Raw genomic sequence first — 54,858 nt, 5'->3', positions numbered from 1 at the left:
ATATTAATTAGATTGAATAAATAGTTGATTGGTATTTAACCTTAGAGGTGTGGCTATGGTTTTGCTTAATAAATCGACGAACTGGCCTTATCTTATTTTTTTAATTAAATTTGTTGTTTGAAATTTTGATTAAATTAAAATTTTATGTTTATTTTTAAATCAGGAAATTTTCTTAATATTTTAGTTTTTATTAAATGGGTAATGTCATATTAAGAGCTTTTAAATATAAGATGATGAGCTTGTCTTTTTAGTTGCTTAAGAAGGTTTGGGTTTTTATTGACCATACTATTCTAATTCTACAAGGCAGTAATATAGGAGGGCGGATATTGAGTGTTAGTGCAAATCCTCACTTCCTGTGTAAGAGTCAGTACAGAAATATGAATTTTTATCTTAAATAAGTGTCTCAATAAATATGATGTAATGACTAAGCTATGCCGTTTTCCTTGATAAACAGATGAGCCAAGGAAAGTTTACGCGTGCACACACGTTTTTTTATGGAAAAGCTGAATTGAAGAAAAGGGGGGAATAGGACGCATTTTGCTTAAAAGATCAGCATTAATAAAAGCTTTTGTCACATTTTTTCAGTATATTGCTATTAATTTCTTTATTTATAAATTCTAAGTTTGTATGGAACAGGACCAAGCACGCATACCTAAATATATTCCTATTCGCGATGCAATTGCCCACGATATTGAATCTGGCGTATTAGAAGCCCACGCAAAACTTCCATCAGAAAGAGTGCTTTCTGAACAATTTCAAACCACTCGTGTGGCTGCACGTGAAGCTTTGCTGGCTCTGGAAACTGATGGCTTGATTTATCGACTAGATCGCCGTGGTTGGTATGTTCGTTCTCCTCGTATTATTTATCACCCACAATCGACTAAAAACTTTAATCAGTTCGTGATTGAACAAGGCTATGAACCTTCTACAGAAGTGATTTCGAGTGAACTTACTCAAGCTACTTCTTGGGATGCCAAGCATTTAAAAGTTGAAAAAGGGCATCCGATTTATTCGGTTTGGCGACGTCGTTGTATTAATGGACGACCTGTTTTGGTTGAGCATTTACGGGTGAATGCCGAACTTTTTCCTGAGTTTTTAACTCATGATCTCAAGCAATCGATTACTTTACTGATGGCAAATCAATATAACTGCCATATCACCAGAGCTGACATTAACCTCTATCCAACGGCCTTATCGGAACAGCAGGCTAAAGCACTGCATGTCAATGTGGGAGCACTGGGTTTATATATTTGCCGTAGCAACAGAAATGAAGAGGGCGTGATTACCGATGTTGACCAAGAATATTGGCTACATGATGTTTTAGATTTACATTTCGAAGCGCGAGCATAAAAATACAATCTGGTTTAAACCAGATTAATTAAACTGTCATATAAACCTGTTGAAATACGATCATCAAATAATTGCATTCGATGGTTTGCAGATGAAACAGTATGTTCAACAGACAATTAAACTCGGTACTGCATCAGTTTTAGGTGTAGTAGTTGCTATTCAAATGGGATGTTCATCAGCAACATCAAAACAATCAGAAGAAATTACAGTCTATACGGCAGTGGAAGCCGACCAACTTAAGCAATACCAAGAAGAATTACACAAAGCCTATCCTGAACTCAAAGTAAAATGGGTACGTGATTCAACTGGTGTAATCACCGCTAAACTTTTGGCAGAGCAGAAAAACCCACAAGCGGATGTGGTTTTTGGTGTGGCTTTAACCAGTTTGCTGGTCATGGAAAAAAAAGACATGCTCGAGCCTTTTAAACCTGAAGGCGTGCAAAATCTAAAATCGGAATTTGTAAGTCAAAAATCTATACCAACGTGGACGGGTATGGATGCATGGGAATCTGCAATCTGTGTCAATAAAGTCGAATTAGAAAAACGTAAGTTACCGATTCCAAAAACTTGGAAAGATTTAACCAACCCAATTTATAAAAACCTGATTGTGATGCCAAATCCGGCTTCGAGTGGCACAGGCTATTTGGATGTCACGGCTTGGATGCAAATTTGGGGTGAAAAGCAGGCATGGGATTATATGCAGGCTTTAGATAAAAACATTTCACAATATCCTCACTCGGGTTCAAAACCTTGCAAGATGGCAGCACAGGGCGAAATCCCAATTGGTGTTTCTTTCGGCTATCCGGCATTTAAATTAAAAGCAGAAGGTGCACCTTTAGAAGTGGTTTATCCAACTGAAGGTTTAGGCTGGGAAATGGAAGCCTCAGCAATTGTGAAAGAAACCAAGAAATTAAGCAGCGCACAGAAATTTATAAACTGGTCGGTAAGCAAAGCGGCAAACGAAGCCTATGCCCATAACTTTTCAATGGTGGCCTATAAAGGCATTGAAAATACCACCATGGACTTCCCAAAAAACCTTCCTCAAATGCTCGTGAAAAATGATTTTTATTGGGCGGCCGAGCAGCGTGAACGTATTTTGGCTGAATGGTCAAAGCGTTTTGAAAAGTGATCTTTTGGATAAGGGCCTCATTATGCAAATACCTTCGTCATTGCAGTCATCGCTGCTAGGTCAAAATCCAAAAGGTGAGTTAGCAGGGCATTTATTGTCGACCTTAACGACCTATAAATATCCTGAACATGGCCCCTCAGTTTTAGAAGTGATGGATATTCAAAAAAAGTTCCAACACTTTCAGGCCCTAGCGCATATTAATTTAGACCTGAAAGCGGGCGAGTTCGTGAGCTTTTTGGGACCTTCTGGATGCGGTAAAACCACATTGCTACGCATAATTGCGGGTCTAGAAAAACCTGATTATGGAAAGGTTATAAAAAAGGGCGCAGACATTACGTTGCTCAGTGCTGAAAAGCGTCACTGCGGCATTGTGTTTCAGAACTATGCGTTATTTCCAAACTTAAATGTAGAAGAAAATATTGCTTTTGGCTTGGACAAAAAAAGATGGGATAAATCACAGCGTAGCCAACGGATTCAACAGTTATTAGAACTGATTGAATTACCCGATATTGCTAAAAAATATCCAAACCAATTGTCGGGTGGGCAGCAGCAACGTGTTGCGCTTGCTCGGGCAATTGCACCGGAGCCTGATATTTTACTGTTGGATGAACCATTGTCTGCACTTGATGCTCAGGTACGTCTAAACCTAAGACAAAAGATCCGTTCGATTCAAACGCAGCTTAATTTGCCAACCATTATGGTTACGCACGATCAAGAAGAAGCATTAAGCATTTCTGACCGTGTTGTGGTGATGAATCATGGCGTCATTGAGCAAATTGATACACCGCACAATATTTACTACAAGCCACAAACCCAATTCGTTGCCAAGTTTATTGGCACCATGAATTTTTTAAAAGCCACTTGCGCTGTACCGAATCAGCTCGAGGTTTTAGGTTTTATTCCTCTAAATTTGGAGCAACAAAAACTTAAAGCAGGGGAAAATTACAGCATTGGTTTTAGACCCGAAGCTGTCGAGTTGGTTGATGATTTTGGTAGTGATAAAGATTCGTTGTATTTGCCAGTTAAAGTATTAAGCACTGAATTTTTAGGTGCCAAGCGTCGTTTATTTTGCGCTATTCATATCGATGGAATTGAGCAGGAAAAACACCTTTTGCAAATTGAAATTGAAAATACCAAGTTCAAAACTTTGCAAGAACTGATGTTTATAAAAGTGCCTAATCAGCTCATTCATGTCTTTGACGAACAAGGGTACGCACTATGTTAAATGAAGCTGCTTCAGCGGTTTTAAAAACACAGCCGCGTCGAAAAACTGAATATTCATTAAGATCAAATGTTGCTTTGGCAGCCGTTGCAATTGCTTTGACTTTAGCGATTATTGCTCCTTTAATGATGCTGTTTGAAACAGCTTTTTTTGATGAAAATCAAAAATTTGTTGGCCTTGAAAATTTTTATAACTATTTTGCAAGTCCAGCTTTACTCAGTTCTGTATTTAACTCGGTGTGGGTTGCTTGTGCTGCTACTGTCATTACAGTATTTCTTGCCAGTATTTATGCTTTTGCCCTCACCAAAGTGAATATAAAAGGCAAAGGCTTCTTTAAACTGGTGGCTTTTTTACCCATTTTAGCGCCGTCACTTTTGCCTTCTTTGGCATTGGTTTATTTGTTTGGTAAGCAAGGTGTGTTTAAACCTTTGCTGGGCGATATTCAAATTTATGGTCCAATCGGTATTTTAATCAGTTACTGCTTTTGGCTATTTCCAGCAATTTTAATGTTAATGATGGTGTCTTTTCGCAGTGTCGATCAGCGTTTAATTGAGGCATCTTTGTCACTGGGTAAAAATATCTGGAAGACGCATTATCACGTCACACTACCTGCAATTCGTTATGGACTCATCAGCGCAAGTCTGGTGGCTTTTATTTATGTGTTGACCGATTTCGGAATTCCGAAAGTCATTGGCGGTTCATTTAACATGATGGCGCTTGATGTCTATAAACAGATTATTGGTCAGCAAAACATGAGCATGGGTGCGGTGATTTCTATCTTGTTATTGCTACCAGCAGTGTTTGTATTTATTTTTGATCGAATACAAAGCAAGCGGCATGCACGGTTTCAAGCCTTTCAGGCTAAACCTTATGTTTCAGCATCGAATAAAAAACTTGAAGTTGTTCTGAGCCTATTTTGTGGGTTGGTTTCAGGGGCAATTTTACTGATTATCTTTACGGCTGTGCTCGCATCTTTTATTCAGTCTTGGCCTTATGATTTGTCTTTGACCCTAGCACATTACAGTTTTGAATATGTCGATGGTGGCGGTTGGGCAGCGTACTTTAACTCGATTCGCATGGCACTCTTTAGTACTGTTTTTGGAACAGCACTGATTTTTATAGTGGCACTATTAACCGAACGTTTTAAGGCACATCAATTCATTAAAAACTATGTGCAAGCTTTGGTTTTATTACCACTTGCTGTGCCGGGGTTGGTGCTAGGTATTGCTTATATTTTGTTTTTTAACCTGCAAAGTAATCCGTTAAATGTGCTGTATGGAACCATGACCATTTTGGTGATTTCAACCATTGTACATTATTACACCGTGCCACACCTCACTTTAACCAATGCGATTAAACAAATTCCGCTACAGCTCGACCAAGCAGCAGAAACTTTAGGTACATCGAAGTGGAAAACCTTTTGGAAAGTGTATTTGCCTATGTGTTTTCCAGCGCTATGCGATGTATCGGTCTATATTTTTGTGAATGCCATGACCACTGTATCGGCTGCCATTTTCCTCTATTCACCAGACACCAGTTTAGCTGCGGTAGCTGTTTTAAATATGGATGATGCGGGAGACACGGTTGCTGCTGTTGCGATGAGCATTTTGATTTTAACCACCTCATGTGTTGTAAAACTCATTCATTGGTTATTTACCAGAAAAATTATGGCAAGAAGTCAGCAATGGCGTGAAAGCGCTCACTAAGTTTTAGCTAAACAATTTTTATTTAACCGATTGAAACGAAATGCTTTGTTCAACAAGGCAAGGGTTTGTTCATCCTAAATTTCGCAAATTGGAAGTCTTATGAATAACGCACAGTTTGATTTAATTGTTGTCGGAGCCGGTATTTTAGGTTTGTCCGCTGCAATACAGGCACAAGAACAAGGCTTGAAAGTTTGCATCTTCGAGAAAAATGCCAAACCTGTAGGGGCTACTCGCCGTAATTTTGGCATGGTCGGAACTTCGACCTTAACCCATCCAGAGCAACAGTGGCGAAAGTACGCGCTTGAAACGCGTTCTTTTTATCAGCGTATTCAAACTGAAACCGATATTTCGTTTGCTCAACGCCAAGGTGTCTATCTGGCAAACACGGCACTTGAATGGCAGGTTTTAAATGAGTTTGCCGAACGTGCAAATAATTACCAAATTCCAGTTCATTTGTTTAGCCATGAGGAATTGGTCACCCAATTTTCTTATTTAAATCCTTCGCAGCAGTTTCAAGGCGGTTTGGTTTTTGAAGAAGATTATTCGGTCGAACCGCATGTGATTGGGCAGCGACTATTGGCATATGCCGAAAGAAACGGTGTAGAGATTTATACCAATGCCTGTGTTGTTCAAACCCAATATCAGCAGGAAAGTTGTCAGGTTCGTTTGGCAAGTGGCGAGGCATATCGGGCAAATAAAGTTTTGATCTGTCACGGCGAAGTCATCGATGTTTTATATCCAGATATCTTACAAAGCTTAAATCTGAAACGTTGTGGCTTACAAATGGCCCTGACTCAACGGTTTCACCAAAAACTAAATGCTTCTCTTTATTCAGGCTTATCTATTTCACGCTATCCAGCTTTTGAAATTTGCCCAAGTCATGCCGAGTTAGTTAAAGCATCGCAGCAGGGTTTCATTAAAGAATTCGGTATTCATATTCTGATTAAACAAAACGAATTTGGCCAACTGATCATAGGGGATAGCCACGAATACCATTCAATTAATGAAGCGCCTCAGTTCGAGCAGCGTGAAGAGATTAATGAGTTTATTCAAACGTACTGCCACGAAAAACTAGGGCTGACTTTACCTCCAATTCAAAAACGCTGGAATGGTTATTACCTGACCCATGAACATGAGTTGGCCTGTTTCACTGAAGCTGAAAAAAATATCTTTCTGGTGAGTGCAATAGCTGGCAAAGGCATGACTACAGGGGCTGGCTTTATGAAAGAAATATTAGAACAAAATATTTACTAGTTTGTCATCTGGTTTAAACCAGATTGATGTATATTGAAATGAACGCGAAAGAAATGAGTAACATTATGAACATGCAACCCCAACTCGATATGGATTTAGAGAACAAGTATTTGCTTCTTACTCCAGGACCATTATCAACATCGGTAACAGTACGCCGTGCAATGCAAAAAGATTGGTGTACTTGGGACCAAGAATACAACTCGCTGGTACAAGATATTCGCTCTCGTCTAGTCAACTTAGCAACCAGCCAACCTGAAAAATATACGGCTGTGTTAATGCAAGGCAGTGGAAGTTTTGCTGTGGAGTCTGTACTTGGTTCAGCTATTCCGCGTGATGGCAAAATCTTGATCATTAATAACGGCGCATATGGTGCACGTATGGTGCAAATGGCGCGTTGCTTAAATATTGAAGTTGTAGAGCTGAACTATTTAGAAACTCAAACACCAGATTTACAAGAGATTGAGCGCGTTTTAGAAGATAAAACCATTAGCCATGTTGCTTGTGTGCACTGTGAAACCACCACTGGTATTTTAAATCCGATTCAAGACATTGGCCGTTTAGTTAAAGCAGCAGGAAAAATCTGGATTGTGGATGCCATGAGTTCATTTGGTGGAGTACCTATGGATATGGCTGAGCTTGAAATTGATTTTCTAATTTCAAGTGCAAATAAATGTATTCAAGGTGTTCCGGGCTTTGGCTTTATTTTGGCAAAGCGTGATTGCCTAGAAGCATGTAAAGGCTTGGCACGTTCGGTCAGTCTCGATTTGTATGACCAGTGGAATACGATGGAGCAGCATAACGGTAAATGGCGTTTTACCTCGCCAACCCATGTGGTACGTGCATTTTATCAAGCATTACTTGAGCTTGAGACAGAAGGCGGTGTTGCTGCACGTTATCAACGTTATTTACAAAACCAACAAACCTTATCTAAAGGTATGCAACAACTTGGCTTTGAATTGGTGCTCGGTGAAGAGTGCCCACAATCACCCATCATTACCACTTTTCTTTACCCAACAGCCGAGAAATTTAGCTTTCAGTCATTCTATGAAACGCTAAAAAAATCAGGCTATGTAATTTATCCGGGCAAAGTCACAGATCTCAACTGCTTCCGTATAGGCAATATTGGCGAAGTTTATATTCAAGATATTGAAGGGCTTCTTGCTGCAATTGCGAGCTACTGCGAAAACCACCTAAACCAAGCTGTAACAGCATAATTTTTTAAATCATTTGCATTAAAGGGAATACACCATGACGACCAACAATACACAAATTCAGGCTGTGGTTTTTGACTGGGCTGGTACAACTGTAGATTTTGGCTCACGCGCACCAATTTTAGCTTTTATGGCTTTATTTAAAGACAATAAAGTTGAAATTACGGTTGAAGAAGCGCGTGCGCCCATGGGATTGGAGAAACGTGATCATATTGCAGCAGTTTTAAAAATGCCGCGTGTAGCAGCGGCATGGCAGGAAGTATATGGGAAACCTGCAACTGAAGCAGATATTGACCGTTTATATAAAGACTTTATTCCATATCAATTAAATTCTATTCCGAAATGTTCTGCTTTAATTCCGGGTGCATTAGAAACGTTTGAAAATATTAAAAAGCGTGGTGCAAAAATTGGCAGTAACACGGGCTATGCATCCATGATGATTGGTCGTTTAGTTAAAGATGCTGCTGATCAGGGTTACCGACCGGACTGTATCGTTACTGCCAGCGACGTGAAATATGGCCGTCCATATCCTGAAATGCTATGGAAAAACTTAATTCAACTCGATGTATCTGACATCAAAACAGTTGTAAAAGTGGATGATACCGTGGTGGGTATTGACGAAGGTTTAAATGCCGGATGCTGGACAGTAGGACTTGCGATTAGTGGTAACGAAGTCGGTTTAAGCTATGAAGAGTGGATTGCGCTATCGGCAGATGAACAAATTGTGCTAAAAAATAAGGCCTATCAAAAAATGAATGCATCGGGCGCTCATTATGTGATTGATAGTGTCGCTGACTTACCGAATGTACTCGATGATATTGAACGCCGTTTGGGGCAAGGGGAACGACCTTAAACAAATGTTTCGGTCTATAAATTTTTAAGCTTAGCTCCCTTGGGAGCTAAGCTTACCTAAAAAATTAAAATGAAGAGTAATAAACTCTACATATGTGGAAATAATGAATAACTTTGAGGAGTAAATTCCTTATTTCCGGCTAACGATCCAAACCATGTGTTTAGTTCGTTAGACCATCAATCCTATAGTCATAGGACCTATAGGATTTTTTGTGATGGATCTTTTACGACTTTTGAGGGTCGTATATTTTTTCTTTAATGAATAGGGCTGGTATCACACCACAAATCAGGTAGGCAGCACCCATCACGACAAAACCTAAACCAATTGAGCCGCCAGAGGCTAAGAAACCAATCGTTGCAGGAGCCAAAGCAGCACCTAAACGTCCAACGTTATAAGCACCACCAATGGCTGTACCGCGGATTGCTGTTGCAAAGCTTTCGGTCATGTAGGTTGCATTTACGCCATAAGGGATGCCGTAGAGGAAACCAAAAGTGACTAGTAAATATAGAATGTTGCTTGGTGAGTTATAAAAAACAATTAGAGGTAGGAAAATAGCAGTACCGATTGCGCCAAAAGCATAGGTAAAACGACGTCCTAATTTATCTGCCATCATGCCCGCAAGGACTTTACCTAAAATCATGGCGGTATATGTACCTACCATATAGGCAGTCATTTCCTTAAATTTCATACCCAGTTCGCTTTCTAGATATGAAGGCATCCAGTTATTTACGCCATAGTAACCAAACTGTAAAAAGCCAGCGGTTAACGCCCATAAGATAAACATATTGCGGTTTCGTTTATCTTGGAAAATGAGTTTAAATGCCGAAGTTTTCGATGCGTTTTGAGTCACAACAGGTTGTTGTAGTCGAGACTTTTGCCATGCTTCTGGTTCTGGTACAAGAATATGCATGAGAACAGCAATAATGACGGGAATAATCGCAACATAAAACAGCATGCGCCAGCCATGATCAGGAATAATCCAACCTGCAAGCAAAGTCGCAACAATATATCCTACGGTCCAGCCAGCTTGTAGCGTGCCGAGTACCGTGGTTCGGAAACGTGTTGGTACATATTCGGCCATGAGGGTATTACAGGCAATATAAAGTGAACCCAAACCAAGCGATGCAAAAAATCTTAAAATACCAAACTGCAGAAAGCTCTGGGTAAAACCTAAACCACAGGTGAGGAGTGAGAAAATTAAAATAGAAATAACAACAATGCGCACGCGACCAAATTTATCGCACGCCCATCCCCCAAAAATTCCACCAACAGCCATACCTGCTAATGTAAAACTGCCGAGCATACCTGCTTGTACTGAACTTAATCCAAAATCTGCCTTAATACTATTTAAGCTATAAGACAGCAGCATCAAATCTGCACCATCTACCAATAGTGCTAGAAATGCAAAAATAAATGCTATTTTCCATGTATGAGGCTGTATACGGGAAAAACCTTCTTTGTAATTTGTAGCCATAATCCATTACCTACATTTGATTGAAAGCACTTCAAGTCGTTTTGAAGTGCTTAAAATTTGATTAAGACGCAGCGCGAATCATGTTTCGGGCAATAATCATTTGTTGAATTTGGGTCGTGCCTTCATAAAGGCGGAACAAACGGACATCTCGATAAAAACGTTCAATGGCATATTCACTGATATAACCAGCACCGCCGTGAATTTGTACGCAGCGATCAGCGACACGGCCACACATTTCGGTTGCAAACATTTTTGCGCAGGAAGCTTCAGTGCTAACGTTTTTTCCTGCATCACGTAGGCGGGCAGCATCTAAGACCATGCATTTGGCTGCATAAATCTCGGCTTTTGAGTCAGCAAGCATGGCTTGAATGAGTTGGAATTCAGCAATTGGTTGTCCAAATTGCTTGCGTTCGATGGCGTAATTTAAAGAATCATCTAGCATTCGGGTTGCTGCTCCAACACTCAAAGCCGCAATATGCAAACGGCCTTTATCGAGTACTTTCATAGCAGTTTTAAAACCAACACCTTCAACACCACCAATGAGCGTTGAAGCAGGGATGCGACAATTTTCAAAAATAACGTCACAGGTATGGGCGCCTTTTTGCCCCATCTTTTTATCGCGTTTGCCAAGAAAAATGCCCGGAGTTTGGCTATCGACAATAAAAGCAGAAATGCCACCAGCACCTCTAATATCAAAGTTTGTACGAGCCATGACTGTAAATACACCAGCATGAGGTGCATTGGTAATAAAACGTTTGGTGCCGTTCAACACATAAAAATCGCCATCTTTTACAGCGCTGGTTTTTAAAGAGGCAGCATCAGAGCCTGCATCCGGTTCGGTTAAGCAAAAAGAACTAATCACTTCACCACGTGCTAAAAGTGGTAAGAAAAATGATTTTTGTGCTTCGGTCCCATCAATAATCAGGCCACTTGAACCAATGCCATTATTGGTTCCAATCAGAGAGCGAAAAGCAGGAGAGGTACGACCTAATTCAAAAGCCACATAGACCTCTTCTTCCATTGTCAGTCCAAGCCCTTCGTACTCTTCAGGAACGGTTAAACCAAATAAACCGAGAGCTTTCATTTGCTCAATAATATCTTGAGGAATTTCATCCGTTTCAGCGACTTCATTCTCATGAGGAATTAATACACCTTCAACAAATTGTCGAATCATATCAACAAGTTGATCTAAGGTTTCCTGATCTCGAATCATAGTCTCGTCCTTTTACTACATGCAGAAAACATCAATGTGATGTTCGTAAAATCACCAATATTTGAAGCGATAGTAATCAAAGGATGAACGCAAAACAATATATTTTGAAAATTAATTTCGCAATGCGATACTTTGTTGTTGATTTATGTTTGGCTAATTTATTGATTTATTTAAGCTATATTTTCTTATAAAAAATCATTATTTTTAGTGGAAAATTATAGTTTGATTTTTCAAAAGAGCTGTGTATATTAAAAGTATATATCGCTATGCGAAATTTTAAATGGATAAGTTTTCCTATAGGAAATAAGTCACAAAATATAGTGGGATGAAGATGGGTGCTTTAAATGGAATTCGGGTGCTTGACTTAAGTCGGGTATTGGCTGGGCCTTGGTGTGGACAGATTCTTGCCGATTTAGGCGCAGAAGTAATCAAGATTGAACGACCAAAAGTCGGTGACGATACCCGTTCTTGGGGGCCACCTTGGATGAAAGATGACTTAGGTCAAGACACTCAAGAAGCTGCATATTATCAGTCAACCAACCGCAATAAACTATCGGTTGCCATCGACATTGCCAGTCCTGATGGTCAAGAATTGATTAAAGCCCTCATTCAAGACACCGATGTCGTGATTGAAAACTACAAAGCAGGGTCTTTAAAAAAGTACGGTTTGGATTACGAGTCTTTATCTGCCATTAACCCTAAACTGGTGTATTGCTCAATTACAGGCTTTGGTCAAACTGGTCCAAGAGCAGAGGAACCCGGTTACGACTTTATTATTCAGGGTATGGGCGGGCTCATGTCGGTCACGGGTGAGCGTGATGATTTGCCGGGTGGTGGACCACAAAAAGTAGGGGTCGCATTTTCTGACTTAGCCACAGGTCTTTATTCTACGATTGCCATACAGGCTGCTTTACTCAACCGCCATGTGACGGGTTTAGGTCAATATATTGATATGGCTTTGCTTGATGTTCAAATTGCCACAATGGCAAATCAGGGAATGAACTATCTTTCATCGGGTAATATCCCTAAACGTTATGGCAATGCACACGCCAATATTGTCCCTTATCAAGTGTTCAAAGCTTCTGACCGTGATTTTATTATTGCATGTGGAAATGACACTCAGTTTATTCAACTCTGTCGTAGTATTGGTTTACCCGATTTAACAAATGATCCGCGTTTTGCCCGAAATGCAGACCGCATTAAGCATCGTGATGAAATTATCGGAATTTTACAAACTCACTTTTTAACAAAAACAGCAGATGAATGGGTAGATGCAATCTATGCTGCTAAAGTTCCCGTTGGTGTGATTAATAACTTGGAACAAGCTTTTGAAGAGCCACAAGTGATTGCCCGTGAAATGTTAGTCGAGATGAACCATCCTCAACGTGAGAAACTGAAGGTAATTGGGTCACCAATCAAACTTTCGAGAACACCCGTAGAGTACAAAACAGCACCTCCGCTGCTGGGTGAACATACGCAGGCCGTTTTGGGGCGAATGGTTTCTTCAGAAAAACTAGCAGAGCTTAAAGAAAAGGGCGTAATTGGGTAGGTGGCTTAAAAGCGGAAGATTACAATTATATTTAAAATCAGAAAATAAAATATTTAATCTTTCGCTTTAATAAGTTAAATGAAGTTATCTTTTAGATGCAGACTCGGATGTTTGCTCTTTTGCTATTTATAGAAAAAATAGATTATAATTTTCGCAGTGCGAAACAAAATATGGATTGGTATGACAATGAATGATGCAGTTGATGCAGAACCGACAGAAAAATTATTAGCGCCATTAAGGCATGAATTATTACATCCGATTGAAGACATGCAGGATGAAAATGATCGCCAATTTATTACTGCATTAGCACGTGGTTTAGAGCTATTACGTTGTTTTACGCCTAAGCATCAACATTTGGGCAACCAAGAACTTGCTCAAATGACTGGTTTGCCAAAACCAACTATTACTCGCCTTACACATACCTTGTCGCGTTTGGGTTATATCAAACAAGTACCTAACTCAAGCAAATTCCAGCTTTCAGTGGGTGTTCTTGCGTTTGGTTATTCCATGCTGTCTAACGTGTCGATTCGCTCTATTGCTCATCCATATATGAAAAATTTGGCAGACTATGCGGGCGCTGCGGTTGCCATGGCAACACGTGATCGACTGAATATGATTTATCTTGATGTGGTACAAGGTAAAGGCAATATGACCATGCGCCGTCAAGTCGGAACTTATTTACCGATTCATTTAAGTTCAATGGGACGTGCTTGTTTAGCTGCAATGCCTGAAGATGAAAGAGAGTTTTTACTTGATGCCATTCGTAGCAAGCACAAAGAAGACTGGATCAAAATTAATCGTGATTTAGACAAAGCTTTTAAAGACTACCAAGATTTTGGATACTGTTTTTCAATCGGCGAATGGCATAAAGATGTGAACTCGGTTGCGGTTCCACTCACTCATGAACAACATGGTTTACTGGTGTTCAACTGTGGCGGTCCAAGCTTTATTATGAACCGTGAAAAACTCGAAGAAGATATTGCACCGCGTCTTTTACACATGGTGAATAATATTCGTACCGAGATTAGCTAAACCAATCTGATTTACTTATAAAAGCCAGCTTTGATTTTCAATGCTGGCTTTTTAGTAGGTGTATCTAGACTGTTTGGTTGTGAAAGTTTGGTTTCCGTTTTTCTTTGAAAGCATTTAATGCTTCTTTAAACTCGGAACCCTGTAAACAGTGTGAGAAAATAGTCGACTCATGATCAATACGATTGAGTAGATCATCGATTGGCATATCTCTTAGTAACTTTTTACTCAGCTGTAAGGCTTGGCTTGGTTTGTGGGCGAGTTTGATTGCGATATCTTCAACCACCTGATCCAGCTCATTTGCCTCAAATATTTCATTTACCAGACCATAATTCTTTGCTTGGTCTGCTGAAAATTTTTCACCGAGTAAAATAAGTTCCGAAGCGCGAGCAAAGCCCAATAGTCTTGGCAAGATGTAACTTGAACCCGCTTCAGGTACAAGCCCCAAATTCACGAAGGGAAACTGAAAAATAGAGCCTTGGCTTGCATACACAAGGTCACAATGTAGAAGCATAGTGCTGCCAATGCCAATTGCCACACCATTTACTTTGGCAATAATCGGTTTTGGAAAAGTTGCCAAGCTTTTTAAGAAAACAATCGAAGCGGGTGGTTCTGAAGTGGTGGTATCTCGTTTTTCAAATGCGTTGACATCATTGCCGCTGGTAAATGCGGAGTCTTCACCAGTAAGCACAACCACATGAATGTCTTGATTGGTTGCAGCTTGATCTAATGCCTGACTTAAAGCTGCATACATTTCATAATTAATTGCATTCTTTTTAGTGGCATTACTCATGGTGAGCGTTAGTATATTTCTATCAAAATACTTATGAATTGTGCCTGTTTTAAGCTCGCTTTGGGTTTTGTTGTTCTGCTGCATCGTTCATTCCTTTAAATAATTTTCCGTCTAAAATTTAAACTGATGCTATCGAAAAATAATTCCGTTATCAATTATTTTGTTTTATATTGTGGTATATAATTTTGTATTGTGAAATTTTAACTTAATTCACTTTAAATGATGACAGAATTTATGCGTAAATAAGTATCTAGCTCTGCTAAGGAAATAAGAAGCTAGCTATAGAACAGTGAGTGGGAATAATATGAAGACCAAAATTACAGAACTATTTGAAATTGAGCATCCAATTATTCAAGGCGGTATGCATTATGTTGGTTTTGCAGAGCTGGCTGCTGCGGTTTCTAACGCGGGCGGGCTAGGCATTATCACTGGCCTGACTCAGCGTACGCCTGAAAATCTGGCAAAAGAAATTGCACGTTGCCGTGAAATGACTGATAAGCCTTTTGGGGTAAATTTAACCTTTTTGCCTACGGTGAATACTCCTGATTATCCGGGTTTTGTAGAGGCAATTATTAAAGGTGGAGTCAAGGTTGTAGAAACAGCAGGGCGTAATCCTGAACAAGTCATGCCGTATTTAAAGGCTGCTGGTATTAAAGTAATTCACAAATGTACTTCGGTTCGACATAGCTTAAAAGCTCAGCAAATTGGATGTGATGCGGTTTCTGTAGATGGTTTTGAGTGCGGAGGTCACCCTGGTGAGGATGACGTGCCAAATATGATTTTATTGCCTTTAGCAGCCGATGCATTAGAAATTCCGTTTGTTGCTTCAGGTGGAATGGCAGATGGACGCTCACTCGCTGCTGCTTTAGCAATGGGAGCAGATGGAATTAATATGGGAACGCGCTTTATTGCGACTCAGGAAGCTCCCGTACATGCAAATGTGAAGCAGGCGATTTTAAATGCAACTGAACGAGATACGCGTTTAATTATGCGTGCTTTGCGAAATACTGAACGTGTTATGAATAATGCTGCTGTAGAAAAAATCGTGGCAAAAGAAAAAGCGCTCGGTGATAACATTAAATTTGAAGATATTATTGAAGAAGTTGCTGGTGTTTATCCAAAAGTCATGATTGATGGGGACGTTAATGCTGGCGCATGGTCATGCGGTTTAGTCGCGAGCTTGATTCATGATATTCCGACATGCGATGAACTGGTCAGCCGAATTGTCAAAGAGGCAGAAGATATTATTCGTCGTCGGTTATTAGGGCTTTTATAACGAACCATTAGCCTACTTTATATAAGATCAGCACAAGCTTTAATTGTGCTGATCTTTTGCATCACGTACACAATAATAAAGACATAAAATGGCAAAAATTAAACCTAAAATACAGACACCTGTCCATCCGAAGTGTTTCCAAGTATAACTTCCTGCCGTTGTGCCTAAAGCGCCGCCAGCAAAGTAACCCGTCATATAAATGGCATTAAACCGCGAACGTAATTCTTGATTAAGTTTAAATACAATACTTTGGTTGGTGACATGCACAGCAGAAAGAGAAGCGTAGAGAACGAGTAAGGCAATAATATAAAAAGCGAAATGGTAGGGTAAAAGTGAAAAAAGAATCCAACTTAAAATAAGCCCAATGCCGCAATAAATTGAAATTTTATGAATGTAGCCTTGATCAATAAATTTACCTGAAAAATTGGCAACGAACGTCCCTAATACCCCAACAAAACTGAAAAGGCCAATGGTAAAGTCGCTAAAAAAATAGGGTGCTGGAGCCAAAAGCAACGACATGGTGGTAAAGGTTAAACTTACACAAGCAAATGTAAAACCACCAATATAAGTTCTGGTTCTTAACCGTCGGCTTTGAATAAAAATCTGTGGTAAAGAGCGAATAGTTTTTGCATAGTTTTCAGATTTGGTTGGTGGAAATAACCCGATATTACGATGCAAAATAATGGCAATGATAAGTAACAAAAAGCCACTGACCAGATAAATAATATTCCAAGCGAAAAGCGTAGACATCAGCCCTGAAAGGGAACGGGCGAGTAAAACCCCCATCATCAGTCCGCTCAGTAAAAAGCCAACCACACGGCCGCTTTGTTGAATCGGAACCAGACTTGCAGCAAGCGGTAATAACAGTTGGGCTGAACTGGAAAATAGACCAGTAATGACGGTGCCAAGCAGTAAAAGATAAATATTGTGCGAAAACCCGCTAATAATTAATCCACTTGAAGCCAATAACATAAAGATAAATAGCAGCTTGCGCTTTTCTATGATGTCTCCCAACGGCATTAAAAAGAGTAAGCCACATGCGTAGGTGATTTGGGCTAGAGTTGGCACCCACGCTGTAGTCGTTTCGGTTAAATCTAGGCTTACACTAATTGAATGAATAAGTGGCTGACTAAAATAATTTCCACCTGTACAAATGCCTGCGGCAATTGCCATTAAAATAATGGTTGGAGTATAGAGTGCGTTTTTCATCATGCCTATAGTCATAATGAAAGTGGACCTTTAATCAACACAACCATGACTGTTTTAAGCACGGTTATTAGTGCGTTTCATTCAAAGCATCTTGAATATTGTGCACCATGTGGATTAAACGTGGTCCAATTTCACCTTCAAGTTTTTCCGGATTTAAATGAAAACTTGGCGCACCACAGTTAAAAACATAAAGACCGTGTTTCGAGCTGACCAAAGGTACAGCCACCGAGTTCACTTCTTTATGCCACTCACCTAAAGACAAACAATATCCATAATCTTGGTAATCACGGAAAGCTCGTTCTAAAGAACGTTTTATGGCTGGCCAGTTTTCTGGATTTTTTTGTTTCAATGCATCAAGTAGAAAATTGCGCTCACGTTCAGGGGTCGCAGCCAAGCATGCTCGTCCCATTGAACTACTATGGATTGGCAAAGTCGAACCAATTGGACGGCGCATATTTAATGCAGTTTCAATTTGCACAACATCGATATACACCATATTTAAGCGGTCACGCGTTGCCATTGCCACAGGCGCTTGAACATACTGACTCATCTCTTCCATATATTGATGAGCAATATTACGAATCGAGATGTTAGATAAAGCTGCATATCCTAAAGATAAGACACCAATATCTAGTGTGTATTTGGTCGAGTTAGGCAATTGTTTTAAATAACCTAATGACACAAGGGTATTGGTAATACGTGCAATGGTCGGTTTAGGTAAACCTGTCATTTTTGCTAATTCTTGGTTACCAAGCACCTGATTATTTGCAGAAAAGCATCTTAAAAGTTCTAAACCGCGCGCTAAAGAAGCAATAAATTGCGGGTTATTTTCTCGATGTATATGCGAAATAGGATCTAAACGTATCTCATCAAAATTTATTGGTTTCTCAGTTTCCGTGTTTTGAGACATTCGATCCTCAAATATAATTAAAGCAATAGTTTTGCTATTATATTTCGCTCTGCAAAATAAATCCATTCATCACTGCGCTGTTGTGATGAATGGATATCGGGTTCAATGGTTATGAAACGTTTTCAATCACCATTGCAAGACCTTGGCCTACACCAATACATAGGCTCACCACGGCATATTTTTTCTTACGGCGAATTAACTCCCGCGCTACTGTTAAGCTAAGACGAGCGCCAGATGCACCAAGTGGATGACCAACTGCAATCGCACCACCGTTCGGGTTCACACGCGGGTCATTAAAATCAACATTCAAACCTTTTAAACAAGATAAAACCTGTGAAGCAAAGGCTTCATTAATTTCAATAATGTCCATGTCATCTAAAGTAAGGCCAGCACGCGCAACAGCTTTTTTAATGGCTTCAATCGGGCCTGCACCCATAATGCGTGGCTCAATACCCGCTGCTGCTGCTGACAAAATTTTTGCCATTGGTTTTAGGTCATATTTTTGACCTGCTGCTTCTGAACCAATCAAGAGTGCTGCTGCACCATCATTAATACCTGACGCATTACCAGCTGTAACCACGCCACCTTCAAAGAGCGGTTTTAATTTTGTGAGTGCTTCAACAGTTGAGCTTGGGCGAGGGTGTTCATCTTCTGAAACGAGTTTAGGCGGCAATTTTTTGCCTTGGAAAACCTCAATTGGCATAATTTCATCGGCAAAGAAACCTTCTTCTTTGGCTTTTTGATATTTGGCTTGTGATTGGGCTGCAAATAAGTCAGCTTGTTCACGGCTAATGCCAAACTCGGCTGCGACGTTATCGCCCGTTTCAGGCATTGAATGACCACCGTACTGAGCAATAATTTTTTTATTTGGAAAACGAGATCCAATGGTGGTGTCATAAATTTTTGCATCACGGCTATAAGCACTTTCGGCTTTACCCATCACAAAAGGTGCGCGAGACATACTTTCTACACCACCTGCAATATACAGTTCACCTTCACCACAAGTAATGGCACGTGCTGAGTCAATCACAGCACCTAAACCACTCGCACATAGGCGGTTTACCGTCTGGCCCGGTACAGTAACAGGTAAACCTGCAAGTAATAGCGCATTTCGTGCCACATTACGACTATCTTCTCCAGCTTGGTTGGTGTCGCCTAAAATCACATCTTCAATATCCGCACCCGGCACACCAGTTTTTTCTAATAGTTTTTGAATGACAGTTGCGGCTAAATCATCAGGGCGAATTGAGGCAAGTTCACCTGCATGACGACCAAATGGACTACGTAAACCATCATAGATATATGCATTTAACATTGAGAAATTCCTTTTCAAGACTCGTGAGTAAAAGTAAGTGGTAAATGAAGTGCGACACGACGCTGTAACCATGGGCTAGGGCGGTAACGCGGGTCATGCGTAAGTGCTGTTATACGGTTAAGAATGAGTAAGATTTTTTCGCTACCGACTTGATCGCCCCATTCAATTGGTCCAAATGGATAGCCTAAGCCAAGACGTACTGCAGCATTAATATCATCTACCGTTGCAATATTTTGCTGGGCAATATCGCAGCCTAAATTAATGACCATTGCTAAAACGCGCTGCGCAACAAAGCCAATACTTTCATTAATCATACTCACCAGATTTCCATCTAGATTGAAAATAGAGTGAGCGGCTTGTCGGTATTCAGGTTTGGTAACAAGTGAAGGCATTAAGGTACGGTGCTTTGCAATGCCATAAAGCATGTCTATAGCAACAGCATGTTCTGGATTAACCCCAAGGCGAGTAGCCGCTTGAGTTGTGTCTTCACCGTAACAAGCAAGTAAACATAAGCTATCTGTTTGTGGTTCAGAATTGGTGTCTAGGGTAATATTTTGCTGAGTTAAATAATCTTCGAGCTGTTTCTTATCATCTAAAAAATCGGCAGCGATCCAAACTTTTGGATATTGCGCTAAACGCTCTACAAACTGAGCAGGTTGTTCACCTGTTTTTGAGCCAGTTTCATAATTATAAAAACCTTGATTAACCTTACGTCCAAGTTGCTTGGCATCAAGCATTTGCTTGGTCAGCGGGTTTGGTTTGTAGCGAGCTTCTTCATAGTATTGGTGATAAATCGACTCCATCACAGGATGCGAGACATCAAGGCCAGTTAAATCGAGTAACTCAAAAGGACCCATTCTAAAACCAACGCCGTCACGTAAAATTCGGTCAATTTCACTGATGCCACAGACATTCTCATTTAAAATTTTGAGCGCTTCGGTGCCATAAGCTCGGCCCGCGTGATTAATAATAAATCCAGGGGTGTCCTTCGCTACAACAGGGCGGTGACCAAATGCACGAGACAGATCGTTTAAAGCATTAATAATAAGTGGATCTGTTTTTAAACCACGAATGACTTCGACCACTTTCATAAGTGGAACTGGGTTAAAAAAGTGATAACCCACAACACGCTCAGGCTTTTTGCAATTTGCAGCAATGGCTGTAATAGAAAGAGAAGAAGTGTTTGAGGCTAAAATAGTATTATCCGAAACAATATCTTCAAGCTGCTGCATCAAGCTTTGTTTGATATCAAGACGTTCAACAATTGCTTCTACAATCAGGTCGCAATTTTTTAAATCTTCAATTTGATGAGCAACAATTAAATGGTTATTTGCCGCTGCTGCTTGCTCAGATGTAATTTTATTTTTGTCGACTAACTTTTGAAATGTAGCAGCCAGTTTTTCTTTAGCCTGTTCTGCTGCACCTGCTTTGGCATCATATAAATAAGTGGTATGACCTGACTGTGCAGCAATTTGAGCAATACCACTGCCCATAACACCTACACCAATCACAGCCATGCTTTTAATATCATAAGTCATGTCGATCATCCTGATTATTGATCTATATTTGAAATTAAACGGAAAAATAGGGTTGGGTGATTTAGCTTAAGCATTGTTTATCACCATCAATGGGTAAGATTTGCCCTGAAATTGAGCGGCCACTGTCTGACGCTAAAAATAGGCATAAATCTGCAATATGTTTTGGATTGACAAAATATTTGAGCGACTGATTTTTCAGTGCATTTTGAGTCACTTCTTCAAGTGAGGTATGCGCTACATCAGCACGGGCCTGTAATACGCGTTGAACTCGATCACCATCTACCGCACCTGGAAGAATAGCGTTAACCCGAATGTTATCTGCACCGAGTTCCATAGAGAGCGTTTTGGTAAAACCGATCAGTCCCCATTTTGATGTTGAATAGGCCAATCGATATGGATAGCCTAAGCGTCCGGCAATAGACGACATATTAATGATCACGCCTGCTTCTGCTTGCTTTAAATAGGGAATGGCTAACTGAGTAATTAAAAAAGTGCTATTCAGGTTTAAATTAATCACCGTGTTCCAATCTTCAAAACTTAACTCATCTGCTGCAATGGTCGGGCCTGAAATGCCTGTGTTATTGACTAAAATATCAATACCGCCAAGTTTCTGAACTACATGACTAAACATGAGTTTAATTTGCTCATGATCAGCCAAATCACATGTATATATATGCAGCTTGGGATAATCTTGTTGAAATTTTTCTAGGCTTTTAGCATTAATATCACAAACGAAAACTTCATCCTGATTGTTTAAAAATGCCTCGGCAATACATCGTCCAATCCCTGAACCACCTGCACTAATTAATACTTTTCTGGCCATTTTCATTCCTTTGTTATTATGGTTTTAAATTATTTACCTTGATACGACGGCTTACGCTTTTCGATAAAAGCTTGAACGCCTTCATTTTTATCTTCGGTCGAAAACAGTAACTGGAATGCTTTTCGTTCTAGAGTTAAGCCTGCATTTAATGGAACGTCTTCGCTCATCAGTGCAACTTCTTTAATTTGTTGCAGGGCAATAGGAGGCATTTTTGCGAGGCTTTGTGCCATTTGAATCGCAGTGGGGATCGTCTGGTCATCTTCTGTGACTTGTGAAACAAGACCAATCAAATAAGCTTCTTCGGCTTTCACTATAGCACCCGTCATAATCATGCGCATGGCATGGAATTTACCGACAGCACGGAATAAACGTTGTGTACCACCAGCACCCGGCATTAAACCGACTTTAATTTCTGGTTGACCAAAGGTTGCACCTTTACCAGCAATAATAATGTCAGCATGCATTGCAAGTTCACAGCCACCACCTAACGCATAGCCATTTACAGCAGCAATGACTGGTTTAGGACACTGAGCAATCGCATTCCAATAACGTTCGGTATGGCGCAATAACATTTCTGTTGAAGTTGCGGTTGCCATTTCTTTTAAATCTGCACCTGCGGCAAAGACTTCTTCACCACCTGTGAGTACAACCGCATTGATCTCATCATTAAAGCTTAATTCGGTAAAAGCTTGTGCTAGTTGTTTGCGAACCTCTGTATTCAGTGCATTTTTTGCTTCAGGTCGGTTTATTTTTACAATCGCTATTTTTTGAATAGAAAAGTCGACTTCTACGAAATTATTCCCTATTGATACACTCATTTTTGAATTCCTTGTTTCGCACATCAAAACTATATTCCTTTTATGATGCTTATTTTGGAATTTATTTCAAGTCTTATTTCTTTTAACAGCGTAGTTGTTATCTTTTAAAATATCTAAGTTATTGATATTGCGTAATGGTCTAATTTTAAATTTCGTTAAACGAAATTAATTTTCAAAAAAGCTTGAAATTTGTATTTTTGTTCTCGTACTATGAAACACATCCGCAGTAAACAAGATTTAAAACATGGTATCCAGACTAGCTGGAGATGGCTGATGGGTAGGATGGAAATACATAAAAAGGGAGATCACAGATGATCCGTGATGAAGGGATGTTGGAGCAGTTACTTTCAACAATTCGCGATTTTGTAAAAAATGAATTGATCCCTCGTGAAAACGAAGTGGTAGAGAAAGATAAAATTCCGGATGACATTGTGCAGCAAATGCGTGAGCTTGGTTTGTTCGGTCTTACAATTCCCGAAGAATATGGTGGCTTAGGCATCACTATGGAAGAGGAAGTCAGAGTTGCATTTGAACTTGGACAAACTTCACCGGCTTTTCGTTCTTTAATTGGCACCAATAACGGGATTGGCTCAAGTGCAATTTTGATTGATGGTACAGAAGAGCAAAAGCAGAAATATTTACCACGTTACGCAAGTGGCGAAATTATTGGTTCATTCTGTTTAACCGAGCCTGAATCTGGCTCTGACGCTGCCTCTTTAAAAACCAGTGCAGTAAAAGATGGTGACTTTTATGTGTTAAACGGCACCAAACGTTTTATTACCAATGCGCCCCATGCTGCAACTTTTACCGTAATGGCGCGAACCAATCCTGAAATTAAAGGATCGGGTGGCATTTCAGCTTTTTTAGTTGAGGCGAATACGCCGGGCATTACGTTGGGCAAAATTGACCAAAAAATGGGGCAAAAGGGCTCACACACCTGTGATGTGATTTTTGAAAATTGCCGTGTACCTGCTTCTGCACTGATTGGTGGCGTAGAAGGTGTTGGTTTTAAAACGGCCATGAAAGTGCTGGATAAAGGGCGTTTGCACATTGGTGCCTATAGCGTGGGTGTTGCCGAACGTATGTTAAACGACGCATTACACTATGCGATTGAGCGTAAGCAGTTCGGTCAGCCTATTGCAAACTTCCAGTTGATTCAAGCCATGCTTGCTGACTCAAAAGCCGAGATTTATGCAGCTAAATGTATGGTCCTAGATGCAGCTCGCCGCCGTGATAATGGCGAAAATATTAGTACAGAAGCATCTTGCGCAAAAATGTTTGCAACCGAAATGTGCGGACGCGTTGCTGACCGCTGTGTACAGATTCACGGTGGCGCAGGCTATATCAGTGAATATGCTATTGAGCGTTTTTATCGCGATGTTCGTTTGTTCCGTTTGTATGAAGGAACCACGCAAGTTCAACAAATTATTATTGCCAAAAACATGATTAGGGAAGCTACTACCTAATAAAAAACAAATGCCATGAGGCATTGGATGCCTCATGTTCCTTCTGAGGATATGGACATGACAACAGAAACAGTTGCACAAAATAAGGCTAGCAGTGAAGCTATCCAGACACCAAAAAAGATTTGGATTACCGCATTTATATTCGCTTTTTTAACATTGTTATGTGATGGGGCAGACTTAGGTTTTTTGGCATTGAGCCTAACCAGTCTTAAAACAGAATTTCATTTAACCGGTGTACAAGCCGGAACGTTAGGCAGTTTAACGCTTTTTGGATCGGCAGTGGGTGGTCTGATTGGTGGCTGGGCGTGTGACCGTTTTGGGCGAGTTCGCATTATTGTGTTCTTTATTGCTTATTCTTCAGTTTTAACTAGTGCGCTGGGTTTTACTGATTCTTATATGCAATTTGCAGTTTTAAGAACATTTGGAGCGATGGGTTTAGGCGCACTTTATATTGCCTGTAATATCTTAATGTCTGAAATGGTGCCAACCAAACATCGCTCGACTGTTTTAGCTACTCTCATGACGGGGTACACCTTAGGTTCTTTACTCGCGACCTTATTAGCTGGACATATTATTCCTGAACATGGCTGGCGTTTCCTTTACTGGATTGCAATTGCGCCTGTGGTGTTGTCAGTTTTGATGCACTTTTGCGTACCTGAACCTGAGTCTTGGAAAAAAGCGCGTCAATTAAAAGCGCTAGAAGTCGCTCAAAGTAACCAACCTAAAAAACGCCAAAATCCATATCTTGAGATTTTAAGAGATAAGAAACATGGCACCATGTTTGTGCTTTGGATTATTAGTACTGGTGCATTGCAGTTTGGTTATTACGGCGTAAGTAACTGGTTACCGGCTTATTTAGAGTCTGATCTAGGCATCAAGTTTAAAGAAATGGCCATGTATATGGTCGGTACTTTCCTGATTATGATGTTTGCCAAAGTGATTGCAGGGATCGTTGCCGACAAATTAGGGCGCCGCGCTGTATTCGCTTTCGGAACCATTGGCACAGCTTTATTTATTCCGGTCATTGTCTATTTAAATACGCCTACGAATATTTTGTGGATGATGCTGTTCTTCGGTTTCCTTTACGGTATTCCATACGCAATTAATGCCACCTATATGACAGAAAGTTTCCCGACTTCTATTCGAGGCTCGGCAGTGGGTGGTGCTTATAATATTGGCAAAGTACTTTCTATTTTCTCTCCATTAACAATTGGTTTTCTATCGCAAAACGGTTCTATTGGCTTAGGACTCTTGGTGATGGCTGCGGCTTATTTTATCTGCGGGGTAATTCCATTGTTATTTATTAAAGACCGACTATTTAACCCGCAAAAGGCAGAGTGACAGATCAATCTGTCACCTTAAATTAAGGATGAAAAGGGACAAGTGAGATGATAAATAAAATCACCAGTGACATTGAACCGATTTTAAAAGCTATTCCTGATGGGGCAACCATCATGACAGGCGGGTTTGGTGTGACGGGGCAACCTGCTGAATTAATTGAAGCCTTAATCGATTTAGGAAAAAAAGAACTCACCGTTGTAAATAACAATGCGGCCTCTGGTGACCGTGGCCTAACCAAGCTCATTATTGCTGGCTGTGTTAAAAAAATGATTTGTTCATTTCCAAAATCTGCTGGATCAACCGTTTTTCAAGACTTATATAGAGCTGGAAAAATTGAGTTAGAACTGGTTCCACAAGGTAATTTGGCTTGTCGTATTCAGGCTGCTGGTGCAGGTTTGGGCGCTATTTTTACGCCGACTGGTTATGGCACTAAAGTTGCCGAGGGTAAAGAAACCCGAACCATCAACGGTAAAAACTATGTACTTGAATATCCACTTGAAGCTGATTTTGCACTGATTTATGCCGATAAGGCTGACCGCTGGGGCAATTTAACTTATCGCAAAGCAGCCCGCAATTTTGGGCCAATTATGGCAAAAGCCGCCAAGACCACGATTGTTCAAGTGAATGACACCGTAGAGCTAGGAACGCTTGACCCAGAGTGCATTATTACACCGGGAATTTTTGTTCAGCACGTTGTAAAAGTAGGAGATATCTAATGTCAGTTCAAAAACGTTCTCGTGAAGATATTGCCAAGCTCATTGCCAATGACATTCCTGAAGGTTCTTATGTCAATTTAGGGATTGGCTTACCAACCAACGTTGCTAAATTTTTGCCTAAAGACAAAGAAATCTTTTTACATTCGGAAAATGGTGTTTTAGCTTTTGGCCCACCGCCACAACCTGGTGAGGAAGATCAAGATTTGGTTAATGCCGGAAAAGAACTTGTCACTTTGTTAGATGGTGGATGCTTTATGCATCATGGCGACTCGTTTGACATTATGCGTGGTGGCCATCTGGACATTTGTGTGATTGGTGCATTCCAAGTTGCGGTAAATGGAGACTTGGCAAACTGGCATACCGGTAAAGCAGATGATGTACCAGCAGTCGGCGGTGCTATGGATTTGGCAGTCGGCGCAAAAACGATTTATGTCTATATGGAGCATGTCACTAAAAAAGGTGAGCCCAAAATTGTAAAGAAAATTACATATCCAATGACGGGTGAGCAGTGTGTAGATCGTATTTATACCGATTTATGCATTATTGAACTCAAAGACCAAAAAGCTTATGTCACGGAAATAGTCGAAGGCTTAACTTTTGATGAGCTACAGGCCGTCACAGACTGTGAACTAATCGATGCACGTGTAGCCTAAATACACACGGAAAAACGCTTCTTTAAGGATTAAAAGATGAAAAAATTAATATTAGCTGCAGCTTGCGCTGCGGCTTCAGGGACTATTTTTGCAAATTCTTCAGATACGACAGAACAAAGAATTAATTTGCTAGAAACTGAGCTGCAAAAATTAAAAGCAGAACTTGCTGCTCAGAAACAAACTCAAAATAATTTACAGGTCAAACAGGTAAAAATTGAAGAAAATATTGAAAGAACTAAAGCCACTGTAACAGAGAAGCCTGTTGCTCCTTCGTGGGTCACTTGGACAGATAATGTGAAGGTTTACGGTATTGCCCGTGTTGATGCAGCGGTTGATTTTAAATCATCACCTGACTCGGGGGGGAGAACGACCAGCAGTTTGTACCGAACACCTTTTGAAAGTGAAAAGCGTTCAAATCATGCGCGCTCTGATGCCATGATTAATGCTAGTCGACTCGGTGTTTATTTTAATAGCCCAAATAAAGCGGTTACAGGGAATATCGAAGCCGATTTCTTTGATAGCTCTAACATGGGAACGGGGGATGGTAAATTCCGTATCCGTCATGCATTTTTTACCTATAAAGACTGGACCTTTGGTCAAACATGGTCACTCATGTCTAACATGGAAACCCGTACAGAAGCTGTCGATTACACCCAATTTGTGGGAACCTCTTATACGCGTACTCCTCAAATTCGTTATGACTGGAAAATTGATGCCAATAATGATTTAAAAGTAGCTTTGGAATATACAGGTTCGAGAGTCTCGGCATTTCCAACTTTAACGGGTCGTTATACCTTTAAACAAGGTCCTTTAACGGCCCTTGCTCAAGGTTTTATTAATGAAAAGTCTACAGATGTGGCAACTGCCACGGTGAAAAAAGTAAGTTGGGGTGCAGGAGGCGGCTTAAAATATCAACTCACGCCACAACAATCGGTACAAGCAAATTATCAATATATTGTCGGTGATCAAAAATTTATGCCATATACCACCCAAAGCGGGTTGGCAAATTCAGCAAGTTTAAATGCCGCGGGTGATTTCTCTTTAAACGAAGATAAAACAGATTTGGTTATGAATAAGTTGAATAGCATCAATATTGGCTATTCATATAAATTTAATGAGCAATGGCGTGCAAACTTATCGGCTTCAATGTTTGATTATGATGATGACACGGCTTATGCCAAACTTAACCCAGACGCCAACAAGCGTTTAACGGATTACGCAGCTAACGTTTTCTATTCACCAATTGAGCAAATGGATATTGGGATCGAATATCATCAAGGCAAACGAGAAGTGTTTGATGGCAGAACCGCTGATGTATCACGCATAAACTTTGTATCATTGTATAAATTCTAAAATAGGGCGTAGTTAAAGATGAAAACAATAGTTGAGCCCAATGCAGAAAATATACTGTCAAAAAGCTTTATTTTTATCATGGCAATGACATGTGGAATTTGTGCGGGTTCAAACTATTATAATCAGCCCTTAATCTATTCCATTGCAGAAGCATTAAAAGTTAATGCTGATCAAGTTGCTTTAACTATTGTGATTAGCCAGCTGTCATATGCAGTTGGCCTTTTTATATTAGTTCCCTTAGGCGACTTTTTTGAAAAGCGTAGTTATATTTGCCTGCTCATGTGTTGTACGGGGCTTGCACAAGTAGGGCTATCCTTAAGTCAAACCTTGCCAGCTTTATATGGCTTTACCTTTTTAGCTACATTCTTTTCGATTGCGACTCAAGTTTTAGTTCCTTTTGCCGCGGGTTTAGCCAGCCCGAAAAAAAGCCCTCAAGTTGTAGGGACTCTCATGAGTGGTTTGTTCTTGGGAATATTATTGGCACGTTCTATTGCAGGCTTACTTTCTACAGTTTGGTCTTGGCATGCGGTTTATTTAATTAGCGGAATTGTCATTTTGGTGTTTGCTTGGGTAATGTGGGTAAAGTTACCAGTGGCGCGAAAATCCCATCAACTCAATATTCTACAGATTTATGGTTCGCTATTTTCATTAGCTGTTCATCAGCCTCATTTACTACGCCGTGGTTTGGCAGGGGGAATTGGCTTTGGAATTTTGGCTCTCATTTTTACCACCATGACTTTTATTTTGGCGAATGAGCCTTATCACTTTAACGATTTCCAGATTGGTTTATTTGGTATTGTTGGCTTGGCTGGCGTGTTTGCGACCCCATGGGCAGGCAAGAAAATTGCAGCAGGTCTTGAAAATAAAATTGCAGTGATTTGCATGGGGTTATTAATGAGTGCATGGATACCCCTATTTTTTGCACAGCAGTCTTTGGTTGCCTACGCTGTTGGCGTGATTATGGCGTATTTTGGTTTGTCAGCATTTCATGTACTCAACCAAAATCTGGTCTACCGAATTTCGGCCGAGGCTCGTTCTCGTATTAATTCAATTTATATGACCTTATATTTTGGAGGAGCCGCCTTGGGTTCTTTTATTGCGGTGTATGCATGGAAACACTGGGGATGGGAAGCATGTGCTGCTTTAGGTTTAGCGATGGCAATATTAAGTTTTATGATTGATCGCTTAGATTTTTATGAAATGGGCAAGATTGCAAAGCAAGAAAAAGCTCCCTAAACAGGAGCTTTAAAATTTTATTATTTGCGAATAATCATTAAGGTTGCCGAGGCAAAGGCATACACTTTGCCGCTTTCATCTACGATTTTTCCTTCGGTACTAATAATATTCCGGCCCGCATTAATTAATTCGGCTGTCGCATAGTAAGACGTATCAACCTGCATAGGGCGGATCATTTTTACATTTAAATCAATGGTTCCATAGCCAATGCCATGTTCAAGTAAAGTGTGAGCTGCACTGCCTGTTGCTGTATCTAAAGCTGTGGCGCAAAAGCCGCCGTGTACACCGCCTTGTATATTTCTATGTTCTTTGCGAGGAGTAACTTTATAAGTTGCTTTACCTTCGGAAACTTCAACGAGTTCCATTGGTATGGTGTGAGCCATAGGTGATGGAGAAACTTCACCATTTTTTAAAGCGGTTAAAAACTCAAGACCTGTGTATTTCGGGCTTTCCATGAATCGTCCTTGGATAATTAAGCAATCTAATCACCATACTATAAATTGAATTTTTACGGAATAAAATTTTGCAATACAAAATTTAAAATTATTCTAATTAAGCAGTGCTAATTACTTTTTATTCTATATTTTTATTTTAAAACATGTGTTTATGTTTTATATCTATTTCTTATTTACGATATTTTTATTAAATTAGTGAAAATATATTTTGCTATAAGAAATTTTTTGATATTTTGGTGAGATTGAAACAATAAAAAGTCCATTTTAAGGAAAAACGATATCTGCCCATGACACAGGCAGTGAGGTGAAAGGAAAAAAACTATGCCTTTATACAAAGCTCCATTACGTGATATGCAATTTGTACTGCATGAAATGCTTCAAACAGAACAGAACTATCAAGGTTTAAGTAAATATCAGGAAAGCGTAAATCGAGAATTAATTGATCAATACTTAGAGGCAGCAGCAGATTTTTGTGAAAATGAGTTGGCACCCATAAATCAAAATGGTGATCAGGAAGGCTGTCATTTAAATCAAGGCGTAGTCACAACGCCGAAAGGTTTTAAAGAAGCCTACCAAAAATATGCTGAGCTTGGATTTACCTCATTAACTGCCGACCCGGAATATGGTGGGCAAGGCTTACCAACATTGCTGCGGATTGCTATTTCTGAAATGTTATGTGGTTCCAATTGGGCTTGGGCGATGTATCCAGGCCTGTCTCATGGCGCAATGAGAACAATTGAGCATCATGGCACCGAGCAACAAAAACAGAAGTTCTTGACTAAACTCATTAGTGGCGTCTGGACCGGAACCATGTGTTTAACCGAATCACATGCGGGTTCGGACCTTGGGTTAATTAGAACGAAAGCAGAACCAAATCCGGATGGTAGTTACTCAATTACGGGTGAAAAGATTTTTATCTCGGCAGGTGAGCATGATCTTTCTGAAAATATTATTCATATTGTTTTAGCTCGTTTGCCTCAAGCACCTGCAGGGACTAAAGGCATTTCTTTATTTATTGTGCCTAAATTTAATGTGAGTGATGACGCTCAGGTGCTGGACCGTAATAAAGTCGTTTGTAGTGCGATTGAACATAAAATGGGGATTCATGGAAATGCCACCTGTGTACTGAATTTTGATGGTGCCAAAGGTTATTTGATTGGTCCTGAAAATCGCGGGCTCAATTGTATGTTTACCTTTATGAATACCGCGCGTATTGGAACAGCAGTACAAGGGCTTGCTGCTTCTGAAATTTCATTTCAAGGCGCATTAAGTTATGCCAAAGAGCGACTCGCTATGCGATCGTTATCTGGTCCTAAATATCCTGAGAAGAATGCCGACCCAATTATTGTGCATCCTGCTGTGCGTTCAATGTTAATGACGCAAAAAGCGTTTTCTGAAGGCGGCCGTGCACTGGCTTACTTTCTGGCTCAGCATGTCGATATTGTTGAAAGTTCAAACGATCAAGAACAGCAAAAACACTCTGATGAATTACTGGCTTTTTTAACGCCAATTGCTAAAGCTTTTTTAACAGAATCAGGCAATGAATCTGCAAAGCATGGTGTTCAAGTATTTGGCGGGCATGGCTTCATTGTTGAGCATGGTATGGAGCAAATTGTACGTGATGCGCGTATCTCAACATTGTATGAGGGAACGACCGAAATTCAGTCTTTAGATCTACTTGCACGTAAAGTCCTCAAGTCGGAAGGCAAACTTTTAAAGAACATGACCGATCTAATGGATCAATTTATTAATCAACAGCAATCTAGTGAAACCCTGAAACCTTATCTAGAAAAATTAGCTGAGCTTAAGCAACAATGGCTGTCACTGACCAAAACTATTGCCGATAAAGCGAAGCACAATCCTGAAGAAATAGGGGCAGCTTCAGTAGATTATCTTTATTTTTCTAGTTACGTCGTATTCGCTTATTTATGGGCTCGAATGGCACAAGTTGCCCATGAAAAATTAGAATCGGGTACACAAGAAGAAGCTTTTTATAAAGCAAAATTAACGACAGCTAAGTTTTTCTATCAAAAACTTTTACATCGTACACAGAGCCATGCCGCTTCTATTGAGTCTGGAGCTGAATCTGTGATGGAGCTCGATCAAGATGCTTTTGCATTTTAGTGAATGGTAAGTTCTAGAATCGCTGGGTGAAATTGACATGCGAAATTTTACCTAGTGATTAAATTTGTAATTTTAGACTCATCAGTTTTTGGTAGGAAAAAACAGTTGAGCCATTGAAATAGAGGGTTAACATAAGCATTAAAACGTGAATTTTCATCAAATATTGATGTTGGAAAAGGACTACGGAAAGAAAATCATGAATGCTTATTATCAATTACTGAATAGAACAATTGGTCCTCAAGGTGAAGTTATTGCTTATTATTGCTCAACTGTTCATGCACAAGGGGCTTGGAATCCTCATGAACAGCACATGGCGCCTGCAAGTGGTGTCATCGCAGCTGAGCTAGAACAATTTTCACCACGACAAGATATGCGAATTGGTCGAATTAGTTTTGATATTTTTGGATTGATTGCATTTGGTGAATTTACGATTAAGACACATGTGATTCGTGCCGGTAAAACCATTGAATTGATTGAAGCCGAAATGCAAGCACAAGGTAAAACTTGTATTGTGGCTAGAGCATGGCGCATGTGCACTCAAGACAGTTCCGAGATTGCGGGGCTTGAAGATCAACCAATTCATCATCCCGATACCTTTACTGAATGGTCGGGCATGAAAAGATGGCCGGGTGGTTTTATCCAGACACTCGTCACTAAAACTGATGCTCAGCATCGCTCAGGCAAAGGCATTGTTTGGCTCAATAATGATAAAGAAATGGTTGAAGGACAGCCGACCACAGATTTTGCCCATTTGATTGGCATGGTAGATGCGGCAAACGGCATTGTCCCAAGACAAGAAGGCGAATTTACTTGGGGCTTTCCAAATCTTGATTTACAAATCCACATGCACCGTTATCCGCAAGGTAAATGGCTAGGTCTGGAAACCGTTCAGCAATATGGTTCGGATGGTATTGGTTTAACCAGTGCAGTTTTACATGATGTGTATGGCCCATTTGGACGAAGCGAGCAGATTTTGACTTTACGTAAAATGACTAAGTAAATTTTTGAGCCAATAAAAAAGTCATCCCTAAGGATGACTTTTTTATTTTGAGATTTAATTTTAGTTACGGACTTTTAGCAGTGTTGGTGTAAGTTCATCCCAACGTTGTTTTGCAGCGTCCATTGCTTTCATTTTGATATGACCATAACCGCGGACTTCTGCTGGTAATTTTGCAATTTGCTCAGCAACTACCAAGTTATGATTGTCTGGTGCTTCAACAAGTGCTTCAACAAATGCAATGTAACGGTCACGCCATGCTTGTTCGTGTTGACGTTCTTCTTGACGTGCAAATGGGTCAAGGAAAGTTTCACGAAGCCATTGTAAGCGAGCAAGTATCATCATTGGGAAGCGCATCCAGTAACCAAACGCACGTTTACGGACATTTTTCAGACCACCAAGTAACGCTGGTGGAGCAAGATGATATGTTAAACGTAAGCCTTTACCAAACTGGGTTTCAATCGATTCTTTGAAGCTCTTACCTGTTAAAAGACGGGCAACTTCATATTCATCTTTATACGCCATAACTCTATAAAGCTGAGTTGCAATGGTACCCGTTAATTCTTCTGGTAACTTTTTAGCTGCCAATTCTACAAGTGTGCGGTATTTAGCTGCATAAGCTTCATTCCAGTAGTCTGTTAAACGAGCAGAACGATCTTCAACAAGTTCAGCCAAAGTTTGCGGAGTTTTGGTTTTTGGCATTGCCGCAACTAAGCGTGCAGCTAAAGTTGGGTCACTTGCAAGATGACAACCTACACGGAAAGCTTCTAGGTTCTTTTCAACAGCAGTACCATTTAAGCGAATTGCTTTTTCAATGCTTTCACGCAGTAATGGAATGCGACCAGATTGCCATGCCATACCAAGTAATAACTGGTTGGTATAAATTGAATCACCTAACAGTTGTGTTGCAATGCGAGCTGCTGGCAGAGAAACCAGTTGACCTTGACGAACACGACCACGAAGACGATCAATTAAATCGGTAATTGGTGCATACCAGTCACGAGATTTAATAAACTCAGAAGTAGGAGTACTGTCTTCATTCACAATAACCAAAGCATCATCTTTTAAGCGAGAGAGAGCAGCGCTACCACCAGCGACTACCGCATCTGCACCGATGAGTAATTCACATTGGCCTGCTGGAATTTTGGTAGAAGAAATTTGTTCATCAGTTGCTGCAAGTTGAACGTATGAATAAACCGTACCGCCTTTTTGCGCAAGACCTGCCATGTCCATCACACGTGTTGCTTTACCTTCGAGGTGAGCCGCCATACCAAGCAGTGCACCAATAGTCACAACACCTGTACCGCCAATACCACCGACCATAATCCGACTTGGAACGTCATATAATTGTGGGATGACTGGTGATGTTGGCCAGCCTGCACCAATACCTTCAAATTTAGCTGGACGTTTCATGTCGCGTGTATGAACAGTCACAAAACTAGGACAGAACCCTTCGGCACAAGTGAAGTCTTTATTACAGCTACTTTGGTTAATTTGACGTTTAGTACCTAAAGCAGTCTCTACTGGCTCAATAGATAAGCAGTTTGATTTTTTCGAACAGTCGCCACAGCCTTCGCAAATATCACTATTAATGTATAAACGCTCAGCTGGGTCAGGGTAGGCATCACGTTTACGACGACGGCGTTTTTCACTGGCACAAGTTTGTACATAGATTAAAGCGGTTACACCAGAAACCTCGCGAAGCTCACGTTGAACTGCGTCGAGCTCATTGCGGTGGCGAATTTCGACACCCGGTGCAATACCGTCTTCTTCGTTTAATAGTTTAACTTCATCAGTGACAATAACTTGTTTTTTAATACCTTCGGCAGCGAGCTGGCGAGTTAACTGTGCAACGCTCAAATGACCATCTACATGCTGACCACCTGTCATAGCGACCGCATCGTTGTAGAGGATTTTATAGGTAATATTAGTTTTTGCAGCGATAGACTGACGGATTGCTAAGTAACCTGAGTGGAAGTAAGTTCCGTCACCAAGGTTAGCAAAAATGTGTTTTTCATTGGTAAATGGTGATGCACCCACCCAACTTACACCTTCACCACCCATTTGAGAGAACGTTTCAGTACCACGGTCAAGTGAAACGGCAATATAATGACAACCGATACCGCCTAATGCACGGCTACCTTCAGGCACGACTGTTGAAGAGTTATGTGGGCAACCACTACAGAAATATGGTTTACGTTCAGCAAGATCAATAACACGTTTAGATTCTTGCTCTGCTTTTAGCAGTAAATCGATTCTGCTTTGGATTTGTGTTTTTAAGCTTTCTGGAATATCGAGTTTTAAGAAGCGAGCAGCCAACATTTTTGCAATAGGTTCAGGCTGATATTCATAGTGGCCAATGAGCGGTGCTTCTTCAATAGAAGTACTCCATTCGCCTTTGCCGTCAGTTGCTTTACCAATCACATGTGGACGTTTGCCATCAGGCAGTGAGTACAGCTCATCTTTAATTTGTGTTTCAATAATTGGACGTTTTTCTTCAATAACGATCAGTTCTTGTAAACCTTCGGCAAACTCACGAACGCCTTGAGGTTCTAACGGCCAAATCAGTCCGACCTGATAAACACGTAGCCCAAGCTGCTGAGCAGTTTCATCTTCAATACCTAAAATACGTAAAGCTTCAATGGTATCTAAATAACCTTTACCACTTGCAGCAATACCGATACGGGCATTTTCACAAGGCCATGTTACGGTATTGATTTTGTTGGCGCGGGCATAAGCCAAAACAGCAGGTAAGCGATATTTATAAAGACGTTCTTCTTGTTGAATGCCGTGATCTGGCCAACGAATGTTAACGCCACCTTCTGGGAAGTTAACATCTTCTGGTATAACCGGAGTAACACGGTCTAGGTCGACATGAACAGAAGCGGAAGTTTCTACGATTTCACTGACGAGCTTCATTGAAGACCAGAGGCCAGAAAAACGTGAAACTGCAATGGCGTGAACACCAAAGTCTAAAATTTGTTGAACGGATGTTGGATAGAAAATTGGAATACCGCAACCAATCATGACATGTTCAGACTGGTGAGGAATTGTAGAAGATTTACATGAGTGGTCATCACCAAATAAAGCAACGACACCACCACGTTCAGAGGTACCAGCTAAGTTAGCATGGCGGAGTACATCGCCTGAACGGTCAACACCCGGGCCTTTACCATACCACCATGAAGACACTCCATCATATTTGCCTTGGCCTGAAAGATTAACTTGTTGGGTACCCCAAATAGCGGTAGCAGCCAAGTCTTCGTTTACACCAGGTTGAAATACAACATTATGGGATTTAAGTAATCCTTGAACTTGCCAAAGGAAACTATCATAGTTACCAACAGGAGAACCGCGATAACCAGAAATAAAACCAGCAGTATGATAACCATTCATCGCGTCACGGCGAGTTTGGGCAAGGGGCAACCGAACAAGTGCCTGAATGCCAGTCATATATGCTGTACCGTTATCACTTACATATTTATCTTCAAGTGACACATCCTTTGTTGCAATAATATTTGGAGTGACTTTTGTAGCTATATTCATTTATATCTCCTTAGAATTTTTAGTAGCTCGGACTACTTTCTTTTTTCAACATCCAGTTGAATATTTGGAGCAAGTGACATACGAAATAAAAAAAGATCGGTTCCTCTTCTTAAAAAGAATTAGTGCCAATGTATGTACATTTAGTCATTGTGGTTGAACTAAACTGGTGCAACAATCCGTAATTTAGGAAAACATATTTACGTTATGCGCAAAAATCTCGATGGTGGACTATTGCATGCAATGCATGCATTCCTGAAAGTGATTGATAGCGGGAGTTTCACAGCAGCAGCTGAGCAGATGGATCTGACCACAGCACAGGTTTCACGTCTTATCAGCGAGCTAGAAACACGCTTAGGTACAAAATTAATACAACGCTCAACGCGCCAGCAGGCACTGACCGATATTGGTGCGACTTATGCGGAGCGTTGTCGCCAAGTCATTTCAATGGTGGATGAAGCGGAGTCAGAAGTAACAGGAACGGCTTCTAAACCCAAAGGACGTTTACGTGTATTAAGCATGGGAAGCTTTGGGCATCATTATGTTTTTCCAGTAATGGCCGAGTTTTGTAAACATTACCCCGAACTAACCGTGGAATATACGACTTCACAGTACGTTCCAGATCTATTGGCAAAAGGGGTCGATGTCAGTCTGTATCTGACTGAATCACTAACTGACTCTCGGTTTGTTGCACGCAGAATTGGCACTATTTTTTCTGTTTTATGTGCTTCACCTGCTTATTTAGAAAAGCATGGTGTGCCGAAGTCTCCAGAAGACTTAAAAAATCATGCCTGTTTACGCTTGGTAAACCCATCTATTACACCAGATTGGCACTTGTTAAATGCAAAGGGTGAGTCTTACCAAATTGATACTGGCGGGCAACTCATTGCTGATAACCCAGAGTTATTGTTAGATGTGGTGCAACAGGATATGGGCATCGCATTATTGCCGATGTTTTCGGCTTTAGATGCAGTTCAAAATGGAAGATTATGTCATATCTTGCCAGAGTGGCGTTCACCCGACATCGGAGTTTATACCTTATTGCCTTCACGCCATTTTATTGATGCCAAAACACGTGCATGGTTAGATTGGGTGGAAGAATATATTTCCCCAAGAATCGAAATGGATGCATCTTATTTTTATAAATAATGAGATAAATTTTTTAAGGACTACAATTGAAAAAGGATGAAGAATAATACGGATTTAGAATAAAAATAGGGTAGAAAATGCTTCTGTTGAGAGGGGCATTTAATACAGAGATAAATGCTAAACTTTAAAAAAAAATTGCATGAGGGATTTAGTCCCAACTTCTGAACAGAATGAGATAAAGATTAGACGTGATGATCTGGTACTTTGCCTAATATTAAGCCTTATACCAGATGCAGACCTACTTTAATTTATGGTTAGGCACACTTGGTTTGCCAATAAGCATTTGCATAGTTCGACAAGCTTTTTCGGTTTAACACATTGCTAATATTTTGGCTGGCTTGCATCAGTTTTTCTAAGTCAATGCCAGTTTTAAAGCCCATGTGTGACAGCAAATAAAATAGATCTTCGGTCGATACATTGCCAGAAGCACCTTTGGCATAAGGGCAACCGCCAAGTCCTGCAAGAGACGAATCAAAAACACGAATACCTTGCTGTAAAGACTGATAAATATTGGCAATCGCCATGCCATAGGTATTGTGGAAATGCCCAGCCAAAACCTTGCTGTCGAGTTCAGCGAGGCATGCTTGCCAAACCTTTTGAACGCGATCTGGTGTTGCTGTACCAATGGTTTCACCTAAAGACACCTCATAGCAGCCCATGTCATAGAGTCGTTTAACCACTTTTACCACTTGCTCAGGGGCAATTGCGCCTTCATAAGGACAATCGACTATACAAGAGACATAACCACGCACACGAATGTTATGGGCTTTTGCTGCACTCATGACATCGCTAAATTTTTCAAAGCTCTCATCGATTGAGCAGTTAATATTTTTACGGGTAAAGCTTTCAGAAGCTGCGGTAAACACCGCAACCTCTTTGCATCCTACCGCTTGAGCAGTTTCAAAACCTTTGATATTTGGGGTGAGTAGACTAAATTGCACATCGCTTGTTTGTGGTAATTGCTTAAATAGCTCGTCACTTTGAGCCATTTGCGGTACCCATTTTGCCGAAACGCATGAACCGACTTCTATCGATTTTAGACCTGCATTAATCAGGTCATTAATGAAGTTTAAGCGTTGTTCGACAGTTAAAGCCTGCTTTTCATTTTGGAGGCCGTCTCTGGGACCGACCTCCACGATTTTGACAAACTCACTCATGCAACTTCCTCCTGAGCAGGCTGAAATTCCACAAGCTCGTCGCCAGCTTTGACTTGATCACCGACTTGGAAGTAGGAGTCGACAATCAAGCCGTCTTTAGGCGCACGAATGGTGTATTCCATTTTCATGGCTTCAAGCGTCATTAAAATATCGTCTTTCTTTACGCTATGATTTGCGCTCACCAGTACTTGCGTGACCACACCCGGCATTGGTGCTTTTAGGTGACCTTCATCGGCTTGGCTATCTGCTTGATTAAAGTCTTGGCGAATATAAGCAAACTTATAGCTCTGTCCATTTTGGAACAAGGTAATGCCTTGCTGACTTTGGTTAAACGATAGCTTTTGCTGAGTTCCATCAATTTGAACAGAGGCAGTATGTGCATCAATCAATTGACCTGAAATTGGGTAGCTTTGTCCGTTATATTCTGCGGTGAAGCCATCTTCATTTGAGGCAAACTTGATTTGGATATTTTGGTTTAAATAGTTCAGTTTAATGCTGTGCTGATAGGCAATATTTAAACGCCAAAGTGGTTGAGCCTGCCAAAGCTGTTTTTGGCTTGAGCTGTTGTTATTAAGTTTACTTAGAAATTCAATAAATGCTGCTACAACTACAAGTTCAGGTTTGATATCTTCAGGGCTAAACAAGAAGTTTTGTTCACGTTGAATCAGGTTAGTATCAAGCTTGGCTTGTTTAAACGATTCGCTACGAACAATTTTTTCAAGAAAAGCAATGTTGTTACCTAAACCATCGACATGGAATTGGCTTAAGGCATGCTGCATTTGAATGAGCGCAGCTTCACGGTTTTTACCCCATACGATCAGTTTGGCAATCATTGGGTCGTAATAGGTCGTGATTTCATCGCCTTCAACAATACCGCTGTCTACACGTACATATTGGTTTTGAGTTGGATAGTGCAAATAGTCAATTTTACCAATGGCAGGTAAAAAGCCTTTTTCAGGTTCTTCAGCGTAGATCCGTGCTTCGAGCGCATGGCCGTTAATTTGCAATTCGTTTTGTAGTTTAGGTAAAGGTTCACCATACGCCACACGAAGTTGCCACTCGACCAAGTCTTCACCTGTAATCATTTCAGTGACAGGGTGTTCGACTTGTAGGCGGGTATTCATTTCCATGAAATACGCTGTACCATCTTGTTCTACAATAAACTCAACCGTACCTGCGCCAACGTAATTTACAGCGCGTGCAGCATCAATTGCCGCTTGGCGCATTGCATCGAGCTTCTCGCTTGGCATTTGTGGAGCAGGGGCTTCTTCTAGCACTTTTTGGTGACGGCGTTGTACAGAACAATCGCGTTCAAACAAATGTACATAGTTGCCATGTGTATCGCCAAACACTTGCACTTCAATATGGCGTGGTTGAATCACATAACGCTCAATCAAGACGTCATCATTACCAAAGCTCGATTTGGCTTCACGTTTACACGAGGCTAAGGCATGCAGAAAGTCTTCACTGCGTTCAACCAAACTCATGCCTTTACCACCGCCGCCAGCACTGGCTTTAATTAAAACAGGATAGCCAATTCGGTCTGCTTGTTGTTTTAAAAAGTCAGCATCTTGATTAGTTCCGTGATAGCCCGGCGTTAAAGGGACACCTGCTTTTTCCATTAAAGCTTTCGAGGTTGCTTTTAAGCCCATCGCTAAAATGGCATCCACTGGTGGGCCAATAAAGCAAATGTTGTGTTGTTGGCAAGCGAGTGCAAACTGGTCATTTTCTGAAAGGAAGCCGTAGCCTGGGTGAACCGCTTGGCTACCTGTATCAATCGCTGCTTGAATAATACGATCAACCTGTAAATAACTTTGTGTTGCAGGGGACTGACCAATATAAACCGCTTCATCTGCAAGTTTGACATGTTGTGCATTTGCGTCTGCATCTGAGTAAACGGCAACCGTTGCAATACCTAATTTTTTAGCTGTACGAATTACACGGCAGGCAATTTCGCCACGGTTCGCAATTAAAATCTTTTCAAACATGATGATCGTCCTTAATTGTTGTTATTCGAGTTAGAAACCCAAGCAGGCTGTTGTTTATTTAAAAAGGCACTCAGACCTTCTTTTGCCTCGCTACCTTGACGAACTTGAGCAATATGATGTGCTGTCTGTTGTAGCAAGTCATTGCTCATGGTCTGATTGCTCACCATTTGAATGAGTTGTTTTGAGGCCGCTTGAGCATGCGGGCCACCAAGTAATAGAGCATCAACAATTTCTTGAACTTTTTTATCTAAGTCTTCAGCATCTGCTACTTCGTGCGCCAAACCAATTTGTTTGGCTTCACGTGCTGAAATCCGCTCGGTAGTTAAGAAGTAACGAGACGCTTGTCTTGCGCCAATTGCACGAATTACATAAGGACTAATGGTAGATGGAGCAAGCCCTAAACGAACTTCAGATGTTGCAAACTTGGCATCAGTGCTGGCAATGCAAATATCACATGCTGACGCTAAACCCATGCCGCCACCAAAGGCAATGCCATGCACTCGGGCAATGGTCGGTTGTTTAAGCGTTGCAAGTGCATCTAACATTTGTGCAAGTTTTAATGCATCTGCTTCATTTTCTGCTGAAGATGCCTGACCTGCCTGTTTCATCCAGTTGAGGTCGGCACCTGCCGAAAAGCTTTTGCCGCGACCTGCTAAAACCACTACACGAATGTCATCACGGGTATTAATTTGCTTAAAGCAAGCATGTAGTTCTTCAATGACTGTCGTATTAAAAGCATTGTGTAATTCAGGGCGGTTCAGCCAAACATAGGCAACCTGACCTTGTTGTTCGAGTTGTAAAAATTGATAGCTCATATACACCTCTTACATGCGGAACACGCCAAATTTGGTTGGCTGGATTGGAGCATTCATAGCAGCTGCAAGACTTAAACCAAGTACCTGACGAGTTTGCGCTGGGTCGATTACACCGTCATCCCAAAGGCGGGCAGAAGCATAGTACGGATGGCCTTGGCGCTCGTATTGTTCACGAATTGGTTGTTTGAATTCGTCTTCTTGTTGCGCTGACCACTCGGCACCTTTTTGCTCAATCTGATCGCGCTTTAAAGTTGACAGCACGCTTGCCGCTTGTTCGCCGCCCATCACAGAAATACGAGAGTTTGGCCAAGTCCATAAAAAGCGTGGTGAATAAGCACGGCCACACATGCCGTAGTTACCCGCACCAAATGAACCGCCAATAATTAGGGTGAGTTTTGGTACATTTGCGGTTGCAACTGCCATCACCAATTTAGCGCCGTTTTTTGCAATCCCTTCATTTTCATACTGGCGACCAACCATAAAGCCCGTAATGTTTTGTAGGAATAACAATGGAATATTGCGCTGTGTGCATAGCTCAATGAAGTGCGCACCTTTTTGTGCAGACTCGGAAAATAAAATTCCGTTATTGGCAATAATGCCGACTGGCATACCATAGAGTGAAGCGAAACCAGTAATCAGTGTTGAACCAAAGCGTGCTTTGAACTCATCAAAACGAGAGCCGTCTACAATGCGGGCAATCACTTCACGTACATCGAAAGGTTTACGCGCATCATTTGGCACTACACCATAGAGTTCTGAAGCATCAAATAATGGTTCATCAACTTGTTTATTTAACTCATTTGGCTTTTTATTTAAGTTCGCAACAATGTTTCGTGCAATGGCAATTGCATGTTCATCATTTTCAGCTAAATGGTCAGCCACACCCGAAAGACGTGTGTGGACATCACCACCGCCTAAGTCTTCACTGCTTACCACTTCACCCGTTGCAGCTTTTACTAGAGGAGGGCCACCTAAGAAAATCGTACCTTGATTACGTACAATAATCGTTTCATCAGACATGGCAGGAACATAAGCACCACCTGCGGTACAGCTACCCATCACCACAGCAATTTGGGCAATACCCAGACTCGACATACGTGCCTGATTATAGAAAATACGCCCAAAGTGATCACGGTCTGGGAAAACCTCATCTTGCATTGGTAAATAGGCACCGCCTGAATCTACTAAATAAATACAAGGCAAGTGATTTTGTTCAGCAATTTCTTGTGCGCGTAAATGCTTTTTAACCGTAAGTGGGTAATACGTTCCACCTTTAACCGTTGCATCGTTGGCAACGATCATGCAAGTTACGCCGTTGACTTGACCAATACCAGCAATCACACCCGCAGCAGGAACATCATCTTCATAAACGTTGTACGCTGCCAACTGACCAATTTCTAAAAATGCCGTACCGACATCAATCAGTTGATCAATACGTTCACGGGGTAAAAGTTTACCTCGAGCCAAATGTTTTTGACGGGCATTTTCACCACCGCCTAATGCAATACGCTGGGCAACTTGTTTTAGATCTGTGACCAATGTTTGCATGGCTTGCTGGTTTGTTTTGAAGTCTTCGCTTCGAACATTAATCTTGCTTTGTAATTGGTTCATAAGATGCGTCCTTATTTATAATTATTATTTGGTTTCATTGAAGAGTTCGCGGCCAATCAGCATGCGGCGAATTTCAGAAGTTCCGGCACCAATTTCATAAAGTTTTGCATCGCGCCATAAACGGCCAGCAGGGAATTCATTGATATAACCATTACCGCCTAAAGTCTGGATTGCTTCACCAGCCATCCATGTTGCTTTTTCGGCAGAATATAAAATGGCACTTGCAGCATCTTTACGTAGGCTGCGGTCATGGTCAGCTTTGTCACAGGCAGCACCAACAGCATAGACGAGTGCTTTACATGCCAACCAAGTTGAATACATATCGGCAAGTTTGCCTTGCATAAGCTGGAATTCACCTAACGCCTGACCAAACTGTTCACGTTGATGTAAATAAGGAATCACGACATCTAAACAGGCATCCATAATGCCTAAAGGTCCAGCACTTAAAACTGCACGTTCATAGTCCAAACCACTCATGAGTACTTTTGTGCCGTTACCGACACCGCCGAGTACGTTTTCAGCAGGTACTTCTACATTGTCAAAAAACAGTGGGTAAGTGTTAGAGCCACGCATACCGAGTTTGTCTAAATGGTTACCGTGACTAAAGCCTTTCATGCCTTTTTCAATTAAGAAAGCGGTCATGCCTTTCGCACCAGCTTGCGGATCAGTTTTAGCGTAAACCACAAGTACATCTGCATCACCACCGTTGGTGATCCACATTTTTGAACCGTTTAAAACGTAGTGATCACCTTTTTGCTCAGCACGTAATTTCATGCTGACGACATCAGAACCCGCATTCGGTTCAGACATCGCAAGGGCACCCACATATTCACCGGAAATTAATTTTGGTAAATACTTTTGTTTTTGCTGCTCGTTACCGTTACGGTTAATTTGGTTTACGCATAAATTAGAATGAGCACCATAAGAAAGACCAATGGCTGCCGAAGCACGAGAAATTTCTTGCATAGCAATAATATGAGCTAAATAACCCATATTGGCACCGCCATATTCTTCAGAAACCGTCATGCCTAGAAGGCCCATATCTCCGAATTTTTTCCAGAGATGTGCAGGGAATTTGTTGTCTTGATCAACTTGTTGGGCAATTGGTGCAATTTCTTTTGCACAAAATGCGGCTACCGAATCTTGAAGCGCAATTAAAGTTTCATCTAGACCGAAATTCAAGCTGCGTAGGTTCATGATATTTTCATCCTATTGGTTATATTTGTTGTCCATAAAATATTTTGTGGGTATTTGATAATTACCATACAATGATTTTTTGAAAAAGTGAATACAGATTCATAAAATGATTTACAATTCATTTTATTTGTTGGAGAATAAATTATGAGCTATAAACGATCATCTTTAATGCAAGAGCGGATGGAGCAAAATCGAAAGTCGATTTTGAGTTCAGCCAGAAAAATAATTTCAGAGGGAGGATTTAAGGACGCGCAAATACAAACAATTGCAGAGCAAGCGGGTGTATCAAGTGGACTGGTTTATCGCTACTTCGATAATAAAAGCCAAGTGCTAATAGAAGTTTTGTCTGATGCCATTAATACAGAGCTATTGGTGATTGATTCGATTACCGAAAGTGATTTATCGGCAAAGCAGAAATTACACAAAGCGGTGGCAACCTTTGTAAAACGGGCACTCAATAGTCCTCAGCTTGCATATTCACTCATGTTTGAACCCGTCGATTCAACGGTTGAACATGAGCGTTTTCGTGTGAAGCAATTGATTAAACAAAGTATTAAAAAAATACTTGCGGATGGAAATGCAAGTGGTGAGTTTGTCTTGGATGATTTAAACACAGCAGCACTTTGTGTAGTCGGTGCCATGACTTATGTGGTAGTTGAACCCCTAGACCCAGCTCAAAATACAAAGTTTGATCATGCGCACAAAGACTATTTTTCAAAACAAATTGCTGACTTTTGTGTAGACGCTGTGCAGAAGAAATAGGGCATATAAAGATTAAAACAACACAAAATAAGTAGTTTGGAAAAGTAGTTGCAGTAACAACAATTAGATCAGGTAAGAAGAGAATTAGAAGAATCAAGGAGAATGATTCAATGCAACAAGAACGGTTAAGCTACGCCTCGGGACCAAGTACACAACCCTTATTGGGTATGACCATTGGTGAACAATTTGATCAGGCCTGTCGGCAATATGCTGAAAAGGAAGCAATCGTTAGTTTTCATCAAAACAGACGATTAACCTATAAAGCTTTACAAGATGAAGTAAATGCTTTTGCTTGTAGCCTTTTAAAATTGGGATTAAGAAAAGGAGATCGATTAGCGATCTGGTCGCCTAATTGTGTGGAATGGACGGTAACCCAATTTGCAGCTTTTAAAGCAGGGATTATTTTAGTCAATCTCAATACAGCTTATAAAAGCCATGAACTTGAATATGTGTTGAGTAAAGTCTCATGCAAAGGATTGATTATTGCTTCTCAATTCAAAACGACTGATTATCAAGAATTACTCACAAAAATTGCCCCTGAATTAACTAATAGTCCAGATAAAGTGCTCAGTTCAGAGCGACTACCACATTTAAAATTTGTCATTAAAATTGATGACCAACAACATACGGGTATTTATCGCTTTAGTGATTTAGTTACTACACCAACTTCTGATGAGCTAGAACAATTAAAACTATTAACCAAGCAGCTCCAGTTTGATGAAACTATTAACATTCAATTTACCTCAGGTACAACAGGTAACCCTAAAGGGACCATGTTGACCCACCATAATATTTTAAATAATGGCTATTTTGTCGGTGAAGGCATTCGTTTAACCCCTCAAGATAAAGTTTGTATTTCCGTGCCGTTGTTTCATTGTTTTGGCATGGTCATGGGGAATTTAGCCTGCGTTACGCATGGTTCAACCATGGTCTATCCATCGGCGGTATTTAATCCTTTGGAAACTTTAAAAGCGATTCATCAAGAACGTTGTACGGCAGCTTATGGCGTGCCGACCATGTTTATTGCCACCTTAGAACATGAGCAATTTAATGAGTTTGACCTGTCGAGCTTAAGAACAGGAATTATGGCAGGTAGTCCTTGCCCACGTGAAATTATGCAGCGGGTTATAGACCGTATGCATATGTCTGAAATCACCATTTGTTATGGTATGACTGAAACCTCACCAGTAAGTGTACAAAGTTCGGTAAATGATTCGATTGATAAACGAGTAAGCACGGTTGGGCATGTTCATCCGCATGTTGAAATTAAAATTGTCGATTTAGAAGGGCAGATTGTTCCGCAAGGGACTTTAGGTGAATTATGTGTTCGTGGTTATTCAGTGATGGCTGGCTATTGGGGCGAAGAAGAAAAGACTCGTGAAGTGATAGATGCGGCTGGTTGGATGCATACGGGTGATATTGCTGAAATGGATCAAGACGGTTTTATTAAAATTAAAGGCCGTATTAAAGATGTGGTGATTCGTGGTGGGGAAAATCTGTTTCCAAAAGAGATTGAAGACTTTTTATATACCCATCCAGATGTAAGCGATGTCCAAGTCATTGGCTTACCAGATGCCAGATATGGTGAAGAACTCTGTGCTTGTATTATTTTGCATGAGCATCATCAAATTGATGAAGACAGTATTCGCCAATTCTGCAAAGAACATATTTCCCATAATAAAGTGCCACGCTATGTCCGATTCTTTAATGAGTTTCCAATGACTGCTTCAGGCAAAGCGCAGAAGTTTAAATTGCAGGAAATTATGCGCGCTGAACTTAATTTAACTGGAAATGTCTTTGATTAAAGAAGTCTAAAGTTTGGTCAAAGTGCAGCAAATTATAAATTTAAAGGCAGTTTAAGTAGGGATAAAACAAAATGGCAAAAGACTTTAATAGCCCAAAGGTAGTCGAAGGATATGATGAACATATTCGTAAATTAATTCCAGGTTATGAAGTTATCCATCTACAGGTGGGTGCCATTTTGCAATCTGTGTTGAAACCTAATGCTCATATTTTAATTGTAGGCTGTGGTACGGGTTATGAACTCGAATATTTACTTAAACGTCATCCAAACTGGAAATTTACAGCAGTTGATCCATCTTTAACCATGCTGCAAAAAGCTCAGGAGCAGGTTGAGCTTTTAGATAAATCTTCACAAGTTACCTTTGTTCATGGTGATACTTCAGCACTGCCTTTAGAACCATGTTTCGATGCTGCATTGTCTATTCTTGTGGCTCATTTTATTGCAGATGACATAAAACCTGTTTTCTTTAAGGATATTTATGATCGCTTAAAAGAAAAAGCGATTTTGCTGACTTATGACCTCATGACCTGTATAAACCCAATGCAACTTCAAGCATTGCGTTATTTGTGCCTGGCACAAGGTCTAACAGAAGAGCAGTGTCAAAAAATGTTAGAGCGTATGGCGCAAGACTTTTTTAGCCTAACCACTGAGGGGTATATAAAACTTTTGGAAAAAACTGGTTTTGAAAGCGTACAGCCTTATACGCAAATTTTGACTTATCAGGGGTTTATTGCAAAAAAATAATACTATTGGGGAATATAAATAAGGGGTTAAAACCGAATATTCTCAATTTGGATGAGAATATAAAAAATGAAAAATTAAAAAGTTACTTTTGCTGCTTTAGGGAGGATGGGGCTAAAAATATGAAGGAACGTCTTTCTGTGAAAGAAAGGCAAATTTTCAAGGATCTATTTTAGATAGGTACATAACAAAAAGGATGTCGAGATCTTTAAGTCTGTTTAAAGGTCTAAAGGAAAATTTCATGATGAAAGTTTTAAATACAACGGTTCAAAAAAGCCTATTGGCAGTTTCTGTGACTCTGCTTATGTCTTCTGCTTTTGCTGGTCAAGTAAACCCTGAAATAGAGCAACTTCGTCAAGAAGTAAACGAATTACGGGCAATGCTACAGGCAGATATACAAACTCAAAAATCTTTAAGCCAAGAAAAAGTAGAACAAGTCGCTCCTGTCGTTACCCAAGCTCCGCAATCTATACAACAAGTATTAACTAAATCGGGTACAGAATTTAACTTATATGGTTATATACGAGCAGATGCTTCTTATCAAATGAAGGGTGCATCTACGATGTATAACAATATTAGTGGTGTTCCTCTTGAACATACGCCAGAAGAATCTGCCCAGAAGGACCAATTGCACAGTACGGTTTATGTGACCCGTTTCGGATTGAATTTTAAAACACCGACAACTGCTGGCGATGTGGGTGGAAAGTTAGAAATGGACTTTTTTGGGGCTGCTACTCGTGATCAGTTCCGTATACGTCATGCTTATTTAACTTTTGATAAATGGTTGATTGGTCAAACATGGTCGACATTTATTGCACCTGAATATTACCCAGAAACGATTGATGCAGGTACATTTGTAGGTAGTGCCTTGCTTAGATCGCCAATGGTTCGCTATAGCGATAACTTAACGGCAAATACAAGTTTTGCAGTATCAGTTGAAGACCCGAAATATACAGCGGCAACAGACCCAGATAACAAAATGCGTTTACCTGCTTTAGTGGGGCGCTTAAATCATAAATTTGCCAATGGTTCGATGCTTTCAGGCCGTAGTTTTGTTGCAGAAAAAAGAACCAATAATGACAGTGAGTGGGCTTGGGGCGTAGGTTTCGGTGGTAAATACCAAATGACACCCGATACTTTACTTAAAGCCGATTATTACCATGTCAAAGGCGATGGGCGTTTCTTATTGTGGAGCAATAGTGGCTATGCAATAGATGATCAAAACAACATGCATAGTAATGAATTCGACACGGTTTCTTTAGGTATAACTCATCAATTTACACCGAAAATTCGCTCGACTTTGGGCTATGGCTATATGAAAGCTAAAGACGATAACCGTTTTGCCGAATTACAGCACAATAACACGACTCAAAACAAACAGCTTTGGCAGGGCTGGGTAAATACGATGTATAACCCATACAAACCAATTACCTTAGGTGTTGAGTATGTATATGGCGAACGAGAAACATTCGATGGTCGTAACGGGATTGATAACCGCTTTAACATGATAGCGAGTTACGATTTCTAAATAGTTATTCCCATCAGGTGAATAGGTTCACCTGATGGAGCAATTATTAATTTTTAATAATCTGGTCTAACTGTACCAATTCAGCCATATGCTGATTGCCGCGATCATTAGGATGTAAATGATCTCCTGAATCATAAATTGGATTTAACCGGTTGGGATGTATTGGATCTTTTAAACCTTCATCAAGATCAAGTACATCATCAAATGTTTTACTGGTTCTCATCCAGTGGTTAATGCGCTGACGTAATTCATCTTTATTAGGTTGGTAATAATTATCTAAAGGTGTATTGGGTAAAGCGCCTGCAAAGGGAAGTAACGTCGCCCCAATCACTTGAATGCCTTGCTCATGAGCTTCCTTTACAACACGTTTATAACCCTCGGTTAATGCTTCAAAAGACGGTATTTGTTGTTTAGGTGCAAAAGCTGTACCGGGCCATGAAATATCATTAATACCAACTAAAACAATTAAAGTTTTAACGCCTGAATATTGAAATATCTCACTGTTTAAACGTTTTAAAACGCTATCACCCATACCATCGGTAAGTAATCGATTTCCTGAAATACCATTATTAACTACGGCCACACGATGTACAGATAAACGTTTCGCTAAAAAATCGGTCCATCTCGTATTTGCATCTAAGGTTGCAGTCGCCCCATCGGTAATTGAGTCTCCAATAACAGCAACCACCTGAGCTTTCTCTTTGGGTTTTACCTCTATTGCAGACAGTAATAACCGTGCCGTCGTTGTTTTGGCATCGGTTGGCGTAGTTAAATTTGTTGTCTGATTTCCAGCAATGATCCAACTGGTTTGTTTCGCATCCCAATGGAAAGTTTTAAACGTTGTTGGTTTTTGAATAAAGCTATTTACCACCAATTGAGCATGATCGGGTACAGGCAGCTGAATTGGATCACTTATGAGTTGTTTGCCGGGTAAAATTCTTGCTTTAAGTTGACCAGAAAAATAAACAGGATAGGTGCTCTTAGATTTCAGGCTTGCTGCGTTCGCTAAACCAATTGTTGTTTGATCTATATAAAGAGGTTGCTCACCATATTGATTGGTAAAAACAAGCCGAACGGCTTTACCACCTAAACTAATTTGGCTTACCTGCCTAATTGTTTGGTTGGATATTTGCTCTGGAATAAGGGTTGGAAAAACGAAGTCTTTATTCCAAACTTTTTGAGGACTCGCAGACCAAGTGGTAATCCATTGGTGCTTTGGTACTTCAGCTTGTGCAACGCTCGTAAATAAAGCCAAAGAAAATAGGATGGCTTGATAAAGTTTCATCTCGTGAACTCTTTAAAACAAATTAAAGATATCTTGAAATAAATTGATGCCTTGTTATAGCGGGCTAAGCGGAATAAGATTTGTGAATACAATTCATAAATAAATTTTGTTATGTCTTATTTTGATATTAATCGATCTGGCGAGTTGGCAATTTTTATACGTGTGGTCGAGCTTGGAAGTTTTTCAGCCGTAGCAAGGGCATGTGATATGACGCCGTCTGCGGTCAGTAAGTTAATTTCCCGTTTAGAAAAAAGACTTGGTGTCAGATTATTGAACCGTTCAACACGTCAGTTTCAGCTTACCAGTGAAGGATGCCAGTTTTATGAGCAAGGTCTTCAAATACTCAATAATTTAGATGAACTTGAACAATCCGTTACCGCAAATCATATACCGAAAGGGCGAATTAGAATCCATACCAGTCTTTCATATTGGACTCACTTTTTATTACCGTGTATTTCCTTATTTAATCAGCGCTACCCACAAATTGAGTTAGAGGCTCATTTGAGTGACGAAGTCATTAATTTGGTTGAGCAAAGAATTGATGTTGCAATTCGGACAGGACCATTAAAAAGTTCCAATTTGGTGGCTCGCTCACTCGGTAGTACGCATAAAGTTTATGTATGTTCACCCGCGTATATTGAACAGCATGGTTGCCCTGAACATCCAGATGAACTACATGAACATCAGCTTTTAGATGTAAGTTATCAGCGCCAGAATAAAACTTGGCTATTTAAAAAAGCAGATCAGGAAATTAATCTAACCCCCTCTAGAGTTTTGAAAGTAAACCACGGTGAAGCAATTTTACAGTTGGTACTAGCAGGTGTTGGTATTGCTCAACTCAATGAATTTCAAATCCAAAAAGCATTACATCAAAAACAACTCGTCAAAATTCTTGAAGACTGGAATATTCGTGCTTCTGAAGAGTTTCATGCTGTTTGGATTGGTCATGATAAATATGTCCCTAATCGTGTACGTGCATTTTTAGATTTTTTGGTAGAGCATGCTCCTATAGGTTAGTACACTATTTTCTTGCGCTAAATTGGCACTGTTGCATTGTTTTATTCATGGTTTCTACAAAATTCATTTTGGTATCAATGTTCTGCAAACTCACTTTGGGTAAGCTTTCCACAAACTGTGGCGAATAGTGCTGCTCTAACGAGTTATAAATACAATTACACTGTGAAAGGTCATGTCCCGCCCACACACAACGCGTATTAAATTCATTTTTACTCATGGGTCTACAGCCCATTAGATTTAAAACACTGATTGTAAGAAGGCTCACCAAAACAAAACGATAGAGAAAAAACATTATTGTTACTCTGCATAGGTTGTTGTTATCGTTAAGTGATGTTGATAGAAGTTCTAATCTTTATGATGTGGTTTTTGAATACATAAAACTTTTGATCCCAACTTATATAGATGGGTAGGCAAAAGTATTAAGTAAACAACTTTTGAACTCTATATAAGGTTTTTATTTTAGAGAGGTGAGTAGAGCGATCTCTAAAAAATGCCTGAATAAATAAAAGACGTCGAATATGGGTAAGATCAATAAGAGAATGTAAAAAATATAGAATAATAGTCATGAGTGACTCCTTGATTAAAAGAAGTTACGCCCACTCATTGCTAATCATTATGGTGGTGAAACGAAAGGGGGTTAGCAGACTGATACCTAAGAAACCAGCACACCCGAAGGTGTCCCACTCTCGTTCCTCCATCAAAGGCACGAGGGGCTTCACACCAAAAAACATGTTTTTAGTGCACTTAGGTAGACGGTCTGCTAAAACCGACTGACAAAATTTGTCAGCGCGAGCATCATAAGCTGAGCATTAGAGTGGGTCAATTGCAAAAATAAAAGATTGATTTATATAAATTGATATAAATATTTACCTGTTTTTATTTAGAAAATAGAAAAATTAAAAAATATTATATGGCTATAACTAATTTTTATTTTACTGGCGGTGTCGTTTTTTAATCATATATATCAAATATTTATTAATTGTTTATTTATATAGTATATCAATACCGTTAATTAGATGTGTTGTTTGGCTAAACTATTTAATAATTCGATTTTTATAATTTGGGCTATGGAGTATATCCACTGCTTGCCAAAAAATAACCAAAATTTCAATTGCAAGAAATATAATTTTATTAATCATATTTTAGGGTTTTTACATAAGCTTGCATAATCTACAAAAGTTAAGAGAACCACTGCGGTAGGCCAACATAAGATAATGTTATTCATAAACCTACATTTTAATATTTATAAAGGTGATCTAAATGGTAAGAATCTTTTGTGCAGTGAGTATGGTGCTTGCAATTGCTATGGGTATGAGCGCTTGCCAAGACCGCAATTCAAGAAATGATGGAATGCATGAAGCAAGTGATCCGGCAGCACCTCATGATATGAATAGAAACTCACAATAATTAGTTTTTCTTAAAAAGCCTGCTTATTAAGTGGGCTTTTTTTATAGGTATTTTATCTAGGATAGATTGCTTAATAAAAATTAAATACATAAAAATATAATATTAATCAATTAATTATATTAATTTTGTGGTCTGGGGTGCTAGTGTTTCTGAATTGTTGCAAACTAAATATATCTTTTCAAAAAGTTAATAAAACAAACACAATAGCTTACTTATATTCATCCAAAATTCATTTTAGTAATAATGAACTATAAAGGTAAGGATATGCCCCAATATTTAAAAATAGCTGAGAAAATATATCAAAATGTTAAAGAAAAAAAGGGTTTTACGGATGAACCGATGGAAGATCTTAACAATTTGATGATTGAGCTCAGACATGAAATAAAGGGGACACAGTTAAAGCTTTTATATAATTATATTGATTTCGCTGAGCTGTTAATTAAGCCTTTACAAGAGTCAAAAATTAAATTGGATTTAAGTCTTATTCCTAAAAGTAAGAATACACAGGAGTTTGTACTTTGGCTTGCTGGTTTTATTGAGCGGATTACAACAGGTGGGCAAGAGAAATTACCCCCAATTCAGGCCAAAATTACTTTACCAGCTTATGCTTATGAGGAAACTTATCCTTCACAGAAAAAGCCGGTAAATAATGGCGAAGAAATAATTGAATATTTTAAGAAAAATCAAAATTGATTTTAACGAAAACCTGACTTGATGATTTAAGTCAGGTTTTTATTCTGATAAGCCAGTAATTATGGATATTTAAGGGGACAGATATGTTTGTGTATTTTACAGATGGTACTTACATTAACGATTTTGAAATTTATGGCGTAAAAGCAAAACGTGAGCAAAGCAAAAACTATAAAAAAAGCCTATTTCCCAGGGCCAATAGGAAATAAGCTTATAGCTTTGGACCGTTTGAGGACGTTAAATATCATCCCATGCATCTTTAATGGCTTGTTTCGCGTGTTCCCATTTTAAGCGAGACTCAGCTTTGAGTTCTTCCCATTTTTGCTGCAAACTACCTTCCATGTCTTCAAACTGAGTTCCTTCCTTAGATTCAGAACGAGCCCGATGACCAAGTTCATAAGCAGCAGAAAAATCACGATCATAATCTAGATCTGGTGTTGTTAATTGTGCTTCTTGGTAATAAGGACGGGTAAGATAGCTTTCACGCCAGCGAGAGTCAGAATAGTTATGATCGCCAGCTACTAATTGAGCATGATCTGTATTTTGATCTGTCATCAGAATTCCCTCATATTTTATTGAATTTTATGCTTATATTAGATTTAGGAAGGTGAGTTCACCTTCCTAAATGATCGACCGCATCAAAGAACAACTACAAACAATTAACGTTGTTGGTTGTTATTTGAATTTTGTTGGCCAGAATCTTTTTGGTTAGATCCTTGTTGTTGGCCGCGGTTATCATTTTGCTGTTGTTGCTGATTATTTTGTTGCTGTTGATCGTTTTGCTGTTGGTTACCGTGTTGTTGTTGATTACGGTTGTCATTTTGCTGTTGTTGCTGTTGCTGATTATTGCGTTGATTTGCTTGATTATTAGTAGTGCTCATTTTTAATTACCTCATATCAATTATGACGATGTGTTTTATCTGAGAGCTTCAGATAGGGTTATTAAAACATGTAGCTTTTAAATGTGTAGGGTAGGGGTGTTACCCTATATTTAAATGTAAATTTAAAAACTATCAATTTTAAATAACTTACTGATTTTTAGTGAATATGATTTTTAGTCATAAACATTATTAATATGAATGTTTAAAAAATTACATTTCAGCACATAATATTTAAGAAAGATAATAAATATTTCCAAATGTATATTTGTT

Annotated in this window: 46 protein-coding genes and 1 pseudogene; 27 read left to right on the top strand and 20 right to left on the bottom strand. The window is 40.0% G+C overall.

Features of this window, described 5'->3' with window-relative positions:
• The first annotated feature begins 627 nt into the window (after positions 1-627).
• From ACH63V_RS10630 to phnX, 7 genes are all read left to right on the top strand, one after another.
• Positions 628-1,350, top strand: coding sequence for a UTRA domain-containing protein (locus tag ACH63V_RS10630; RefSeq protein WP_000434318.1), 723 nt, complete (start codon positions 628-630; stop codon positions 1,348-1,350).
• Between the two features lie 91 nt (positions 1,351-1,441).
• The gene (locus ACH63V_RS10625; protein ID WP_396463476.1) at positions 1,442-2,479 is read left to right on the top strand and encodes a putative 2-aminoethylphosphonate ABC transporter substrate-binding protein; all 1,038 of its coding nucleotides are present in this window, start codon (positions 1,442-1,444) and stop codon (positions 2,477-2,479) included.
• A gap of 22 nt (positions 2,480-2,501) precedes the next feature.
• Positions 2,502-3,704, top strand: coding sequence for an ABC transporter ATP-binding protein (locus tag ACH63V_RS10620; protein WP_396463475.1), 1,203 nt, complete (start codon positions 2,502-2,504; stop codon positions 3,702-3,704).
• Entirely contained in the window at positions 3,698-5,407 is a 1,710-nt protein-coding gene (locus tag ACH63V_RS10615; RefSeq protein ID WP_396463474.1) for a putative 2-aminoethylphosphonate ABC transporter permease subunit, read from the top strand. The genes ACH63V_RS10620 and ACH63V_RS10615 overlap by 7 nt, the downstream gene beginning before the upstream one ends.
• 99 nt (positions 5,408-5,506) lie before the next feature.
• Positions 5,507-6,661 (top strand): TIGR03364 family FAD-dependent oxidoreductase, encoded by a 1,155-nt coding sequence (locus tag ACH63V_RS10610; protein WP_098713286.1) that lies wholly within the window; start codon positions 5,507-5,509, stop codon positions 6,659-6,661.
• 26 nt (positions 6,662-6,687) lie between these two features.
• Complete coding sequence (gene phnW / locus ACH63V_RS10605; protein ID WP_005132327.1) at positions 6,688-7,875, top strand: 2-aminoethylphosphonate--pyruvate transaminase; 1,188 nt, start codon at positions 6,688-6,690, stop codon at positions 7,873-7,875.
• A gap of 34 nt (positions 7,876-7,909) precedes the next feature.
• Entirely contained in the window at positions 7,910-8,725 is an 816-nt protein-coding gene (gene phnX / locus ACH63V_RS10600; RefSeq protein WP_396463473.1) for a phosphonoacetaldehyde hydrolase, read from the top strand.
• Positions 8,726-8,948: 223 nt separating this feature from the next.
• Here the strand turns inward: phnX and ACH63V_RS10595 are convergent, their stop codons facing one another.
• Positions 8,949-10,199, bottom strand: a complete 1,251-nt coding sequence (locus tag ACH63V_RS10595) for an MFS transporter (RefSeq protein ID WP_396463472.1) — start codon at positions 10,197-10,199, stop codon at positions 8,949-8,951.
• Positions 10,200-10,260: 61 nt separating this feature from the next.
• Entirely contained in the window at positions 10,261-11,412 is a 1,152-nt protein-coding gene (locus ACH63V_RS10590; protein WP_396463471.1) for an acyl-CoA dehydrogenase family protein, read from the bottom strand.
• Between the two features lie 331 nt (positions 11,413-11,743).
• On the opposite strand from ACH63V_RS10590, the gene ACH63V_RS10585 reads away from it, so the two are divergent.
• Both ACH63V_RS10585 and ACH63V_RS10580 read left to right on the top strand, forming a co-directional pair.
• On the top strand, positions 11,744-12,961 hold the full coding sequence (locus ACH63V_RS10585) for a CaiB/BaiF CoA transferase family protein (RefSeq protein ID WP_396463470.1): 1,218 nt from the start codon (positions 11,744-11,746) through the stop codon (positions 12,959-12,961).
• Between the two features lie 186 nt (positions 12,962-13,147).
• A complete protein-coding gene (locus ACH63V_RS10580) occupies positions 13,148-13,993 on the top strand; it encodes an IclR family transcriptional regulator (protein ID WP_396463479.1) in 846 nt (281 codons plus the stop codon).
• A 64-nt stretch (positions 13,994-14,057) separates the two neighbouring features.
• On the opposite strand, the gene ACH63V_RS10575 is transcribed toward ACH63V_RS10580, so the two are convergent.
• Positions 14,058-14,867 (bottom strand): enoyl-CoA hydratase, encoded by an 810-nt coding sequence (locus ACH63V_RS10575; protein ID WP_396463469.1) that lies wholly within the window; start codon positions 14,865-14,867, stop codon positions 14,058-14,060.
• A gap of 220 nt (positions 14,868-15,087) precedes the next feature.
• Here ACH63V_RS10575 and ACH63V_RS10570 point away from each other — a divergent pair, with 220 nt between their 5' ends.
• Positions 15,088-16,059, top strand: coding sequence for an NAD(P)H-dependent flavin oxidoreductase (locus ACH63V_RS10570; protein ID WP_396463468.1), 972 nt, complete (start codon positions 15,088-15,090; stop codon positions 16,057-16,059).
• A 39-nt stretch (positions 16,060-16,098) separates the two neighbouring features.
• Here ACH63V_RS10570 and ACH63V_RS10565 read toward each other — a convergent pair whose 3' ends face one another.
• From ACH63V_RS10565 to ACH63V_RS10540, 6 genes are all read right to left on the bottom strand, one after another.
• On the bottom strand, positions 16,099-17,271 hold the full coding sequence (locus ACH63V_RS10565; RefSeq protein ID WP_396463467.1) for an MFS transporter: 1,173 nt from the start codon (positions 17,269-17,271) through the stop codon (positions 16,099-16,101).
• Positions 17,272-17,335: 64 nt separating this feature from the next.
• Positions 17,336-18,178, bottom strand: a complete 843-nt coding sequence (locus ACH63V_RS10560) for an IclR family transcriptional regulator (RefSeq protein WP_000081480.1) — start codon at positions 18,176-18,178, stop codon at positions 17,336-17,338.
• Between the two features lie 109 nt (positions 18,179-18,287).
• Positions 18,288-19,493, bottom strand: a complete 1,206-nt coding sequence (locus ACH63V_RS10555; protein ID WP_396463466.1) for a 3-oxoadipyl-CoA thiolase — start codon at positions 19,491-19,493, stop codon at positions 18,288-18,290.
• A 14-nt stretch (positions 19,494-19,507) separates the two neighbouring features.
• Positions 19,508-21,031 carry a 3-hydroxyacyl-CoA dehydrogenase gene (locus ACH63V_RS10550; protein WP_396463465.1) on the bottom strand — a complete coding sequence of 508 codons (1,524 nt, stop codon included), beginning with the start codon at positions 21,029-21,031 and terminating at the stop codon, positions 19,508-19,510.
• A gap of 61 nt (positions 21,032-21,092) precedes the next feature.
• On the bottom strand, positions 21,093-21,854 hold the full coding sequence (locus ACH63V_RS10545; RefSeq protein ID WP_396463464.1) for an SDR family oxidoreductase: 762 nt from the start codon (positions 21,852-21,854) through the stop codon (positions 21,093-21,095).
• Positions 21,855-21,883: 29 nt separating this feature from the next.
• Positions 21,884-22,672, bottom strand: a complete 789-nt coding sequence (locus tag ACH63V_RS10540; protein WP_396463463.1) for an enoyl-CoA hydratase — start codon at positions 22,670-22,672, stop codon at positions 21,884-21,886.
• Between the two features lie 311 nt (positions 22,673-22,983).
• Between ACH63V_RS10540 and ACH63V_RS10535 the strand changes: the two genes are divergently transcribed.
• The 6 genes from ACH63V_RS10535 to ACH63V_RS10510 are packed head-to-tail and all read left to right on the top strand — an operon-like array spanning position 22,984 to position 29,437.
• Complete coding sequence (locus tag ACH63V_RS10535) at positions 22,984-24,138, top strand: acyl-CoA dehydrogenase family protein (protein WP_005304187.1); 1,155 nt, start codon at positions 22,984-22,986, stop codon at positions 24,136-24,138.
• A 57-nt stretch (positions 24,139-24,195) separates the two neighbouring features.
• Positions 24,196-25,479, top strand: coding sequence for an MFS transporter (locus tag ACH63V_RS10530; protein WP_396463462.1), 1,284 nt, complete (start codon positions 24,196-24,198; stop codon positions 25,477-25,479).
• Between the two features lie 47 nt (positions 25,480-25,526).
• Positions 25,527-26,195 carry a 3-oxoacid CoA-transferase subunit A gene (locus ACH63V_RS10525; RefSeq protein WP_000608704.1) on the top strand — a complete coding sequence of 223 codons (669 nt, stop codon included), beginning with the start codon at positions 25,527-25,529 and terminating at the stop codon, positions 26,193-26,195.
• Positions 26,195-26,848, top strand: coding sequence for a 3-oxoacid CoA-transferase subunit B (locus tag ACH63V_RS10520; protein WP_206261359.1), 654 nt, complete (start codon positions 26,195-26,197; stop codon positions 26,846-26,848). The genes ACH63V_RS10525 and ACH63V_RS10520 overlap by 1 nt, the downstream gene beginning before the upstream one ends.
• A 36-nt stretch (positions 26,849-26,884) precedes the next feature.
• Positions 26,885-28,201 carry an outer membrane trimeric porin-like protein DcaP gene (gene dcaP, locus ACH63V_RS10515; protein WP_396463461.1) on the top strand — a complete coding sequence of 439 codons (1,317 nt, stop codon included), beginning with the start codon at positions 26,885-26,887 and terminating at the stop codon, positions 28,199-28,201.
• Positions 28,202-28,219: 18 nt separating this feature from the next.
• A complete protein-coding gene (locus ACH63V_RS10510) occupies positions 28,220-29,437 on the top strand; it encodes an MFS transporter (protein ID WP_396463460.1) in 1,218 nt (405 codons plus the stop codon).
• 20 nt (positions 29,438-29,457) lie between these two features.
• Here ACH63V_RS10510 and ACH63V_RS10505 read toward each other — a convergent pair whose 3' ends face one another.
• Positions 29,458-29,907 (bottom strand): PaaI family thioesterase, encoded by a 450-nt coding sequence (locus tag ACH63V_RS10505; protein ID WP_396463478.1) that lies wholly within the window; start codon positions 29,905-29,907, stop codon positions 29,458-29,460.
• 306 nt (positions 29,908-30,213) lie between these two features.
• Between ACH63V_RS10505 and ACH63V_RS10500 the strand changes: the two genes are divergently transcribed.
• Together ACH63V_RS10500 and ACH63V_RS10495 are read left to right on the top strand one after the other, a co-directional pair.
• Positions 30,214-32,016 (top strand): acyl-CoA dehydrogenase C-terminal domain-containing protein, encoded by a 1,803-nt coding sequence (locus ACH63V_RS10500; RefSeq protein ID WP_396463459.1) that lies wholly within the window; start codon positions 30,214-30,216, stop codon positions 32,014-32,016.
• Between the two features lie 196 nt (positions 32,017-32,212).
• Entirely contained in the window at positions 32,213-33,016 is an 804-nt protein-coding gene (locus ACH63V_RS10495) for a thioesterase family protein (protein ID WP_396463458.1), read from the top strand.
• Positions 33,017-33,076: 60 nt separating this feature from the next.
• On the opposite strand, the gene ACH63V_RS10490 is transcribed toward ACH63V_RS10495, so the two are convergent.
• Entirely contained in the window at positions 33,077-36,559 is a 3,483-nt protein-coding gene (locus ACH63V_RS10490; protein ID WP_396463457.1) for an indolepyruvate ferredoxin oxidoreductase family protein, read from the bottom strand.
• Positions 36,560-36,763: 204 nt separating this feature from the next.
• Between ACH63V_RS10490 and ACH63V_RS10485 the strand changes: the two genes are divergently transcribed.
• Entirely contained in the window at positions 36,764-37,705 is a 942-nt protein-coding gene (locus ACH63V_RS10485) for a LysR family transcriptional regulator (protein WP_174743823.1), read from the top strand.
• Positions 37,706-37,959: 254 nt separating this feature from the next.
• Here ACH63V_RS10485 and ACH63V_RS10480 read toward each other — a convergent pair whose 3' ends face one another.
• The 5 genes from ACH63V_RS10480 to ACH63V_RS10460 are packed head-to-tail and all read right to left on the bottom strand — an operon-like array spanning position 37,960 to position 44,473.
• Complete coding sequence (locus ACH63V_RS10480) at positions 37,960-38,862, bottom strand: hydroxymethylglutaryl-CoA lyase (protein WP_396463456.1); 903 nt, start codon at positions 38,860-38,862, stop codon at positions 37,960-37,962.
• Positions 38,859-40,850, bottom strand: coding sequence for an acetyl/propionyl/methylcrotonyl-CoA carboxylase subunit alpha (locus ACH63V_RS10475; protein ID WP_396463455.1), 1,992 nt, complete (start codon positions 40,848-40,850; stop codon positions 38,859-38,861). The genes ACH63V_RS10480 and ACH63V_RS10475 overlap by 4 nt, the downstream gene beginning before the upstream one ends.
• An 11-nt stretch (positions 40,851-40,861) precedes the next feature.
• A complete protein-coding gene (locus ACH63V_RS10470; protein WP_396463454.1) occupies positions 40,862-41,665 on the bottom strand; it encodes an enoyl-CoA hydratase/isomerase family protein in 804 nt (267 codons plus the stop codon).
• Positions 41,666-41,674: 9 nt separating this feature from the next.
• Complete coding sequence (locus ACH63V_RS10465; protein WP_396463453.1) at positions 41,675-43,276, bottom strand: carboxyl transferase domain-containing protein; 1,602 nt, start codon at positions 43,274-43,276, stop codon at positions 41,675-41,677.
• A gap of 24 nt (positions 43,277-43,300) precedes the next feature.
• The gene (locus ACH63V_RS10460; protein ID WP_396463452.1) at positions 43,301-44,473 is read right to left on the bottom strand and encodes an isovaleryl-CoA dehydrogenase; all 1,173 of its coding nucleotides are present in this window, start codon (positions 44,471-44,473) and stop codon (positions 43,301-43,303) included.
• A 144-nt stretch (positions 44,474-44,617) separates the two neighbouring features.
• Here ACH63V_RS10460 and ACH63V_RS10455 point away from each other — a divergent pair, with 144 nt between their 5' ends.
• The 4 genes from ACH63V_RS10455 to ACH63V_RS10440 all read left to right on the top strand — a co-directional run bounded on the left by ACH63V_RS10455 (position 44,618) and on the right by ACH63V_RS10440 (position 49,308).
• Complete coding sequence (locus ACH63V_RS10455; protein ID WP_273786982.1) at positions 44,618-45,235, top strand: TetR/AcrR family transcriptional regulator; 618 nt, start codon at positions 44,618-44,620, stop codon at positions 45,233-45,235.
• A 110-nt stretch (positions 45,236-45,345) separates the two neighbouring features.
• Complete coding sequence (locus tag ACH63V_RS10450) at positions 45,346-47,040, top strand: AMP-binding protein (RefSeq protein WP_396463451.1); 1,695 nt, start codon at positions 45,346-45,348, stop codon at positions 47,038-47,040.
• Between the two features lie 71 nt (positions 47,041-47,111).
• Positions 47,112-47,783: a class I SAM-dependent methyltransferase gene (locus ACH63V_RS10445; RefSeq protein ID WP_396463450.1), complete on the top strand. Its 672-nt coding sequence runs from the start codon at positions 47,112-47,114 to the stop codon at positions 47,781-47,783.
• A gap of 241 nt (positions 47,784-48,024) precedes the next feature.
• On the top strand, positions 48,025-49,308 hold the full coding sequence (locus ACH63V_RS10440; RefSeq protein WP_396463477.1) for a DcaP family trimeric outer membrane transporter: 1,284 nt from the start codon (positions 48,025-48,027) through the stop codon (positions 49,306-49,308).
• Between the two features lie 46 nt (positions 49,309-49,354).
• Here the strand turns inward: ACH63V_RS10440 and ACH63V_RS10435 are convergent, their stop codons facing one another.
• The gene (locus tag ACH63V_RS10435) at positions 49,355-50,593 is read right to left on the bottom strand and encodes an SGNH/GDSL hydrolase family protein (protein ID WP_396463449.1); all 1,239 of its coding nucleotides are present in this window, start codon (positions 50,591-50,593) and stop codon (positions 49,355-49,357) included.
• A 111-nt stretch (positions 50,594-50,704) separates the two neighbouring features.
• Here ACH63V_RS10435 and ACH63V_RS10430 point away from each other — a divergent pair, with 111 nt between their 5' ends.
• Positions 50,705-51,610 carry a LysR family transcriptional regulator gene (locus ACH63V_RS10430; RefSeq protein ID WP_396463448.1) on the top strand — a complete coding sequence of 302 codons (906 nt, stop codon included), beginning with the start codon at positions 50,705-50,707 and terminating at the stop codon, positions 51,608-51,610.
• 4 nt (positions 51,611-51,614) lie between these two features.
• On the opposite strand, the gene ACH63V_RS10425 is transcribed toward ACH63V_RS10430, so the two are convergent.
• Positions 51,615-51,902 carry a hypothetical protein gene (locus ACH63V_RS10425; protein ID WP_263613470.1) on the bottom strand — a complete coding sequence of 96 codons (288 nt, stop codon included), beginning with the start codon at positions 51,900-51,902 and terminating at the stop codon, positions 51,615-51,617.
• A 968-nt stretch (positions 51,903-52,870) separates the two neighbouring features.
• On the opposite strand from ACH63V_RS10425, the gene ACH63V_RS10420 reads away from it, so the two are divergent.
• The 3 genes and pseudogenes from ACH63V_RS10420 to ACH63V_RS10410 all read left to right on the top strand — a co-directional run.
• Complete coding sequence (locus ACH63V_RS10420; RefSeq protein WP_263613471.1) at positions 52,871-53,017, top strand: hypothetical protein; 147 nt, start codon at positions 52,871-52,873, stop codon at positions 53,015-53,017.
• Positions 53,018-53,281: 264 nt separating this feature from the next.
• A complete protein-coding gene (locus ACH63V_RS10415) occupies positions 53,282-53,710 on the top strand; it encodes a hypothetical protein (RefSeq protein WP_343569479.1) in 429 nt (142 codons plus the stop codon).
• Between the two features lie 83 nt (positions 53,711-53,793).
• Positions 53,794-53,874 (top strand): annotated as a pseudogene (locus ACH63V_RS10410) (hypothetical protein); the annotation flags it as partial.
• Positions 53,875-53,944: 70 nt separating this feature from the next.
• Here the strand turns inward: ACH63V_RS10410 and surA1 are convergent.
• Positions 53,945-54,262, bottom strand: a complete 318-nt coding sequence (gene surA1, locus ACH63V_RS10405; protein WP_000132044.1) for a surface antigen protein 1 — start codon at positions 54,260-54,262, stop codon at positions 53,945-53,947.
• A gap of 104 nt (positions 54,263-54,366) precedes the next feature.
• The gene (locus ACH63V_RS10400; RefSeq protein WP_000108365.1) at positions 54,367-54,588 is read right to left on the bottom strand and encodes a hypothetical protein; all 222 of its coding nucleotides are present in this window, start codon (positions 54,586-54,588) and stop codon (positions 54,367-54,369) included.
• Positions 54,589-54,858: the final 270 nt, after the last annotated feature.

Origin of the sequence: Acinetobacter sp. ABJ-A23_2, from assembly GCF_044538765.1 — a bacterium.
GTDB classification, from domain to species: Bacteria; Pseudomonadota; Gammaproteobacteria; order Pseudomonadales; family Moraxellaceae; genus Acinetobacter; species Acinetobacter nosocomialis_A.
Note: the sequence above shows the minus strand (reverse complement) of the source record. Positions and strands in the feature narration are given on the sequence as shown.

Coding starts and splice junctions, on each gene's coding strand:
- ACH63V_RS10555 (WP_396463466.1), bottom strand. CDS start 19,493: ATGTTAAATGCATATATCTATGATGGTTTACGTAGTCCATTTGGTCGT.
- ACH63V_RS10470 (WP_396463454.1), bottom strand. CDS start 41,665: ATGAGCTATCAATTTTTACAACTCGAACAACAAGGTCAGGTTGCCTAT.
- ACH63V_RS10445 (WP_396463450.1), top strand. CDS start 47,112: ATGGCAAAAGACTTTAATAGCCCAAAGGTAGTCGAAGGATATGATGAA.
- ACH63V_RS10490 (WP_396463457.1), bottom strand. CDS start 36,559: ATGAATATAGCTACAAAAGTCACTCCAAATATTATTGCAACAAAGGAT.
- ACH63V_RS10620 (WP_396463475.1), top strand. CDS start 2,502: ATGCAAATACCTTCGTCATTGCAGTCATCGCTGCTAGGTCAAAATCCA.
- ACH63V_RS10610 (WP_098713286.1), top strand. CDS start 5,507: ATGAATAACGCACAGTTTGATTTAATTGTTGTCGGAGCCGGTATTTTA.
- ACH63V_RS10590 (WP_396463471.1), bottom strand. CDS start 11,412: ATGATTCGAGATCAGGAAACCTTAGATCAACTTGTTGATATGATTCGA.
- ACH63V_RS10430 (WP_396463448.1), top strand. CDS start 50,705: ATGTCTTATTTTGATATTAATCGATCTGGCGAGTTGGCAATTTTTATA.
- ACH63V_RS10420 (WP_263613471.1), top strand. CDS start 52,871: ATGGTAAGAATCTTTTGTGCAGTGAGTATGGTGCTTGCAATTGCTATG.
- ACH63V_RS10485 (WP_174743823.1), top strand. CDS start 36,764: ATGCGCAAAAATCTCGATGGTGGACTATTGCATGCAATGCATGCATTC.
- ACH63V_RS10460 (WP_396463452.1), bottom strand. CDS start 44,473: ATGAACCTACGCAGCTTGAATTTCGGTCTAGATGAAACTTTAATTGCG.
- ACH63V_RS10500 (WP_396463459.1), top strand. CDS start 30,214: ATGCCTTTATACAAAGCTCCATTACGTGATATGCAATTTGTACTGCAT.
- ACH63V_RS10580 (WP_396463479.1), top strand. CDS start 13,148: ATGAATGATGCAGTTGATGCAGAACCGACAGAAAAATTATTAGCGCCA.
- ACH63V_RS10570 (WP_396463468.1), top strand. CDS start 15,088: ATGAAGACCAAAATTACAGAACTATTTGAAATTGAGCATCCAATTATT.
- ACH63V_RS10425 (WP_263613470.1), bottom strand. CDS start 51,902: ATGTTTTTTCTCTATCGTTTTGTTTTGGTGAGCCTTCTTACAATCAGT.
- ACH63V_RS10630 (WP_000434318.1), top strand. CDS start 628: ATGGAACAGGACCAAGCACGCATACCTAAATATATTCCTATTCGCGAT.
- ACH63V_RS10440 (WP_396463477.1), top strand. CDS start 48,025: ATGAAAGTTTTAAATACAACGGTTCAAAAAAGCCTATTGGCAGTTTCT.
- dcaP (WP_396463461.1), top strand. CDS start 26,885: ATGAAAAAATTAATATTAGCTGCAGCTTGCGCTGCGGCTTCAGGGACT.
- ACH63V_RS10625 (WP_396463476.1), top strand. CDS start 1,442: ATGAAACAGTATGTTCAACAGACAATTAAACTCGGTACTGCATCAGTT.
- ACH63V_RS10575 (WP_396463469.1), bottom strand. CDS start 14,867: ATGCAGCAGAACAACAAAACCCAAAGCGAGCTTAAAACAGGCACAATT.
- ACH63V_RS10510 (WP_396463460.1), top strand. CDS start 28,220: ATGAAAACAATAGTTGAGCCCAATGCAGAAAATATACTGTCAAAAAGC.
- ACH63V_RS10530 (WP_396463462.1), top strand. CDS start 24,196: ATGACAACAGAAACAGTTGCACAAAATAAGGCTAGCAGTGAAGCTATC.
- ACH63V_RS10450 (WP_396463451.1), top strand. CDS start 45,346: ATGCAACAAGAACGGTTAAGCTACGCCTCGGGACCAAGTACACAACCC.
- ACH63V_RS10560 (WP_000081480.1), bottom strand. CDS start 18,178: ATGTCTCAAAACACGGAAACTGAGAAACCAATAAATTTTGATGAGATA.
- surA1 (WP_000132044.1), bottom strand. CDS start 54,262: ATGACAGATCAAAATACAGATCATGCTCAATTAGTAGCTGGCGATCAT.
- ACH63V_RS10525 (WP_000608704.1), top strand. CDS start 25,527: ATGATAAATAAAATCACCAGTGACATTGAACCGATTTTAAAAGCTATT.
- ACH63V_RS10520 (WP_206261359.1), top strand. CDS start 26,195: ATGTCAGTTCAAAAACGTTCTCGTGAAGATATTGCCAAGCTCATTGCC.
- ACH63V_RS10550 (WP_396463465.1), bottom strand. CDS start 21,031: ATGACTTATGATATTAAAAGCATGGCTGTGATTGGTGTAGGTGTTATG.
- ACH63V_RS10615 (WP_396463474.1), top strand. CDS start 3,698: ATGTTAAATGAAGCTGCTTCAGCGGTTTTAAAAACACAGCCGCGTCGA.
- ACH63V_RS10415 (WP_343569479.1), top strand. CDS start 53,282: ATGCCCCAATATTTAAAAATAGCTGAGAAAATATATCAAAATGTTAAA.
- ACH63V_RS10455 (WP_273786982.1), top strand. CDS start 44,618: ATGAGCTATAAACGATCATCTTTAATGCAAGAGCGGATGGAGCAAAAT.
- ACH63V_RS10435 (WP_396463449.1), bottom strand. CDS start 50,593: ATGAAACTTTATCAAGCCATCCTATTTTCTTTGGCTTTATTTACGAGC.
- ACH63V_RS10545 (WP_396463464.1), bottom strand. CDS start 21,854: ATGGCCAGAAAAGTATTAATTAGTGCAGGTGGTTCAGGGATTGGACGA.
- ACH63V_RS10535 (WP_005304187.1), top strand. CDS start 22,984: ATGATCCGTGATGAAGGGATGTTGGAGCAGTTACTTTCAACAATTCGC.
- ACH63V_RS10595 (WP_396463472.1), bottom strand. CDS start 10,199: ATGGCTACAAATTACAAAGAAGGTTTTTCCCGTATACAGCCTCATACA.
- ACH63V_RS10565 (WP_396463467.1), bottom strand. CDS start 17,271: ATGATGAAAAACGCACTCTATACTCCAACCATTATTTTAATGGCAATT.
- phnX (WP_396463473.1), top strand. CDS start 7,910: ATGACGACCAACAATACACAAATTCAGGCTGTGGTTTTTGACTGGGCT.
- phnW (WP_005132327.1), top strand. CDS start 6,688: ATGTATATTGAAATGAACGCGAAAGAAATGAGTAACATTATGAACATG.
- ACH63V_RS10540 (WP_396463463.1), bottom strand. CDS start 22,672: ATGAGTGTATCAATAGGGAATAATTTCGTAGAAGTCGACTTTTCTATT.
- ACH63V_RS10495 (WP_396463458.1), top strand. CDS start 32,213: ATGAATGCTTATTATCAATTACTGAATAGAACAATTGGTCCTCAAGGT.
- ACH63V_RS10475 (WP_396463455.1), bottom strand. CDS start 40,850: ATGTTTGAAAAGATTTTAATTGCGAACCGTGGCGAAATTGCCTGCCGT.
- ACH63V_RS10480 (WP_396463456.1), bottom strand. CDS start 38,862: ATGAGTGAGTTTGTCAAAATCGTGGAGGTCGGTCCCAGAGACGGCCTC.
- ACH63V_RS10465 (WP_396463453.1), bottom strand. CDS start 43,276: ATGAACCAATTACAAAGCAAGATTAATGTTCGAAGCGAAGACTTCAAA.
- ACH63V_RS10585 (WP_396463470.1), top strand. CDS start 11,744: ATGGGTGCTTTAAATGGAATTCGGGTGCTTGACTTAAGTCGGGTATTG.
- ACH63V_RS10400 (WP_000108365.1), bottom strand. CDS start 54,588: ATGAGCACTACTAATAATCAAGCAAATCAACGCAATAATCAGCAACAG.